Below are 57034 nucleotides of genomic sequence, written 5' to 3'. Positions count from 1 at the left end.
ATCCCCAGCATCATCCCGCCATAGATCGCCATGCTTACACTCGTCATTGTCTTGCTCCCGTCAGGGTCTGCACAAACAACTGCGCCGGGCGCATTCGGGTCCATCACCGAAGCGTGATTTTCCCGCCGCCCCCGCCGCAACCGTCCGGGCAGGCGTCGCAAACCCGCTGTCCGGGGCAGAAACGGCCCGCTACACCTTGGGCAGGCATTGCGCAGGGGAGGGCACGGGCCATGGCATTCACTTCGGATATCGAGATCGCGCGGGCGGCGAAGAAACGGCCCATCGGCGAAATCGGCGCCAAGCTGGGGATCGGCGCCGATGATCTCGTGCCCTACGGCCACGACAAGGCCAAGATCGCGCAGCCCTTCATCGACAGCCTCGCCGACCGGCCGAACGGCAAGCTGATCCTCGTGACCGCCGTGAACCCGACCCCCGCCGGTGAGGGCAAGACGACGACCACCGTGGGCCTGGGGGACGGGCTTAACGCCATCGGGAAGAAGGCCGCGATCTGCATCCGCGAGGCGTCGCTCGGGCCATGCTTCGGGATGAAGGGCGGCGCAGCCGGAGGCGGCTATGCGCAGGTGGTCCCGATGGAGGACATGAACCTGCATTTCACCGGCGATTTCCACGCCATCACCAGCGCCCACAACCTGCTGTCGGCGATGATCGACAATCACATCTACTGGGGCAACGAGCTCGGGATCGATACCCGCCGCGTGACCTGGCGGCGGGTGATGGACATGAACGACCGCGCGCTGCGCCAGATCACCACGTCGCTGGGCGGCGTCGCCAACGGCTTCCCGCGCGAGGCCGGGTTCGACATCACAGTGGCGTCCGAGGTCATGGCCTGCCTGTGCCTTGCCTCGTCCCTGGCGGACCTGCAGGATCGGCTGGGCGCGATCATCGTGGCCTATACCCGCGACCGCACGCCGATCTACGCGCGCGACATCAAGGCCGACGGCGCCATGACGGTGCTGCTGAAGGACGCGATGCAGCCCAACCTGGTGCAGACGCTGGAGAACAATCCCGCCTTCGTCCACGGCGGCCCCTTCGCCAACATCGCTCATGGCTGCAACTCGGTCATCGCCACCACCACGGCGCTGAAGCTGGCCGATTACGTGGTGACCGAGGCCGGGTTCGGCGCCGACCTGGGCGCCGAGAAGTTCATGAACATCAAGTGCCGCAAGGCCGGTCTTGCCCCCGATTGCGTCGTGCTGGTCGCCACGGTGCGCGCGATGAAGATGAACGGCGGCGTGAAGAAGGCCGACCTGGGGGCCGAGAACGTTGACGCCGTGCAGGCGGGCTGTGCCAACCTGGGCCGCCACCTGGAAAACCTGCGCGGCTTCGGCGTGCCAGTGGTCGTGGCGATCAACCACTTCGCCGGCGACACCGAGGCCGAGATCGCGGCGGTGCAGGATTTCATCGCCGGACAGGGCGCCGAGGCCATCCTGTGCAAGCACTGGGCCAAAGGCTCGGACGGGACGCGCGACCTGGCCTCGAAGGTGGTCGCCACCATCGAGGCGGGCGGGGCGGATTTCGCGCCGCTCTATCCCGACGAGATGGGCTTGGCCGACAAGATCGACACGATCTGTCGCCGCATCTACCGCGCGGACGGAGCCCAGATGGACGGCAAGATCCGCGCCCAGCTGAAGCAGTGGGAAGACCAGGGCCACGGCCACCTTCCGGTCTGCATGGCCAAGACCCAGTACAGCTTTTCCACCGACCCCGAGGCCCGCGGCGCGCCCACCGGGTTCACGATCCCCGTGCGCGAGGTGCGGCTGTCGGCCGGCGCGGGGTTCGTCGTCGCCATCTGCGGCGAGATCATGACCATGCCCGGCCTGCCCCGCGTGCCCTCGGCCGAGGCGATCGGCCTGAACGACGCAGGCGATATCGAAGGCTTGTTCTAGGCGGCGGGCGGGATTACCCCGACGCCGCACGCCCCCGCAAGGAGACCACGCCATGACCGCACAGATCATCGATGGCAAGAATTTCGCCGCCCGTATCCGCGGCCGCGTGGCCGACCACGTGGCGCGGCTGCGCGACGAACGGGGCGTCACGCCCGGGCTGGCCGTGGTGCTGGTCGGCGATGACCCCGCCAGCCAGGTCTATGTCCGCTCCAAGGGCAAGATGACCAAGGAATGCGGGATGGAATCGTTCGAGTATCGTCTGCCCGAAACCACCAGCGAGGCCGAGCTGCTAGCGCTGATCGCCAAGCTGAATGCCGACGGGGCGGTGCACGGCATCCTTGTGCAGCTGCCCCTGCCCGCGCAGATCGACGCCGAGCTTGTCATCAACTCGATCGACCCATCCAAGGATGTCGACGGGTTCCACGTCTCGAATGTGGGGCGGCTGGCGACCGGGCAACGCTCCATGGTGCCCTGCACGCCCCTGGGCTGCCTGCTGATGCTGCGCGAACATTGCGGATCGCTGTCGGGGCTGAACGCCGTGGTTCTGGGACGCTCGAACATCGTGGGTAAGCCCATGGCGCAACTGCTGCTCAGCGAAAGCTGCACGGTCACCATCGCCCATTCGCGGACCCGCGATCTGCAGGACGTGGCGCGCCGCGCCGATATCCTGGTGGCGGCCGTGGGCCGGCCCGAGATGGTGACGGGCGATTACCTGAAGGCCGGGGCCACCGTGATCGACGTGGGCATCAACCGGGTCGAGCGGGACGGCAAGAACCGCCTCGTGGGCGATTGCCATTTCGAAAGCTGCGCGTCGGTGGCCGGCGCCATCACGCCGGTGCCGGGCGGGGTCGGCCCCATGACCATCGCCTGCCTGCTGGCCAACACGGTCACGGCCTATTGCCGTGCCCACGACCTGCCCGAGCCCGAGGGCCTGACCGCCTGAGCGTCAGCCCGCTGCGCGCGTGGCGGGTTCCGCCTGCCGGCCGCCGCGCCAGGCCCGCTGGCCGGGAACGAACAGCCGCAGCGTATCGCCCAACCGCAGGGTGCCCGGACGCTCGACCCAGGCGGTGACGCCCCGGCGCAAGTCGGCGGCTTGCTTGAAAGTCTTGCCCACATCGCCCCTGGCCTCGGTGATGGACATGGCCGGGAACTGGCAAGGCTGGTTCAGCATGTCGATGACCAGGGTGGCGCCATCCGCCCCCTGCAACCGCGACGATGGCGGCAGGTGGGTGAAATCGTCGATCCCCTTCACCACCAGCGACGCGCCCAGCCAGGCGGGGTCCAGCGGCGCGGTGCCCATGTCGGCGGCGATTGCGTCGAGCTCTTCCTGCGACAGGATCGACAGCTGCCGCACGTTGGCGATCTCGGTGCCCTTGGGATGCAGCGCGGTGACCCGTGAGCAAGACGCGCGCGTCACGCCCGCGTGGTGCTCGCCCGCCATGCCGCCGAAGTCCAGCGGCATGATGTCCACCGGGGCGCCGTCCACGGCGGGCCGGTCGCGATGGGCCACGCGGCCCAGCCAGACGACGGTGCAGGTGTGATCGGTGGGTTCCAGCACGGGCATTCTCAGGTCTCCCTCGGGCGCGACAGCCCGACCACGGCGATCAGGCACAGCGCGAAGATCAGCTCGAAGCTCTCCTCGACCCGGCCGCTGAAGCGGGCCAGATCGTTAGAAACGTCGATACCAAGCGGTGCCAGCTTGCGGGCGATCCCGTCAAGCGATTTGGCCACGACCACGAGGACACCGGCCAGCGTGAAGGTCCACGCCCACCCATCGCCGGCCCACAGGCCGCGGAGCCACGGCACCAGTTGGTAGCGCGCCAGGCGAAAGAGCACGACCAAGGCCAGCAGCACAACGGCGCCGCCGATCACCTTTTCCGGCCAGGGCGCGGGGTCGGTATAGAGGTTGCTTTGCAGGATGCCCTCGGTCGTGAAGGCCTTGTCGGCGTCAAGCTCGCGCAGCGACAGCAGCAGCAAACCCACCGGGACGTGCCAGTCGCGGCGCAAGTTGTGCAGACGCGCGTGGGCCACGGCCGCCATGGCCAGCAGCACCGCGCTGACCGTCTCGATGCTGCCCCCTTCTCGCAGCAGCCAGTCGGCGCTGTCGCTGACCAGCAAGTCCAGGAAGACGAACGCCAGGATCACCGCCTGTGCCCAGACGACCAGGCGCAGGGTGGTATGGCGATGGGTGGCTGTCGTTCGGGGCATGTGTTCGGCACCGTGTCCGGGGATGAAAGACAAGGGCCGCGCCAACTGCTTGGCACGGCCCGGATTTAACGCTTTGGGCGGATCAAGGGTCCCCGCCCCGCGTGACCGCTGAGGCTCAGGTCGACGGTTCGGGCTCCAGACCCGGGTCGGACTTGGGCTTCGGCTTGGTCTTGGGGATCGACGTGACCGAGGGCGTGTTGCCCTGGTCGGGCCGGTCGTCGTCATCCCCGCGGCTCAGCGGCTCGCCGTTGATCACCTTCTGGATCTCGGGGCCGGTCAGCGTCTCGTATTCCAGCAGGCCCTGTGCCAGCCGCTCGAGGTCTTCGCGCTTCTCGGTCAGGATTCGCTTGGCCGTGTTGTAGCCTTCGTCGATGATTTCCCTGACCTTGTCGTCGATCACCTTCTGCGTCGCGGCCGAGTGGCTGGTCCCGCCCGACATGCCGCCGAGATAGGATTGCTGCTCGTTCGCGTAATCGACGTAGCCCAATTCCTCGGCAAAGCCGAACTGCGTGACCATGGCGCGGGCGATCTTGGACACCTGCTGGATGTCCGACGCCGCGCCCGAGGTGACGTTCTCCTTGCCGAAGATAAGTTCCTCGGCAACGCGGCCGCCCATCGCCATGGCGATCTTCGAGGTGTATTTCGTCAGGCTGACGCTCAGCTGGTCCCGTTCGGGCAGCGACAGCACGAGACCCAGCGCACGACCACGCGGAATGATCGTCGCCTTGTGGATCGGGTCGTGCTGCGGAACGTTCAGGCCAACGATGGCGTGTCCGGCCTCGTGGTATGCGGTCAGCTTCTTCTCGTCCTCGGTCATGACCATCGAGCGGCGTTCGCTGCCCATCATGACCTTGTCCTTGGCGTTCTCGAAATCCTCCATGGTCACGAAACGCCGACCGACACGGGCGGCCATCAGCGCCGATTCGTTCACGAGGTTCGCCAGGTCGGCACCCGAGAAGCCGGGCGTGCCGCGCGCGATGATGCGCAGATCCACATTGGGACCCAGCGGCACCTTGCGGGCGTGAACGCCGAGGATCTTCTCGCGGCCCTTGATGTCGGGGTTGGGCACCTGCACCTGACGGTCGAAGCGGCCGGGACGCAGAAGCGCGGGGTCGAGGACGTCGGGGCGGTTGGTGGCCGCCACGATGATGATGCCCTCGTTCGCCTCGAAGCCGTCCATCTCGACCAGCAGCTGGTTCAGCGTCTGCTCACGCTCGTCGTTGCCGCCGCCGTAGCCCGCGCCACGCGACCGGCCCACGGCGTCGATCTCGTCGATGAAGACGATGCAGGGCGCGTTCTTCTTGGCCTGCTCGAACATGTCGCGCACGCGGCTGGCGCCGACGCCCACGAACATCTCGACGAAGTCCGAACCCGAGATGGTGAAGAACGGCACGCCGGCTTCGCCAGCGATGGCGCGGGCCAGCAGCGTCTTACCGGTGCCCGGAGGCCCCACCAGCAGTGCGCCCTTGGGGATTTTGCCGCCCAGGCGCGAGAACTTCTGCGGGTTGCGCAGGAATTCGACGATCTCTTCCAGCTCTTCCTTGGCCTCGTCGATGCCGGCGACATCGTCGAAGGTGACGCGCCCGTGCTTCTCGGTCAGCAGCTTGGCGCGCGACTTGCCAAAGCCCATGGCACCGCCTTTGCCGCCACCCTGCATCCGGTTCATGAAATAGATCCAGACGCCGATCAGCAGCAGGAAGGGCAGGAACGTCATCAGCACGGTGGTAAAGCCGGACTGTTCCTGCGGGCGGGCGTTCACGGTGACGTTGTTGTCGATCAGCCGCTCGGTCAGCCGGTCGCCGGTATCGGGGCGGACGGTTGTATAGTCCTGCCCGTCGGCGCCGCGGAAGATGACCTGCTCACCGTCCAGCGTGACGGACGAGATTTCGCCCTGCTCGACGCGCTCGATGAACTCGGAATAGCTGAGCGTGCGGGACGACATGGTCGACGAGCCGCCCGAGAAAAGGTTGAAGAGCGCCAGCAGCAGGAAGAAAAGCACCAGCCAGAAGGCGATGTTGCGCGCGTTGCCCAAGGAAATCTCCCTATTCGTGGGTTCGTCCGGCTTCGCCGGCATGGTTTGCACATAGGTATCAGGCCAGCGTCTTCAATGCGAGGCAAGCCATGCGGGAAAATCGTCGCGGGCGAATTTTGCGGCAAATGGACCATCCGGCAGCAGTTCCGGCGCCGCGATCAGGGTCTCGCCCCGCCAGACTCCGGGCCCGGACATCGCCTGCGCGCGCGGCAGGCCGGCCTCACGCCAGTTCCCGAGCTGGGAGAGCCCGGCCGCACCGACGGCTTTCACGCTCATCCCGCTTTCCCCGGGGCCGGTCACGATCCAGCGATCGTCCCAGGTGGCGCCCAGCGGAACCGGCACGCTTGCCTCGGCCATCGCGGGTTCGCGCAGGACCGCGATTCCCGTTCGGTCGCGCGTCACGAGACAGCCGTGCAACGTCGCGCGGGTATCGCCCGAACGCAAAGCGGCCAGCAAGCGCGACAGGTCGGCGGCCCGGGGCGGATGGGCCGCACCGGTGACATGGCGCAAGGCCCCGCCAAGAACCCGCAGCGTCGGGTCGGACGGCAGGTCGAACAGGGCCGGTGCGTCGATCAGGGTCGCCCCCCGGTGCGTCCGGGCGTGGCGGGTCGCCCAATCCGACAACAAATGCTGCAACCCGATTTCCGCCGCCCGGAGGTGGGTGGCGGCCGCCGCGATGTCGTCCGGGTCCAGGCCGGCCGCCGACAGGTGCCGCAACGCGTGCCTTGCCCGCGCTCGGTCATAGCGGAGGTCATGGTTGCTGGGGTCCTCGATCCAGTGCAGGCCTGCCGCGGACAGGTGGTCGCGCAGCGCTGCGCGCCGCTCGTCGAGCGCGGGGCGGTGAAACGGGACACCGTGAAAATGCGTGACCGGCGCCATTGCCGCCAACCCCTTCAGCCCCGCGCGCCGGCCAAGGCGCATGACGAAGGTCTCGGCCACGTCATCCGCCGTGTGCCCCAGCAGGACCCCAATCAACCTCCGCTCGCGCGCCCAGTCGGCCATCAGGCGATAGCGTGCCTCGCGCGCCCGCTCGGACAGGTTGCCGGAGGTCTCGCGGGCGGAGGGACCATCCGTCCAGCTCAGGATATCCTGGGACACGCCAAGTCCGGCGGCGACCCGGGCAACCGTCCGCGCCTCGTCCGCCGCCTCGGGCCGCAGGCGGTGATCGACGGTCACGGCGCACAGGCGGGCGGGGCCCAGCGTCTCGGCGGCCACGTGCAGAAGCGCCATGGAATCGCTGCCGCCGGACACGGCGACACCGAATCGACCCTGCGGCAGATCCGTCAGGCGCTGACGAAGTCCTTCGAGCGCCATATTCCCGGCAGGTCGGTCGCGGCGGGCATCAGCCGCAGCCGATGGATCCGCGCGATGTCTGCGCGGCGATCGAGGCGGGGCTGTCGGGGAACCGGACCGTCACCTCGTTCAGGGTGGCGCAGGCATCCTCGCGCTGACCCAACTCGTTCAGCATGACGCCAAGGTTCAGCAGCGCGTCGGGCGCGATCGGCCCCTGCGGCGCGCCCGAGAACGCTTCGAGATAGGCGCGGGCAGCCTCGGCCTGGTTGCCGAGCTGCTGCAGCGCCTGGGCGCGCTGGTAATGCGCGCGGGTGGTCAACGGCCCCGAGGTGTAGGTCTGGGCGAATTGCTGGAACAGGTCGGCGGCTTCTTGCGTGTTGCCCGCGTCAAGCGCCTGTTGCGCCGCATCGAACGCGGCCTGCTCGCCCACCGCAAGCTCGGCACCGCCGCCGCCCGTCGCGGGACGCGGGGCGGGCGCGATGCGCGGCGGGGGCGCGGCCCCGCTGTCGCCGCCCAGCGTCGGCGTCTCGCCCAAGCTGCCGATGTCGCAGGACTCTTCCAGCTCGCACAGGCGGAATTCCAGGTCACCCACCCGGTTGGTGCCGTCGGCAACCACGCGGTTGATGCGGAATTCCAGCTCTTCGGTCAGGCTGGTCAGGCGGCGCAGCTCGGCCTCCATCGCGTCCACCCGTTCGAGCGCCGAGGTGCCGGACAGGTCGACGCCCGTCGCACCGGTGGTCTGCAGTTCGGACCGCAGGCCCTCGACCTCGGTGAACAGCGCCGAAAGCTGCTGGCGAATGTCGGCCAGCGTCTCGGTGTCCTGCGCGGTGGCGAATTGCGGCAGCGCAAGGCCAGCGGCCAGGATCAGCGGCAGAAGGCGGCGCATGTCAGCTGACCGCCGCGCCTGCCGCGATCACCGTGACCGCCCGGCGGTTCTGGGCATAGCAGGCCTCGGTCGAGCAGACCTCGATCGGGCGTTCCTTGCCGTAGGTCACCGTGCGCAGCCGGCTTGCCGCCACGCCTTGCGCGACAAGGTAGTCGCGGGCCGAGGCCGCGCGTCGTGCGCCCAGCGCGAGGTTATATTCGCGGGTACCCTGCTCGTCCGCGTGGCCTTCGACGATGGCGGTGTAGCCGGGGTTGGACATCAACCACTGCGCCTGGGCCGACAGGGCGCGGCGCGCCTCGTCGTTCAGCGTGGACTGGTCCACGGCGAACAGCACGCGGTCACCGACGGTCTGACTGAAATACTCGGGCGAGGCGGGATCCAGCGGGCCGCTGGTCACGCCGTCGGCGCCCGAGCCGAAACCACCGCCCGCGCTGAGCGGGGCGCCATCGGCGCCGGGGCCGCCCGCGCCGAAGCGCGCCGGGCTGGAACAGGCCGCAAGGCCAAGGGCAAGGCTCAGCAGCAGGGCTGCGCGGGGAAGGGTCATGGCTCAATCCTCGAATGGGCGAACGCCCGCTGAAGCGGGTCTGGCTGTGGCGATTCTAGCAGGGGGCACGCCCCAAGGAAACACGTCATCCTCACGGCAGCAGCGGCGACCATGCCGGGTCCGATGCCGCGTTGGGCGTGGGCACCTGCTTCAGGTTGCGCCCGGACACGTCGACCGAGAACAGCCCGGGCTGCCCGCCCGCGCCCGCGCTTTCGCGGGTGAACATGATGACTCGGCCGTTGGGCGCCCAGGTGGGGCCCTCGTCCAGGAAGGACGCGGTCAGCAGGCGCTCCTCGCTGCCATCGGTGCGCATGACCCCGATATGGAAGCGGCCCGCGTTCTGTTTAGTGAAAGCGATCAGGTCGCCGCGTGGACTCCAGACCGGGGTGCCATAGCGTCCTTCGCCGAAGCTGATGCGCCGCGGCTCGCCCCCGCCCGCGGGCATCACGTAGAGCTGCGGGCTGCCGGACCGGTCGGACTCGAACACGATCTGGCTGCCGTCGGGGCTGTAGGACGGCGCGGTCTCGATCGACGGCGCGTTGGTCAGCTGTCGCGGCGCGGACCCGGGCACGAGCGAATAGATATCGGTGTTGCCGTTGATGGCGGCCGAGAACACGATGGTGCGCCCATCAGGCGCGTAGCGCGGCGCGAAGGTCATCGATTCGGCCGGAACGGGCAGCTGGGTGCGGCTGACCGAGCCGACGTTCAACTCGTAGATCTGGGGGAAGCCGGTTTCGTAGCTGGTATAAAGAACGCGGTCACCGGTGGGCGAGAACCGCGGCGCCAGCACCAGCGACCCGCTGTCGGTGAGGTACTGCACGTTGGCACCGTCGTAATCCATGACCGCCAAACGCTTCTGCCGGGCGTTCTTCGGTCCCTGCTCGCTGACAAAGACCACGCGGCTGTCGAAATAGCCCGTCTCGCCGGTGATGCGGGAATAGACCGCGTCGCTGACCTTGTGGGCCAGGCGGCGCCAGGATTGCTCGGTCCCGCCGAATTGCAGGCCCTCGCCCAGCGGCGCCTCCGAGAACACGTCGAACAGGCGGAACTTCACGCTGATCTGGCCGCCGGTGACGCTGACGGCGCCGGTGATCAGGGCCTGCGCGTTGATCGCCTTCCAGTTGGCATAGGTGACGCTGGGCGTGAACTGGGTCACCTGGGTCACGAAGGCGTCGGACGGGATTCGCCGGAACAGCCCCGTGCCGGTCAGGTCGGCGGCCACAACGTCGGTGATGCGCTGTGCCCAACTCTGCGCCTCGGGTGTCTCGGCGATGAAGGTCGGCAGGGCGAAGGGCAGTGGCTCGATCACGCCCTCGGTGATCTCGATGCGCAGCGGGCCGTCCTGCGCCCGCGCGGGCGCGGTCACTTGGGCAAAAGCCGCGGTGGCCAGGATGGCCGCGATCAGGAAACGCAGAAGGGTCATGGGAAATCCGATGGTTGCTTTCAGCGATGGATGGTCAATGGCGGCGGCGCGCCGGGGTTCCCGTGCGCTGGCGCCCGTGGATATGCAATAACACAGGCTCATCTCAGCCGCATGCCTTCGGGGTTGAAGGTCACCTCGACCTCCTGCCACTGGCCGTATTTCTCGGGCGGCAGCTTGTAGCCGCCCTGCTGCGCGGCACAGCGCAGGATGGCCCGGCGCCCGGCGTCGAAGGCCGAGCGGATGGCCGCGTCGGATCCGCCCGACGCGCCGGTCTGGCGCAGGGTGTCCGCCTGCACGCTGCCGTCGCGGTTCAGGCCGAAGCGGATCGAGACGGTGACGTTGGCGGCCTCGGACCCGGTATCCACGATCCAGCACTGGCGCACAGACAGGCGGAACGCCTCCTTCTCGCCATCGGTCAGCGGCGGGCCGGCCGGAATGCCTTCCTGCGGGGCCTGGTCGATCAACTGCTCGAGCCCGGCCAGCGTGTCCTGCACGGCGCTGTTCACGTCGTCGGACGCCGCCGTCTGGGTGTCGGCCTCGGTGCGGGGTGCCTCGGTCGGCGCGGGCTGATCCTGCGCGGTTTCGGTCTGCGGCGCGGGGGCCGGACGCTCGGGGCGGCCGCGCGGGCGCGGCGTGCCCAGCGGCGCGGCGTTGGTCAGCTGCGACGGGCGCTCGGCCTCGGTGACGATCTGGTCCGCGGTCTCGGGCGGTGCGGTCGGTGTCTGGTCCTCGACAACCTCGACGGGCTCTTCCGGCTCGGGCTCGGGCGCGGGGGCCTCGACCACCTCGGGCGCCTGCTCGGCCTCGGGCGGGGGCGGCGGGGTCGCCTCGGTCGAGACGCGGGGCGCGGGGCGCGGCACGTCCTGCGGCGCCACGGGCCGGTCGTCGCGCACCTGCGGGGTAGGCGGCGCCGGCGGGGCCTCGGGCGCCGGGTCGGGTTCGGGCGCGGGCGGTGCCGGCTCGGGCGCGGGGGCCGGTTCGGGCTCGGGTGTGGGTTCCGGGGCCGGTGCGGGCTCGGGGGCCGGTGCGGGCTCGGGGGCCGGTGCGGGCTCGGGGATCTCCAGCGCGGCGGTGGGCGGCTCGGTCTCGGCCTGCTGCTCGCCCACCTCGGGGCGCGTCAGGGCGGCGAATTCCTCTTCGCTCAGAACGCTGACCTGGGCCACGTCGGGGGGCGGCAGCGGATCACGCTCGAACAGCCCGCCGAACAGGGCGAACAGGATCAGAAGCGTGTGTGCCACGCCCGATATGATGGTCCCGGGCTGCATGGATGCGCTCAGCCGTCCGACCCGTCGAGACGCGGGCCGCCCGAGTCGGTCACCAGGCCGATATCGTTGAAGCCCGCGGCGTTCAGCGCGCCCATCACGCGCACCACGTCGGCATAGGGGATCGCCCCGTCCGCGCGCACGTAGACCTTGCGGCTCTCGCGTTCGGCGGCGATGGCGCGCAGCTGCGCGATCAGGTCGGCGCTTTCCGTCTCGTTATCCATCAGCAGGGTGCGGCCGTCGGCGGTCAACGTGATCGACAGCGGTTCTTCCTGCTCGGTGGGCAGCGCCTCGGCCGCCGTTTCGGGCAGCTGCACGGGCACGCCCACGGTCAGCAGCGGCGCGGCCACCATGAACACGATCAGCAGCACCAGCATCACGTCGACGAAGGGCGTGACGTTGATCTCGGCCATGGGGCGCGCGCGGCCCCGGCGCCGGCCCCGTCGCCCACCGCTGGATTTCTGGATGACGTTCGCGCCCATGGCTCAGGCGTCCAGCTGGCGCGACAGGATGGTATTGAACTCGTCCGCGAAGGCCTCGTAGCCGCCGACGATGCGGTTCGCATCGGTCGACAGCTTGTTGTAGAAGATGACGGCCGGGATGGCGGCGAGAAGGCCAAGGCCGGTGGCCAGCAGCGCCTCGGCGATGCCGGGGGCCACGACGGCCAGGTTGGTGTTCTGCTGCGCCGCGATCTCGATGAAGGCGTTCATGATGCCCCAGACCGTGCCGAACAGCCCGATGAAGGGCGCGGTCGCGCCCACGGTGGCGAGGAAGGGCAGGCCACGCTCGAGATCCTCGGCCTCGCGCTGGATCGCCACGTCCATGGAGCGGTCGATGCGGGACTGCGCCCCGGGGATCATCGCGCCGTCGTCGCGGTGCGAGCGCTGCCATTCGGCCATCCCGGCGGCGAACACCCTGGCGGCGTGGCCGTCGGGGTCGGGCCCCAGCGTGCGGTAAAGATCATCCAGCGGCTCGCCCGACCAGAACTGCGCGTCGAAGCGGGCCGCCTCGCGCCGCGCGGCGCGGAAGGCGATGGCTTTCTGGATGATGATCGCCCAGGCCCAGAAGGACGCGAGGATCAGCATCAGCATCACCAGCTTCACGGTGATCGTGGCGCGGGCGTAGAGTCCCCACAGGGAGAAATCCATCTGCGACGCGGCCGCCAGGGTCTCGGTTTCCATAAGACTGCTCTTTCATGCCTCGGTCGGGCCGCTTTCCGGGCCTCGTTGCGTCTTATTTACCTGATTGCGGCCGCAAAAGCCACCACTGCCGCACGATGCGGTGAGCACTGCGCTATCGGCGCAATTCCGCCGGAAGCCGCACGGGCCGCCCGTTCGCCGTCGCAAGCGCCGCAAGCTCGACCCGCGCGGTAAAAAGAACCGTTTCGCCGCGCGTCACGGCCTGCGCCAGCGTCAGCCGCGCCCGGCCGCTTTCGGCCAGTTCGGTCGTCACCTCCAGCCGGTCGTCCAGCCGCGCGGGTGCGCGAAAATCCGCCTCGATCCGCCGCACGGCGAACACGACGCCGGCGTCGCGCAGGGCGTTCTGGTCGACGCCCAGCCCGCGCACCCAGTCCGACCGCGCCCGCTCGATGAATTTCAGGTAATTCGCGTGGTACACGATTCCGCCCATGTCGGTGTCTTCGTAGTAGACGGTGACGGGGAAGCTGTGGGTCACTGCGCCTGCCCGACCCGTGCGGCGAGGCGCAGGGCGTGGCTGGGGTCGTCGGCGCAGGCGGGCATCACCGGATCGTAGGCCGCGCGGACCAGCGCGCCGATCTCGGGGCGCAGCACCGTCGCGCCGCCGGGCGTGACGGCCAGGGGCGAGCGGTCGGTGAAGGCGGTGTCGGACCACAGCAGCATCGACTGCACCACCTGGCTCAGCGCCAGCGTATCGGCGGGCACCGCCGACAGGTGGTCATCCATCCGCAGGAAGACGAAGCACGCCCGGATCGCCCCGCTCTCGTCGAAGCGGAAGACGCGGTACTGGTTGGCGTCCGCCGCCGCGAGCCGCTCCACCAGAGGCACGAGGTCGGGGATCAGCCGGTCCAGGTCGGGGACGTGGCGCAGCTCGTCCCAGTTTCGAAAGAAGAAGACCATGAAGTTGACGCCCAACTCGGGGTCGGTCTCGGCCATCGTGTGCCCGGCCATCTGGCACACGGCCTCGAGCGCGCCCTTCACCACCCCCAGCGTCGCGTCCTCGACGCCGAAGACGACGGGCGCGATGGGGCGGCCCCAGCGGGCGAAGGCGTAGCTGCCATCCGACCGGGTGAAGAGTTCGGTGATCTCGTCGGGTGTCATGCCGCCTCGCTATCCGATGGGCGGGCGGCAGGGCAAGGTTGCAATCGGGTCGCGTGCGGCGGCTAGAGCACGCTTGGCAGCCAGAGCGCGATCTGCGGGAAGGCGATCAGCAGCGCCGACATCAGCAGCATGACCACCACGAAGGGCACCGCCCCCAGCATCACGTCGGTCATGCTGCCACTGCGGCGCGCGCCCTGCACGACGTAGAGATTCAGCCCCACGGGCGGCGTGATCAGGGCCATCTCGATCAGCACGATCATCAGGATGCCGAACCAGATCGGGTCGAACCCCTGCGCGACGACCAGCGGCACGATGATCGGGATCGTCACCACCATCAGCGACAGGGTTTCGATGAAGAAGCCCAGCACGATGTAGATCAGCACGACCACCAGGATGGTGCCCAGCGGGCCCAGCCCCAGCCCCTCGAGAAACCCGCGCAGCTGCGCGCCCAGCCCGGCCGAGGAGAGGGTGAAGTTCAGGAAGGACGCGCCGATCACCACCAGCATGATCATCGACGTGATCTTGACCGTGCCGGTCAGGCTGTCGCGCATCATCCGCAAGTTCACCCCGCCCATCGCCAGCGCGATTGCGAAGGCGCCCGCCACGCCCACCGACGCGGCCTCGGTCGGGGTGGCCCAGCCCTTGTAGATCGTGCCGATGATGACCGCGAACAGCAGCAGGATCGGCACCAGGTCCAGCAGCGCCCGGATCATCTTGCCCAGCGGAAAGCTGCGCGTCTCGCCGCCCAGGTCGGGACGGACCATGCAGATCAGCACCGTCACCAGGATGAAGGCCAGCGCCAGCGCGATGCCTGGGACCAGCCCGGCCAGGAACAGCTGCGGGATCGAGGTCTGCGTCAGGAAGCCGTAGACGATCAGGTTGATCGAGGGCGGGATCATGATGCCCAGCGTGCCGCCCGCCGCGATCGCGCCCGAGAACAGCTTGGGGTCATAGCCCAGCCGCTCGGCCTGGGGCATGGCGACGGTCGCGACGGTGGCCGAGGTTGCGACCGACGACCCGGAGGTCGCCGAGAACATGGTCGCGGTGGCGATGTTGGCGTGGATCAGCCCCCCCGGCAGCCACGAGATCCACTTGTCGAGCGCGGCATAGGTCCGCTCGGCGATGCCCGAGCGCACGAGGATCTCGCCCAGGAGCACGAAGAAGGGGATCGCGATCAGGGTGGCCGAGTTCGAGGACGACCAGACCAGGTTGCCCAACCCCCGTAGCAGCGGAAAGGGCGTGAAGAACTGGTCGATTCCGATCCCGAGGATGAACAGGACGATGCCCACCGGGATCGACAGGGTCAGAAGGCCCAGCAGGCCGATGGAGACATAGGCGATCATTGCAGCGTCTCCGTCTCGGCGAAGGCGCCGATGGCGGCCTCGGATTTGTCGAACTCGCCGCGCAAGACCAGGATCGCCGCGGCGAACAGCGTCGCCCACGACACCAGCGCGAACCAGACCCAGCCCAGCAGCCAAGGCGTCTGGACCCAGGCCAGGGGCGTTTCCAGCGGCGTGTTGGCGGTCGAGCCGTTGCGCAGCGAATTGGCCAGCACAGGCCAGCACTGCCACGCGATCAGCGTGACGACCACGGCGAGGATCAGCATCGAGAAGAGGTCCATCGCCGCGCGGCCCCGGCTCGGCAGGCGCGTGCGCAACAGGTCGATGCGGACATGCCCCAGTTCCAGCAGCGTGAAGGCCATCCCCCAGGACGTGGCGACGGCCATCACGTAGCCCGAGATCTCGTCCGTCCCGCCGAAAGACGTGCCCACCTGGCGCAGCACGATGTCGAGCAGGACGAATGCGGCGCAGCCCAGAAGCCCGATGCCGACCAGGATCGCGACGCCGGTGTTCAACCGGCGCAGGAAGGCGAGAAATCGTTCGGCGGTCATCGGGCTCTCCGGGTTGCGCGGATGCGGTTACTGGGCGATCTGCACGCCGACGACCTCGCCGACGCTGGCGTTCCAGCGCTGGGCCCAGTCGTCGCCGGCCCGCTCGGACCATTCCGGCAGCACTTCGCTGATCAGGATCTCCTCGGCGTTCGCGATGTCGGTCTCGCTGGCCTCGACCAGGGTCATGTCGCGCGCGTCGCCATAGGGGCATTCGCCGTTGCCGGTCAGGCAGGCGATGTCATTCACCAGCGCGTCCTGCGCGCTTTCCCAGGCGGGATCCTCGAACTCGGTCTTGATCTGGGTCTGGATCAGCTCCTGCATCTCGGCGTCGAGACTGTTCCACTTGTCCATGTTCATCGCGGTGACGACCGAGTCCCAGCCGCCCAGGGGGATCGGCATCAGGTGGGTCGAGACCTCCCACCAGCCGGCGGAATAGCCCGAGCCGGCACCGGTCACGGCGCAGTCGACGACGCCCTTCTGAAGCGCGCCCGGCACCTCGGAAAAGGCCACGTTGATGCCCTCGGCGCCAAGCGCCTCGAGGAATTTCGCGGTCATGCGGCCCGACGCGCGGACCTTCAGCCCTTCGAGATCTTCCAGGCTTCCGATCTCGGCGTTGCAGAACACGACCTGCGGCGGATAGGGCGCGATGGCGAGGACCTTGGAGTTGAAGCGGTCGGCATAGATGTCGTCGACCATCGGGCGCGCTGCCTCCACCATTTCGCGCGCGGTGCTGGCGTCGGTGGCGACCAGCGGCACGTCCAGCCCTTCCAGTTCGGGCGCGTCGGCCACGGCGTAATCGGCCACGGTCATGGCCACGTCGTAGACGCCCTGCCCCAGCAGGCGATAGACGTCGCCCACGCCAAGGCCCATCTGGTCATGGGTGGTCAGCGCCACCTCGATATCGCCACCCGATGCCTCGGGCAGGGTCTCGGACCAGAACGGCGCCTCGTATTGCTGGTGAAGCGGCAGGCTCGACCAGCTGCCGACGACGTTCAGGTTCTCGGCAAGGGCCGGCGCCGCGAGCGCGGTGGTGGCGGCGAGGGTAAGTGCAAGTTTCATGGATTGCTCCCTGTTTGGCTTTCGGTGGTCTTGATTGCGGGGGTGCCGTTGCCCAGCACCGGAACCTCGGCGTCCTCGGCCACGTCGGTGATCAGCATGTGACCGGGCTTGTGGGTGATGCACAGGTCCAGCCCGGCGCGTTCCAGCGCGACCTGGGGCGTCACCCCGCAGGCCCAGAAGACGGGCACCTGTCCCTTCGGAACCGGCGCAGGATCGCCCCAATCGGGACGCGACACATCCTTTATGCCGATCTCCTCGGGCGGGCCGTGATGGACGGGTTTGCCGTGGGCCAGCGGAAAGCGGGCGGCGATATCGCGGGCCCGGTCGACCTGATCGGCGTCGATGGCGCGCATCGACACGACCATGCGGCCGCCGAACGGCCCGGCAGGCACCGTCTCGATCCCCGAGCGATACATCGGAACCGTCGTATCGTTGTCGATGTGCCAAAGCGGGATGCCCGCGTCGATCAGCGCCGTTTCGAAGGTGAAGGAACAGCCCAGCGCGAAGGCTACGAAGTCGTCTTCCCACAGGTCCACGATGTCGGTGGCCGTCCCGGCCAGCTTGCCGTCGCGATAAATATTGTAGGCGGGAACGTCGGTGCGGATGTCGACATCGCCCAGCGTCGTCATCATCGGGTTGCCGGTATCGCTGACACCCACCAGCGGGCAGGGCTTGGGATTGCGCTGGCAGTAGCGCATGAAATCCAGCGCCGCGGCTTCGCGCATGATCGCCAGGTTAGCCTGAAGGTAGCCGGCGCCAAGGCCGGCCGTGTGCTTGGCATAGCGACCGGCGCGGATTTCGGCCCGCACATCCGCCAGCGTGGCCCGCCTGAGATCCTGATAGGTGTTGAGCATTGGACCCTCCACTCTCGGGATCGAGTGTTGCGAGGATCGGATATCAAATCAAATCGAATGAATTTGGCCCAGCCTATCGAGGAATTTTATACCCCCTCAGGCGACCTCTAGGGCCAATCGCGCCACCATGGCGGCCAGCGGGTCGGGCGGCTCGGCCACCCAAGACGCGGTGAATTGCAGCGGCGCGGGATGCCAGCCCGGGTCGAACTCGACGATGGTGCCGGACGCGACATAGGGCGCGCCCATGGCGCGGGGCAGCGCCGCGACGCCCAGTCCCGCCTCGACCAGCCTGAAACAGGCCGAAAGCGAGGACGAGGTAAAGATCCGCACCCCGGGGCCGACGAGGTCGATCAGCGTCGCGCGCAGTTCGCGGAAGGGGCGCGTCTGGCGGAGGTACGTGATGACGGGGCGGGTCAGGTGGGACGCCGGGTCGCCGTTCGGCGGCACCGCGTCCGCCGCCACGTACCATGCCAGGTCGAAGGCCGGCAGCGCGATGTTGTCGACGCTGGGCTCCGAGATGGGGCCGAGCAGGAAGGCCAGGTCAATCTCGCGCTCCAGCAGCGACCGGCGCAGGTCGGGCGAGATGTCCACCGTGATCTCGACCATCAGCGCGGGATAGTCGCGATGCAGGCGCGACACCAGGTCGGGCAGCCAGGTCTGGGTCACGGTCTCGGACGCGCCGATCCTGAGGTAGCCCTCATGCGTGCGCGGATCGACGATGTCGCGCTCGACCAGCGACGCCAGGTGCTCGAACCGCTCGGCGTGGCGAAACAGGATCTCGCCATCGCGGGTGGGGCGCAGCCCGGTGGGCGTGCGCTGGAACAGCGCCTTGCCCAGCGTCCGCTCCAGCCCCTTGATCCGCGCGGTGACGGCGGGCTGCGACAGGTTCAGAAGCTTGGCCGCACGGTTCACCCCGCCGTGGTTGACCACGAAGAGAAAGGTCCGAAGCTGGTCGAGGTTCAGGTTTTTCATGCGCCGCCCGCGTCAGGTTTGCACGGCCCGACGCGCCAAGCCAAGACCCGTAAGCGGCCCGCCCGTGCCGGGCGCGACCGGACGCTAGTCGCCGCCTCCATCGCGAACGCGCTCCACCAGTGCCGCCACCTCGGGACCGAGGTCTTCGACGATCAGGCTCACCCCGTCGGCGTTGGGATGAATGCCATCGGGTTGCATGTAATCCGCCATGGCCTGCCGCCGGTCCGGCAGGTCGGCCAGCGCGCCCAGGAAATCGTCGGCGTAAAGCGTGCCATAGCGCTCAGACAGTTCGGGATACATCCCGTCGAATGCCGCCTTGTAGTCGGGGCCGTAGTTGCCCGGCGCCGACATGCCGACCAGCAGGACCTCGACCCCCGCCTCTTCGGCCCGCGCCAGGATGCCGTCCAGGTTCGCGCGGCTGGTGGCCGGGTCGATGCCGCGCAACATGTCGTTTCCGCCCAGCGCGACAATCATGGCGTCGACCTCGTCGCCCAGGGTCCAGTCCACCCGCGACAGCCCGCCCGCGGTCGTGTCACCCGACACGCCCGCGTTGATGAGCCGCGCCGCGACGCCCCGTTCCGCCAGCCACGCCTCGAGCTGCGGGACAAAGCCCTCGTCCTGCGATAGGCCATAGCCCTGCGTCAGTGAATCGCCCAGCGCGGCGATCACCACCGGATTACCCTCCTGCGCCGCCGCGGGCACGGCCAGAGCGAGGCAAAGCGCCGCCTTGGAAAGCGCGCCCCGCACCCCATATGCCGCCCTACGCAACAAGGACACCGCCATGCCAGACCCGGTTCTCAGACTGACCGACACCGCGCTCAGCCTCGACGGCAACGCGGGGCGGGTCGACATCCTGCATGGCATCACGCTGGAGGTCGCGGCCGGGGAAACGGTCGGGCTGGTGGGGCCTTCGGGGTCGGGCAAATCGTCTCTCCTCATGGTGATGGGCGGGCTCGAACGGGCCACGGGCGGCAGCGTCACCGCGCTGGGCCGCGACCTGACCGCCATGGGCGAGGACGCGTTGGCGCGGTTCCGCAGGGACCATATGGGGGTGGTGTTCCAATCCTTCCACCTGATCCCGACGATGACCGCGCTGGAAAACGTGGCGACCCCGCTGGAGCTGGCGGGCGCGTCGGATGCCTTCGACCGCGCCGCGGCCGAGCTGGACCGCGTGGGCCTGTCGCACCGGCTGGATCACTATCCTTCGCAGATGTCGGGCGGCGAGCAGCAGCGCGTGGCGCTGGCCCGCGCCGCCGCGCCGCGCCCCGCCATCCTGCTGGCCGACGAGCCCACAGGAAACCTGGACGGCCCCACGGGGCAGGCCATCGTCGACCTGCTGTTCGGCCTGAACGCCGAACGGGGCGCAACGCTGGTGCTGGTGACCCACGACCCCGCGCTGGCCGCGAAATGCGACCGCACCATCCGGCTGCGGGACGGACGCCTGGAAGGGCCCGCCCGCGAGGCGGCGGAATGATGGCCGGCACCGTTTCTGGGGGCGCCGCCCCCGTCCGCTGCGCGGACTCCCCCGGAGGTATTTTCGGAAAGATGAAGCCGGGGGCGCCGCGATGAGCGTTGCCTGGACGATCGCACGGCGGGAGCTGCGCGGCGGGCTGAAGGGTTTCCGCGTGTTCCTGGCCTGCCTGGCGCTGGGCATCGCCGCCATCGCGGCGGTGGGATCGGTGCGCGAGGCGATTTCCGACGGGCTGAGCCGCGAGGGCGCGCGCATCCTGGGGGGCGACGCCTCGGTCGAGTTCACCTACCGCTTCGCCGAGGACGCCGAGCGCGCCGCGCTGGAAGATCTCGGCCGGGTGTCCGAAATCGTCGAATTCCGCTCCATGGCGGTGGTCGGCCAGGGCGACGACACGCGCCGCGGCCTGACCGAGATCAAGGGCGTGGACGAGGCCTACCCGCTTTACGGCTCGGTGGTGCTGGACCCCGCCATGCCGCTGGACGAGGCGCTGGCCCTGGGCGAGGTGCCGGGCGCGGCCATGGACCGGGTGCTGATCGACCGGCTGGGCCTTTCGGTGGGCGATGAATTCCGTCTCGGCACCAAGACGTTCCGGCTGAGCGCCGCCATCGAGACCGAGCCCGACAGCGCCGGCGGCGGCTTCGGACTGGGGCCGCGCACCCTGCTGCGGACCGAGGCGCTGGACGGCGCCGGGCTGCTGACCGAGGGCAGCCTGTTCGAGACCGAGTATCGGCTGGCCCTGCCGCCCGAGACCGACCTGGATCGCGCCGAGGCCCGTCTGGACGCGGCGCTGCCCGAGGCCGGCTATCGCTGGCGCGATCGGCGCAACGGCGCGCCCGGGGTGCAGCGCTTCGTCGATCGGCTGTCATCCTTCCTGGTGCTGGTCGGGCTTGCGGGCCTCGCGGTAGGCGGCGTCGGCGTCGCCTCGGCGGTGCGCGCGCACATGGTCGAGAAGACCGCCACCATCGCGACGCTTAAGACGCTCGGGGCGAGTGGCGGGACGATCTTCGCGATTTACGCGTTGCAGATCGCGGTGCTGACAGGCCTGGGCCTGCTGATCGGGCTGGTGCTGGGCGCGGGCCTGCCGCTGCTTTTCGCCCCGGTGATCGCCGATCGGCTGCCGGTGCCCGCCAATATCGGCATCTACTGGCGCCCCTTGGCCGAGGCCGCCCTCTACGGCACGCTGGCCGCCGCGCTGTTCACCCTTTGGCCGCTGGCCAAGGCGCAAGGCATTCGCGCGGCCAGCCTGTTCCGCGCCACGGGCGGCATGCCCGCCGGTCTGCCGCGGCCCGCCTTCATCGCCGCCAGCGCCGTGCTGCTGGCGCTGCTGGTGGGCGCGGCCGCGGCCCTGTCGGGGCTGCCGCAGCTGAGCCTCTATGCCGCCGCCGGCCTGGCCGCCGCCTTCGCCGCGCTGGTGGGTGTCGCCGCGCTGGCCCGGCTGCTGGGCCGGTCCCTGTCCCGCAAGCGCGCCGTCAGGGGGCGCCCTGCCCTTCGGCTGGCCCTGGGCGCCGTGGGCGGTCCGGGGGGCGAGGCGACGGCCGTGGTCCTGTCGCTGGGTCTCGGGCTGACGGTGCTGGCGGCCGTGGGCCAGATCGACACCAACCTGCGCGGCGCCATCGCGCGTGATCTGCCCGACGTGGCGCCCAGCTATTTCATGGTCGATATCCAGCCCGCCCAGATCGAGGGATTCCGCGAGAGGCTGGATAGCGACCCAGGCGTCGAGAAGGTCCGGACGGCGCCGATGCTGCGGGGCATCATCACCGAGATCAACGGGCAGGACGCGACCGAGGTGGCGGGCGAGCACTGGGTGCTGCGCGGCGACCGGGGCGTGACCTATTCCGACCGCCCGCCCGAGGACACCGTGATCACCGCGGGCGAATGGTGGCCCGCCGATTACCAGGGCGAGAACCAGATCAGCTTCGCCGCCGAGGAGGCCGAGGAGCTGGGCCTGTCGCTGGGCGACCGGCTGACCCTGAACATCCTGGGCCGCGATATCGAGGGCGAGATCACGTCGTTCCGCGAGGTGGATTTCTCGACGGCCGGGATCGGCTTCGTGCTGGCGATGAACCCCGGCGCGCTGCGGGGCGCGCCGCATACCTTCATCTCGACCATCTACGCCGAGCCCGACGCCGAGGCCGCGATCCTGCGCGATCTGGCCGACGCCTACCCGAACATCACCGCGATCCGGGTGCGCGACGCGATCGATCGGGTAACCGACATCCTGGCCGGGATCGCGGCGGCCGTCACCTATGGCGCGGCGGCGACGCTGGTGACCGGTGGCGTCGTCCTGCTTGGCGCGGCGGCGGCGGGTACGCGCGCGCGGGTCTACGAGGCGTCGGTGCTGAAGACACTGGGCGCGGGCCGCGCGCTGATCCTGCGCAGCTTCGCGCTGCGGTGGGCCATGCTGGGCCTGGCGGCGGGGATCGTGGCCGTGGCCGCCGGCGGCGTGGCCGGCTGGGCCGTCAGCCGCTTCGTGATGGAGACCGATTTCGTGTTCTCCACGGGCTCGGCCCTGCTGATCGTCGGCGGGGGCGTTCTGGGCACCCTGCTGGCCGGTCTGGGCTTTGCCTGGCCACCGCTTTCGGCCCGTCCGGCGCAGGTCTTGCGCGGGCAGGAATGACCCGCGCGACCCCGGTAGGATGCGGGGAGAAGCGTGTTGACACCCCGTCCGGGCGGGACTAAACGCAGCCGCGGTATGGCGTGATAGCTCAGCTGGTTAGAGCACAGCACTCATAATGCTGGGGTCGGCGGTTCAAGTCCGCCTCACGCTACCATCCACCTCCCCAGTGATTCCTGGAATTCTTTGGAAAGAGCTGTCGCCCTATCATTGCGACCGAGACCGTTCGGTGCATTCCATCCAGCGCCCCGCGTTCTTGATCTCAATCCATGGTCTCACTCGAGCGGATAGGACCCGCACGCGTCCGGCACTGGCGCTTTCGGGTGAATGGGCCGCGTGCAATATCGACCTGCCGCATTTGCGGATGCAGCAGGCGGCGGACGGTCGATCCGGACTGTCCGGCTGCCGCCCCACTTCTTTGTGCACGCGAAAAGCTTGGGTCCTGACCGGAAGGTCTCATTGAGCAATACGCAACGCCGGTCGCCAAAATGATCCGCCGGCGAATGCAGCCTGGGCTGCGTCGCAGTGGGGTCCGGCCAAGCGGGTTGGTTCAAATGCTGGGCACCGGCAGCGAATCTGCAACCGCCGCGCGTCCAACCCGACCGACAACACGTCGGATAGATTGTAAAGGCTGCTCCGAACGACCGTGCACGCATGCCGAAATCCTCGCCCCCAAGAGCGAGGCAAGCCCTGGATGACGAAGGGGCCGGACCGCAGAAATCAGTGATGCTGTTATCTCACACCGTCAGGTCGAAGACCTGCCCGCCGAGGCTCAGGTTGATGGCGTCCTGCCCGTCACCGTCCACCAGCGCCCAGAGGATCTGGCCCGTGGGCCGGTAGATCACGAAGGCCTCGTCCACACCGTCCGCCCCGGCATTGGCGGTGTTCGTCACGTTCACCTGGAACTGGTCGCGCGTGGCCGAACCGCCATAGACCAGGACGTCGCCCTCCGCGCTGGAATAGTCCTGGATCCAGTCGTTGCCGTGATCCGCGATGCCGAGGTGGAAAAACCTGTCGCCGCCGGCCCCGCCATTGACCCGGTCGCTGCCGAACCCGCCGTTGATGAAGTCGAACCCGTCGCCGCCGAAGATCTCGTCGCCGAAGGCGCTGCCGGTCAGCGTGTCGTCGCCAGTCCCGCCGATGACCGTGTCCGCGCCGAAGCCGCCGGCGATATCGTCGTTGCCGGCATCGCCGCGCAGCTCGTCATTGCCGTAGCCGCCGTCGATGATGTCATCGCCGTCGCCGCCGTAGACCACGTCGCGCAGGTCGGCCGCCGTCGCGCCGCCCAGGATCGTGTCGTTGCCCGCGCCGCCGATCAGCACGTCGGATCCGTCGCCGCCCTCGAGGGTGTCATCTCCGCCCTCGCCATCCAGCGTGTCGTTCCCCTCCCCGCCGCGCAGGAAGTCGGCTGCTCCAGTGCCCGCAAGCCGTTCATCCGATTCGGTGCCAGCGCCGTCCAGAAGCGGTCCCTCTACGATGGCGCCGCCCGCAATCTCGACGAGGCGGTAGGCCCCCAGCGCGTCACCGGTGTCCGTCAAATCAACGCCGGAGGCCCCTTGATAATTGATCGCTCGCCCCTCGGCGATAAGCCGAAGGCCGAGCGCGAGCTCACCTGCGTAGATCGGTATGCCCGGTCCGCTGGCCACATCAGCGACGAAATCGGCGTAGATCGCCGGATCGGATGATCCCGCCGACTGCATGGCCAACAGGATCAGCGCCGTTGCATCATAGGTCTCGGCGGCAAAGGGTGCTGCGGGATCAAAAGCACCGCCCACCGCGTCCGCGAAGCGGGACACGAGCAGATCCGGCGTGTCGGGAACCAGACCGCGAACCCCATCGGCCGCCACCCCGAACCGGTCGGTCAGGGCAGAGGTGAGCATGCTGTCGGATACCACGACACCCTGAGCAAAGCTCCCGGCGCTTAGCACCGCTTCGAGAATTCCAGACCCACCGTCGCCACGTTCCGGGTAGCCGATGATCACCAGGCGTTCGCCGCCCGCCTGAGACAGGGCCGCCGCCTCGAGCCCATAATCCAGGCGCCCGTTCTGGTGGACCTGGGAGATGGTTACGGTGCCGCCCGCCGCTTCGAAGGCCGCGCGAAAGGCATCGGCGTAGGTCTGACCGTAACTGTTGTCGGTGCGTGTCAGCGCCACGGAGCGGACGCCTTCAGCGATTAGCTGGTCACTCAGGAGAATGGCCTGACGATCCTCCTGCACTGCTGTTCGGAAGAACAAGCCGTCGTCAGGCTCCTGCGACAAAGCGACGGCCGTGGCAGACGGCGAAATCATCGCCATTCCGGAAGGGACGGCGACATTCTGCAGAACGGCCTGCGTCACGCCCGAGCAATTGGGACCGACCAGACCTTGAACGCCTTCACTGGCAACGAGTCGCTGCGCTGCCGCGATTGCAGCGGCCGCGTCGATGCAGGTGGAATCGGCCAAGACGGGCGTGACAGCATGGCCATCGAGGAATGCACCGCTTTCGGAGACTTCGCGCATGGCAAGCTGCGCTGCCTCCGACATGGCCTCTGCCAGAGACTCAATCGGACCTGTGAAGCCCAGAAGGACTCCGAGCCTTACTTCGTGATCGGGCATTATTCGTGTATCCTCCTGATGGTTGAGCTTCCAAGTGCCTCAGAAACAGGATTCGACGTGAGCACCTGTCGAGACAAAGTTCCGGTCGTGCCGTCCAAGCAGATGGGTCACACCGTCAGGTCGAAGACCTGCCCGCCGAGGCTCAGGTTGATGGCGTCCTGCCCGTCACCATCCACCAGCGCCCAGAGGATCTGGCCCGTGGGCCGGTAGATCACGAAGGCTTCCTGCACGCCGTCCGCCCCGGCGGTGGGCGTCGTGGTGACGTTCACCTGGAACTGGCTGCGCGTGGCGCTGCCGCCATAGACCAGGACGTCGCCTTGGGACGCGTCGTAGTCCTGGATCCAGTCGTTGCCGTGATCCGCGATCCCGAGGTGAAAGAACCGGTCGCCGCCAACCCCGCCATTGACCCGGTCGCTGCCGAACCCGCCATTGATGAAGTCGAACCCGTCGCCGCCGAAGATCTCGTCGCCGAAGGCGCTGCCGGTCAGCGTGTCGTCGCCAGTCCCGCCGATGACCGTGTCCGCGCCGAAGCCGCCGGCGATATCGTCGTTGCCGGCATCGCCGCGCAGCTCGTCATTGCCGTAGCCGCCGTCGATGATGTCATCGCCGTCGCCGCCGTAGACCACGTCGCGCAGGTCGGCCGCCGTCGCGCCGCCTTCGATCAGGTCGTCGCCCGCGCCGCCGATCAGCGTATCGGCCCCGTCCAGCCCGCGCAGCGTGTCGTTCCCCGCCCCGCCGTCGATGAAATCATCTGCGACGCCGCCCTCCATCAGCTCACCCGCTGCGCCACCCGTCAACTCGCGCGGCAGAAACTCCGCTGGCAGGTCGCGTATGAACGTGTTCGGAGCTTCGGACAGGTCAATGGGCTGTCCGGGTCCGTAAGCACCACTGGCTGCGCTGACCGAGATTATCGATGCGACGAATGCATCGATGTTGAGCGTGGAGAATCCGGGAAACGGGTCTCCGGCAAGAACGAAAAAGAGATTGTCGCTCTGGAAACCGTTATCGGCCTGGAACTGGAGAACGGTGCTCGAAAGGCCCTGTCCCCAATCGACCTGACCGATATGAGTCGTGTAGCGTCCATCGTCAGGAAAGACGTCGACGCCGTTCACGAAACCAACGCTCGCCTCGAAAGCCCTGATTTCGATCTCGACTTCGGGAAGGGCGTTCTGCAGGGCGCCACCGTCACCGGCGCTGACGATGGTGTAACTCAACGTCGTCTGGTCGTCGGGCATGGCCACGGAAAGGGCGCTGCCCCCGATGTCCGTCAGACTGGTCCCGCCGGCCAAGCCGAGGCGTGACCCGTTGACTGTGATATACGGCATTACGGTTTCCCCCAAAAAACCTATAATAAAAGTGATGCTGAAATCGCTATGAGCGTCTCGAATGGCTCGGATTGATCGGCAGCATGTCCTTCCCCGGTCAGAAGCGTAGGCCGTTCATCTCGCGCGAGTCAAACTCGGACGGACGGCCCAGACGGTGCACGCGATCCTCCGGTTGGCCGCGGGTCAATGCTGCATCGTGCCATGGACAGGGCCGCGCATCCGGATCCCACGACGGACAGGCAGGTCGCCGGTCAACGGCACGAGCAGATGTCCGACAACAAGGCGGATCGGCAGCGCCGGACCTCTCGGGTGAGCATAACCCGATGTGTCAGGCCGATTTCGCCCGGGCTTCGTTCGCCGCGGGCGCGGGTCGCGCCATCCGCGTCTCGACGGGGCCCGTAACCTCGGCCCGACGCCGCGGCAGGGCGTGGGGATGGGCCCGTTGCAGCCAGTCGATCATCTTCTCACGGACCTCGCAGCGCAGCTCCCACGCGCGGGGCGAGTTGCGGGCACTCATCAGCGCGCGGATCTCGATGGTGTCCTGCGACGTGTCGATCACTTGCAGGACACAGACCTTGCCGTCGAAATACTCGGATTGTTCGCAGATCTCGCGCAGCTTCTTTCGCATCTCCGGCACGGGCGCCGTGTAGTCCAGGTGCCAGGTTGTGCCGCCGATGATCTGGCTCGACTCGCGTGTCCAGTTCTGGAACGGCTTCTCGATGAAATGGGCGAGCGGCACGACCATGCGCCGCAAGTCCCAGATGCGGATCACGACGTAGGTCGCGCGGATCTCCTCGATCCAGCCCCACTCGTCCTCGACGATGACCACGTCGTTCAGGCGGATCGGCTGGGTAAGCGCGATCTGGATCCCCGCGATCAGGTTAGCCAGCACAGGCCGCGCGGCAAAGCCCAGAACGAGACCCGCCGCACCGGCCGACGCGAAGAGCGAGACACCGAAGCTGCGCACCCCCTCGAACGTCGAAAGAACCACCCCCGCGGTAAGCAGGATGATCATGATCTTGGCGACCTTCTGCAGCACGTTGAGCTGTGTGGCGGTGGTGCGCGCGCCGTAGTCCTCTTCTTTCAGAGAGGTGCGCGAGATGGCCCGTCCGGTGAGCACGTCGGTGAAGATCAACGCCGACCAGCCGACGAACACGATCAGCAGCGCCCGCGCCCCGTGTTCGAGCCGCTGTTCCCACAGGCCCGGCAACTCCAGCAGCGGCAGCGCGATGCCGACCGCCAAGATCACGAGGACAAGCCGGAACGGCCGCTGAAGCCGCCGCGCGGTGCGCCAGATCAGGCCGTCGTGGCCGGACATGAAACGCAGCACGATGCGCCACACCAGCCGGTGGACGCTCAGGGCGAAAATCACGGCAAGCGCGAGGAGGGCCAGCTGCACCGCCTCGGTCGATAGAAGCTCTGAATAGGTCATCTTGCAAAGGTAGGCCCGCTGCAGCGCAGCAAAACCATGCCGGGAGAGATCGGGGGAGGTTTATGACGAGATGCGGCCCCATTCGACCGACATGCACGTTTCTTCGGCAGCCTTTGAACAGCCCCGGGGAACTTGGGCTCCAAGAAATCGACGGTCAGGCCTCGACGCTGCCTTCGAGCGTCGCGGGGTCGATCAGCGTCATGCCGTTCAGCATCCAGGCCACCTGCGTCCAAGCGGCGGCGGGGCGGATGATGACATCCCGCAGCTCGGGCGGGATGGGCGCGCGCGCGACCTCGAGTTCGATCCAGGCGGGCGGTGCGTTCTTCGGGCGCGGCAGCGTCTCGACCCGCCGTTCGGTGTGCAGGATCCGCGCCAGCAGGCCCAGACCCACCCGGAAGGCGCTGAGGGTTTGGGTGGAATTGTCCAGCCCGGTCGTGAACAGCGCGCGGATCAGCTGGTCGCGCCGCTCGCCCTCGGGCAGGTCGAAGGCCACGTGGGCCACGTTTCCGTCCACCCGCTGGAGCCAGGCCTTCAGCGCACCGACTTCGGGAATGTCCAGCCGCAGCCAGCGCGTGTTGCGGTGCATGTCGGTCGCATCGGCCAGCCGCAGCGTCGCGCTGTCCACCGACAGGTGGGCGATGGTGGCCGCGATCCGCTGGCCCGGGCGGGTGCCGAACATGCAGGGCACATCGACGGCGAACTTCTCTTCCTCGATCTCGCCCGGGGGCGACATGGCCACCACCTGCACCACCGACAGGACCAACATCGCCAGGACCGCCCATACCGCCGTCAGCGACAACTGGTCCGCCGTGTCCAGGATGCGCGTGTTGATGTCGGAATTCAGGTAAAGGCCGATCGCGGTGACGAGGACCAACGCCGAGGGCGCAAGGCTCATCAGCCTGTCGGTCGCGTTGCCGGCCGCCTTGCCCTTGGGCGTCACCTTGAAGGCGTGCCCGTGCGGGCGCACCAGCGTGGTCAGCACCGTGGGCAACGTGCGCGGCGTCTGCAAAGCGGTGTGCACCGTCGAGGCCAGGGGGAAATAGCTGCCCGGTGCGACCAGGCGCAGGGCCAGCATGGTCGCGGCCACGGCGGGCAGCTGGATCGACAGGATCTCGGACGTGGTCGCGCCCGGCAGCGGTGACCAGCCAGTCCAAAGACAGATGGCCGGCATCCCGAGAGTCGCCAGCACAACCAGCGGCTGGACCAGCCAGTGCGTCGGCAGGAACAGGATGCGATGTTGCAGCTTCAGCCCGGGGCCGAACGGACCTTCGCGCAGGAACAGGATCTGCATCGCGCCGCGGGCCCAGCGCGCCCGCTGCACGTACATCGCCGACAGCGATTCCGGCGCCAGCCCGATCGCCAGCCGTTCATTCAGGTAACGGGTGACGTACCCCTTGCGCAGCATCGCCAGCGTCAGAAGCATGTCCTCGGTGATCGAGCCGTAGGGCAGACCGCCGCCCACCGCCTCGATCGCCTTGCGCCGAGTGATCGAGTTCGACCCGCAGCAGAAGGCCGCGTTCCAGCCGTCGCGTCCGGCCATGATCTCGCCGAAGAACAACCGCTGGTCGTCGGGCATCTGCCCCCGCATCCCCAGATTCGTCTGCATGGGGTCGGCGTTGTAGAACGAATGCGGGATCTGCACGATCCCTACGTTGTCGTCCGCGAACAGCCCCATCGCGCGGTAGAGGAAGTTCTGCTGCGGCACGAAATCCGCGTCGAGCACCATGAAGAACTCGCCGTCGGTCCGGGCGATGGCGGCATTGATGTTGCCGGCCTTGGCATGGGCGTTGCCCTCGCGCGTCAGGTAGTCGACGCCCTTGGTCGCGCAGTAGTCCCGCAGCCAGTCGCGTTGGCCGTCATCGAGAACGCAGACCCGCAACCGGTCTTCGGGCCAGTCCAGCGAGGTGGCGCCGACGATGGTCTTTTCCAGAACGGCGAGATCTTCGTTGTAGGTGGCGATGAAGACGTCGACCGTGGGATGGTCGGCGGGCGCCAGGGCACGCAGCCGCGCCTCGCCCGCATCGGCGGCGGCCGAGTTGTCGCGCCGCCGCGACAACATGGCGAACAGGATCGCCGTTTCGACCCAGACCGCCAGCTCGATCGCCAAGACCGTGTAGAAGAAGACCTGCTCGCCAATGGCCGTGCCGGGTTCGGGCAGCGTTTCGCCCAGCCGCCATTGCAGGTAGCGCCACGCCACGCCCGCAACGGCCAGGAAAAGGGCGACGACCGCCATGTTGCGCGGCGTGCGCCCGCTGAGCCAGCTGCGTGGCAGCAGCATGGCGGTCCCGAAGACCAGCGCGAGGGGGACCAGATAGTCGGGCAGCATCAGTTGATCCGGCTGTCCGTTTCGGTCCCGTCATTGACGAGGCCCGCCACCAACGGCTGGTCCAGCAGGCCGACCCGGCCCGCCAGGGCGCGCACGGCGTCGAGAATCGTGTTCTTGCGGTCGAACCGCACCTCGGCCGAGCGTCCGACCTCGCAGAAGGCGCGGGACACCTTGGGGTCGGAGGGATCGACCGCTCCGATGCCCACGATGACGCGCAGTCCGCGATCGACCGTGATCCGCGGCTCGGCGGCCTGCATGTTGCGGTTGGGCCGCGTGTTGGCACCGTAGACGGCCGCCACCCGCGCGGTGAAGCTTTCGGTGGCGCCCTTGTATTTGACCTGTGCCGGGGTGCCCGGAACGATGGTCTCGAAGCTTTCTTCCGGCAGGATGACCTCCATGAACCGGCGCGAGCAGTCCAGGATCTGCGCCAGCGGCTCACCGATGCTGACCGACGACCCCTCGGGCGCCGAAACTTCCCAGATCACGCCGGCGGCGGTGACCTTCGGGACGAAGGCGTTCTGTTTCTTGGTCTCAATGCTCAGGCCTGCAATCTGAGATTGCAGGCCCTGGCGGCTGGCCCGCAGCTGGATCAGGCGGGCCTGGATGTCGGCCTGGCGGACCGCGATCTCGTCCAGGCGATAGCCGATCTGTTCGAGGTCGTTCGATTCGAGGTCCAGGTTCGATCCGCCGGTCAGGGCATCACGCTCGATCTGAAGCCGCCGCATCGTGGCCGTCGCGCTCGCCAGGGTGGCGCGATCCTCGAGCAGGGCCGTCCTGGCCGAGTCCACTTCGCGTTGGGGGGCGCTGCCGTTCTTGGACAGCTTCTCGAGCCGCTCCAGCCGGGCCTTCGACGCTTCCACTGTGGCTTCGGCGTGCTGGACCATGGCCCACGCCTCGTCCAGGCGAGGCACGAACCACCGCTTGCGCGCATCGACGGTGGCGGCGCGGCGGTCCTCGAGCTCCTTGCGCAGGCGTTCCAGCGCGTTCGATTGCTGGGTCAGGCCCGACATCTCGCCCGAAACGGCGGCCAGAGAGCTGCGCAGCGCACGAAGTTCGGACCCGCGCAGACTGCGGTTGTTCAGCACCAGCAGCGTGTCCCCCTCCGCGACCGGCTGCGCGATACTGGGCGATGCCTGCTCGATCACCCCGTCGAAGGGTGCATAGACCGCGATGATCGGCGCATTGACCACCGCCGAGGACGAAATATGCCCCGTCATCCGCGGCGCGATCGCGACGGCGGCCGATGCAAGTAGCAACGTTGCAGCGGACAATCTGAGGATACGGGTCGACACGACGCAAACCTCCTTAAGGTTAACGCCACCTTTTCGACGCGAATTGTGGCAAAGTGATGGGGATATATCATCTTTGCCGAGATATTGGCGCGAATTTACTAAATTCGTCTTACAAATGCCGTCGATGTCCTGGCCCGGACGATGGAATCAAGGTCCGCGCGGCAACCGGGCCGCCGTTCGCAACCCGGTAGAGAGCCGAGTTTGCCCCGGCAGCCTCCGGGCCAGACGAAAGGGGGACAACCCGAGCCAGCGGACAGTCGATCGATGATCGCCATACCGTGCCGACACCGGCCGCGATCACGGCGGATATCGCCGCCCTTGCCCGCCCATGGCCCTTCCCTCACGGCGTCCAAGCGCCTATAGCGCGGCCATGGCACAGAACCCGCCCGACCTTCGCCCCGACCTGTCGAACCCCCGGCTCGAACGTGACCTCGGCACGGTGCGGCCGGGCCGCAAACAGCCCACCATCGGCATGGTCAGCCTCGGCTGTCCCAAGGCGCTGGTCGACAGCGAGCGCATCCTGACCCGCCTGCGGGCCGAAGGCTACGGCATCTCGCCCGACTACTCGGGCGCCGACGCGGTGATCGTGAACACCTGCGGCTTTCTCGACAGTGCCAAGGCCGAAAGCCTGGACGCCATCGGCGAAGCGCTGACCGAGAACGGGCGCGTCATCGTCACCGGCTGCCTGGGGGCCGAGCCCGACTATATCACCGGCGCCCATCCCCGCGTGCTGGCCGTGACCGGGCCTCATCAATACGAACAGGTGCTCGATGCCGTGCACGCCGCCGTGCCGCCGGACCCGGACCCGTTCGTCGACCTGCTGCCCGCCCGGGGCGTCAGCCTGACACCGCACCACTACAGCTACCTGAAGATCTCGGAAGGCTGTAACCACAAATGCAAGTTCTGCATCATCCCCGACATGCGCGGGCGGCTGCAATCGCGGCCCGCGAAAGCGGTGATGCGCGAGGCGGAAAAGCTGGTCGAGGCCGGCGTGCGCGAGTTGCTCGTCATCAGCCAGGACACCAGCGCCTATGGCACCGACTGGAAGGACCGCGAGGTGAAGGCGCCGATCCTGGATCTGGCGCGCGAGCTCGGGACGCTCGGGGCCTGGGTGCGGCTGCACTATGTCTATCCCTACCCCCATGTGCGCGAGCTGATCCCGCACATGGCCGACCCGGCCTCGGGGCTGCTGCCCTACCTGGACATCCCGTTCCAGCACGCCCATCCCGACACGCTCAGGCGCATGGCGCGGCCCGCGGCGGCCGCGCGCACGCTGGACGAGATCGCCGCCTGGCGCCGCGACTGCCCCGACATCACTCTGCGCTCGACCTTCATCGTCGGCTATCCCGGCGAGACCGAGGAAGAATTCCAGACCCTGCTCGACTGGCTGGACGAGGCGCAGCTGGATCGCGTCGGCTGCTTTCAATACGAGAATGTCGAGGGCGCCCGCTCGAACGCGCTGCCCGACCACGTCCCCGACCCGGTCAAGCAGGAGCGGTGGGAGCGGTTCATGGAAAAGGCGCAAGCGATCTCGGCCGAACGGCTGGAGGCCAAGGTCGGCAAGCGGATGCAGGTCATCGTCGACAGCGTCGATGAAGAGGCGGCGACCTGCCGGACCATGGGCGACGCGCCCGAGATCGACGGGCACCTCTATATCGACGATAACTTCGCGGACCTCTCGGCGGGGCAGCTCGTCGAGGTCGAGGTGGACGAGGCCGGCGACTACGACCTTTGGGCAAGGCGGCTCTAAGCCAATACGACCCCAAAATGGATTGAGTTATTAAATGCCCCTGATAAACTTCGGGCCTGTTCGCAAGTTTCAATCCTTTGGTCACGTGAAGTCGTCGATGACACATTTCATTCTTCATCGCGCTCACTCCGCGCTGGCGCTGATCGTGATCGTTTTCTGCGTTTCCGGCCTGATCATCGGGTGGGCCTACGGACACGATGTCCTGTTTCGGGGCGCCACGCATTATTCCGCCATGGTCCCGACCACCCAGCTTTCGTTCTTAGGGCTCGCCCTTTCGCTGCCGATAGCCACGAGCGACCGGGCTCATCTGCGAACGCTGGCCCAGCGCGTTTGCGCCGCCGTCATTTTCCTGGTCGCCCTGAATGTTTGCGTGCGCCTGGCCGCCAGCGACGCCGGTAACGACGGGATGCTGCCCTTTGCCCTGGCCCCCACGGACCACATGTCTTACCTGACCGCGGGATTGTTGATACTGGCGGCGCTACTCATCGGCGACACGGCGCAAGCTTGGCCCGGACGGTCGCTCTTGGATCTCTCCGGTGCCCTGTGCGGCCTGACCACCGTCGGCAGCGTGGCCATGGCGCATTCCTTCGACCTGAGAAGCCCCCTTTCTCTTGAGATTGCCGACGGGATGTCGGTCTTCACCGCCGTTCTGTTCGGGATCGTATTCACCGCGATCCTGTTGCTACAGGCGCTCGAACCTTCAAGAGACGATGATTTCTTCGACGACTTCTCGATAAGCTGAAGACCCCCGAGGCCCGGTCAGTCGAACAGGTCGCCGCCCACGTCACTGCGCGGGCGCGGCAGGCCCAGATGGGTCCATGCCCCCTGCGTCAGCATCCGCCCCCGCGGCGTGCGCTGAATAAGACCCTGCTGGAGCAGGTAGGGCTCGATCACTTCCTCCAGCGCGTCGCGGCTTTCGCTCAACGCCGCCGACAGCGTTTCGATTCCCACCGGGCCGCCCTGGTAGTGCTCCGCGATCAGCTTCAGGTATCGCCGGTCCGCGCCGTCGAGACCGATCCGGTCCACGCCCAGCCGCGTCAGCGCATCGTCAGCTAGGGCGCGGGTGATCCGCCCGTCGCCATCGACCAGCGCGAAATCCACCACCCGGCGCAGCAGCCGACCGGCGATCCGTGGCGTGCCCCGCGCCCGCGCCGCGATCTCGCGCACGCCGTCGGCATCTGCAGCGACCCCCATCATCCGCGCGCCGCGCGCCACGATGTCCGACAGTTCCTCCACGGTATAGAATTGCAGCCGGACCGGGATGCCGAACCGGTCGCGCAGGGGTGTGGTCAGCAGGCCCAGCCGGGTGGTCGCCCCCACCAGCGTGAAGGGCTGAAGCTCGATCCGGACCGAGCGTGCGGCCGGCCCCTCGCCGATCACGAGGTCCAACTCGAAATCCTCGAGCGCGGGATAGAGAATTTCCTCGACCACCGGGTTCAAGCGATGGATCTCGTCGATGAACAGCACGTCGCGCGCGTCGAGATTGGTCAGGATCGCCGCCAGGTCGCCCGCCTTGGCCAGCACCGGCCCGCTGGTCATCTTGAAGTTCACGCCAAGCTCGCGCGCGACGATCTGCGCCAACGTGGTCTTGCCCAGGCCCGGAGGGCCGTGGAACAGCGCGTGATCCATCGCCCGCTCGCGCATCCGGGCGCTTTCGATGAAGACCTTCAGGTTGGCCCGCGCCTCGGCCTGCCCGGTGAAGGCATCCAGAGACTGCGGCCGCAGCGCGGGGCCGTCATCGTCGGGCAGCCGGTCGGGGCGCAGCGCGGGATCGGGTATGTCGGTCATGCCGGGGCCAGCCGTTTCAGGGCGGCGCGGATCAGCGACGAGGTATCGTCGGCGCCGTCACCCGCGGCCTCGGTCACCGCGCGGGCGGCGTCGGCGGGGGCGTAGCCCAGGTTGGCCAGCGCCGACAGCGCCTCGGCCTGGGCGCCCGCGCTGCTGGCCGGGGCCGACGCGGGCGGCGGGCTGTCGGGCGCGATGACGGGGTCCGGATCGGCGGGCGCGGCGGGGGCATTGGCCACGGGCCCGGCCCCCATGGCCATGACGGCGGGCGCCTTGTCCTTCAGCTCGTTCACCAGCCGCTGGGCAATCTTTGGCCCCACCCCCGGCGCCGTGCGCACCGCCGCCGCATCGCCCAGCGCGATAGCGCGGCTGACGCCATCGGGGCCCAGCGCGCCGAGAATCGCCATGGAGGCCTTTGCGCCGATTCCCTGCACACCCATCAGCAAGCGGTGCCATTCCTTTTCCACCGGCGTGAGGAAGCCGAACAGCTGCAACAGGTCCTCGCGCACCAGCAGATCGGTATAAAGCGCCGCGGCCTCGCCCGCGCCGGGCAGCGCGGCCAGCGTGCGTTCGTTGACGTAGACGACGTAGCCGACACCGCCCACGTCAATCATCACGTGATCGCTGCCCCGCAGGATCAGCCGCCCGGCCAGCCGCCCGATCATGCCCGCGCCCGCGCCATGGCCCGCGCGCCCTGCAGGTGAAACGCGTGGCAGAGCGCGATGGCCAGCGCATCGGCGGCATCGGCGCCCGCGGGCACCGCGCCGGGAAGCTGCATCTTAACCATGTGCTCGACCTGGCGCTTGTCGGCGTGGCCCACGCCCACGACGGTCTTCTTGACGGTGTTGGGGGCGTATTCGCCCACCTCGACCCCGGACTGCGCCAGCGCCAGCAGCGCCACGCCCCGGGCCTGCCCCAGCTTGAGCGTGCCGGCACCGTCGCGGTTCACGAAAGTCTGCTCGATCGCGGCGGTGTCGGGCGCGTGCGAGACAAGCAGATCGGTCAGCTGCCGATGCAGCCCCATCAGCCGCAATCCCAGCGCTGTGCCGGTCTCGGAGGTGCAATGGCCGTTGGCCACGTGCCGCAGGCGCGAGCCATCAACCTCGATCACCCCCCAGCCCATGGTCTGAAGCCCCGGATCGACGCCCAGTATCCGCATCCTGCCTGCCCTTCCCGCTTGTTACACGGCACGTAGCACGAAACGCGAACATGCGCCAAGGTCGATGCGGGCGGGACCGGTGCGCTGTGCCCGCAAAGCGACAGCCGCGAAATATCGCGGAGGCGTCAATGAACCGGTCATAAACGGCTGAAAAAGAGCATGAAAACGACCGCTTACCCGGCGGAAACGTCATGCAATCCGAGCATATCTGCCATGCGAAAAAACCGGATTGTTCGCCGGCTGCTCAAGTAATAGGCGCGATCCGTTCTGCATGGCCGAACCGCTCTGTAAGTCCGTCGATAGAAGGAATGTAACGATGGCAATCTACGACATGTCCCGCCCCACAGGTGAAGCGCTCAGCACCCGCATCGCCACCTATCTCGTGCGTCTGGCCTACGCCGCTGTGGACGCCACCCGTGTTCGCAAGACCCAGAAGGTTCTGTCCAGCCTGACCGACGAAGAGCTGTTCGATATCGGTCTCACGCGCGAGGACATTCGCGCCATGGGCCGCCGCATCTGAGGGCAGCCCGCACCATTTGGAAGGCTGCGCGCCCCACCGCGCAGCCTTCCCCGGCGCGATCATTCCCTTCAGAAGATCGCCGCCAGTTCCATCGCTTGCAGGATGTTCATGCCGCGCTGGACCAGATCGACCACCGCTAGCGTCAGCGCGTCGCCGTTCAGCACGAACGCCGCCGTCTGGTCGACGCTGTTTCCGCCGGCCAGCGTCTCGACGCGCGCCAGGTAGTCGGCCGTGCCCAGGTTCAGGATCGCCAGCGCCTTGAACGCCCACAGGGCAAGCGCGATGCGCATGAGGCCCACCAGCGGCAGTTCGCGGCGCACGCGGCGCGGACGGCTGATGATCAGCCCGTCTTCGGTGATCGTGTGAATCCGACCGCGCTTGGCGATCTTGGCGTTCTTGATGATCCGCTTCGAGCGGCTATCGAAATTCGCTTCGGTCAAGTAAGCCATCTTGCAGCATCCCGGTTGTCGGCCCCCACCGACGCGCAGTGATATCGACCCGGGATGTGGCAGGAATGCGGCAAATCAGGCTAATCTGGCGAAAATCGGGCCCTTCGAGACCAAAACCGGGCGCTTTCCCGGCTCAGGCGCGCAGGGTCAGCGTCGTCCAGTCACCAATCACGCGGCGGTCGACCAGATTGATCCCGTTGCGTGCATAAACCTCGACCACCTCGTCTGCCTGCGGGTTCAGGATGCCCGACAGGATCACGAAAGCGCCCGAATCGGCGTGCCGCGCCACGTCGGGCGCCAGGGCCACCAGCGGGCCCTTTAGAATATTGGCGAAGACCAGGTCGAAGGGCGCGCGTGCGGCGATGTCGGCGGTGTCGAATCCCATGGCCTCGACACAGTCCACCCTGCCATTCAGCCCATTCAGCGCCACATTTGCCCGCGCCACGTCCACCGCCACGGCGTCGATATCGCTGGCCAGAACGGGATGGTCGGGCCAGACACGCGCGGCGGCCATGGCCAGGACGGCGGTGCCGCAGCCGATATCGACCACGTTGCGGCAGGTGACCCCTTCGGCGAGTAGCTTGTCCAGCGCCTCGAGACATCCGCGAGTTGTGCCGTGATGGCCGGTGCCGAAGGCCATGGCGGCATCCACCAGCAGGGCCACGCGGTCCTCGGGCAGGTTGTCGGCGTCGTGGCTGCCGTAGAGCCAGAACCGCCCGGCCTCGACCGGGGCCAGTTCGCGGCGCACCTTGGCCACCCAGTCGACCTCGGGCAGTTCGCTGACGACGAAGGGCCGGGTGTCGAACGCCGCTTCCAGCACCGCCAGCGCTGCCCGGTCCGGCGCGGCCTCGAAATAGGCGCCAACCTCCCACAGGCCGCTGTCGTCCTCCATCTCGAAGACGCCGACGCCCGTGGGCTCGGGGTCCATCCGCTCCATCGCCTCGCCCAGCGCGCGGGCATTGTCGGCATCGGGAAGGGTGGTCAGCGCGGTGAAGGTCGGCATGGGGCAAGCTCCGGTCGGGCGCGGTCAGGGGCGCCTTCCCATTCCACGATTGCCCCGCCGCAGCAAGTCCAAGCCGTCACCAGAAGACGAACAGCACCGCCGCCATCGCGACCGCCAGGACAAGCGCGTGCCAGCGGATATCCAAGTACCAGGGCTGATCGTAGGCCGCGTCCTCCAGCGCCATGCCGCGGCGCCACATCACCTGCTCGTCGATGTCCTTCTTGTCGGTCACCAGGCTGACGCCCACGTAGAAAAGCAGGCAGAGCACTGTGACCACGGCCACGTTGATGGTGAAATGCAGCGGCCAGATCGGCTCGGCCCCGAACAGGCCCATCACACCGGCATTGCCGAGGCAGAACAGCACCGCGCCCAGCGTGTGGCCGAAGATCAAAGTGTAGAAGCCGCCCTTCTCGGTCCCGATCCGCGACAGCGCGCCCATGACGAACAGCACCACCAGCGGCGGCACGAGGATCGAGAACATCTGTTGCAGGTAGGACCACAGCCCGCCCGCGAACTGGATCAGCGGCGCCCAGATGATCGCCGCCACCATGAAGCCAAGCGTGGCGTAGGTGCCGTAGCGCTTGCGCTTGCTGTCCTCGATTTCCTGCTCGGGCTTGGTGACGAAATCGTGGATAAGGAGGGTCGAGGACGAGTTCAGCGTGGAATCGACGCTGGACATGATGGCGGCGATAAGCCCCGCCAGCACCAGCCCCGTCAGGCCGGCGGGCAAGAGCTCGGTGATCATGATCGGGAACACCCGGTCCGCCGTCTCGATATCCGGCAGGATCGCGGTGGCCATGGCGCCGGGAAACACCATGATAAACAGCGGCAGGATCTTCAGCATGCCCCCCAGGATTGCGCCCCACTGCGCGTCGGGCAGCGACCGGGCGCCCAGAATGCGCTGCACGATGTACTGGTTGGTGACCCAGTACCAGAAGCCCAGCAGCGACACGCCGAAGAACAGGCCAGGCCAGGGCAGCGTCTCGTTCGACAACGGCAGCACCATGCTCAGGTGGTTCTCGTTCGGCACGCTCTCGCGGATCTCGGCGAACGAGAAATCCAGCTGCGCGAACATCACGAAGGCCAGAATCGCCGAGCCGCCGATCAGGACCACGGCCTGCAGTACGTCGGTATAGACGACTGCCTTCAGGCCGCCCGCCGCCGTGTAGATCCCGGCGAAAAGCCCGATCGCCAGCGAACTGGCCCAGAGCGGCACGTTTGGGAAGAAGGTGTTCAGCACCAGCCCCCCCGCGTAAAGCCCGCCGGCGCAATCGACCACGACCGTGAAAAAGATCGTCAGGCCCGAGAAATACAGCCGCGTGCGCCGGCTGTAGCGGCGGTCGAGATACTCGGGCGTTGTTGTGATCTTCGATTTCAGGAAGATCGGCGCGAAGACGAAGGCCATGATCAGCAGCGGGATGCCCGCCATCCACTCGTAGGCCGAGGGTGCGATACCCGTGGTATAGGCCGAGCCCGTCAGACCGATGAGCGTCGAGGACGAGATGTTCGAGGCGAACAGCGAAAATCCGATGGCCGCCCAGCCCAGCGATCGCCCGGCAAGAAACAGGTCGTCGCTGGACGAGGTGCGCTTGGACACCCAGACGCCGATCAGGATGACCACGCCGAAATAGGCGGCGATGACCCCGATGTCCAAACCGGTGATTGCCTGCTGAACGTCTTCCAATGCCGCCTCCCGAGCGCCTGCGAACGATGATCGTGTGTCCGGTCAGAACCGCAGCGCACGCGCCGCGGTTCCGAAGACGCGACCTTGCAACCGTATCGGCGGGCACGAAAAAGCCGCGCGAAGCTTCCCTCGCGCGGCGTCGTAGCAAGTGTCGCCTCGTGGGGCGCCGTCAGGTCGCGGGCAAGCCGGTGCCGATCGGGCAGGTCACGCCGGTGCCGCCGATCCCGCAATAGCCGCCGGGATTCTTGGCCAGGTACTGCTGATGATAGCCTTCGGCGAAGTAGAAGGTCGGCGCGTCCGTGATCTCGGTCGTGATCTCACCGAACCCGGCGGCGCGCATCCGCTCGGCAAAGGTGTCGCGGGTGGACTTGGCCGCCTGCTTCTGCGCGTCGGTCGTGGCGTAGATGCCCGAGCGATACTGGGTGCCCACGTCGTTACCCTGCCGCATGCCCTGAGTCGGGTCGTGGCCTTCCCAGAACACCTTCAGCAGGTCCTCGTAGGTGATCACCTCGGGGTCGTAGACGACGCGCACGACCTCGTTATGGCCCGTGCGTCCGGTACAGACCTCTTCGTAGGTCGGGTTCGGGGTATAGCCGCCCGCGTAGCCGACCATTGTCAGCCAGACGCCGGGCAGCTTCCAGAACATCCGCTCCACACCCCAGAAGCAGCCCATGCCGAACACGGCGACCTCGTGGCCCTCGGGCACGTCGGCGGTCAACGGACGGTCGAGCACGTAATGCGTGGCGGCAGTGGCGATGGGGGCCTCTCGGCCGGTCAGGGCCTCGTCCTTCGACACCATCTCGGCTTTCTTGCGCAGGATCTGGAACATGAAAATCTCCTAGCTTCTCGTGAACACATATAAGAAGCGCGCCCGGGCAATGCCACGGGCGCGCGGATCTGTCACGAAAGATTGCCCCCGCGCCGTCAGCGGGCGAAGTAGGTCTCGACCGCCCGTTCGGCGATGGATTGCAGGAAGGCTGCGTCTTCGGCGGGAACCGCTCCGTAGTAATCGTACGAATTGCCCTCGGCCGATTCGTCGTAGAGTGCGGCATAGACCGTCGCCGCCGCGAGATAGGTGCCCAGTTGCGACGGGTGGCTTCCGTCGAATTCCTTGTGAAGCACCATGTCCGGCCGCTCGGCATAGGCAAGTTCGAATGCCAGCCCGACCGGGATCACCAGCGCGCCATTGGCATTGCCGGTCTCGGTATAGCCTTCGTCGATCCCCGCGAACATCTCGGGATCGTAGCTGCCATGCTCCTCGGTGTAGGCCGGGGTCATGTAAAGCGCCGGCTGACTTCCCGCCGCCTCGATCTTGTCGGCCATCGTTTCGACGGCGGACGTAAACCGCTCCATCTTCGCGTCCGAGGTCGTGGCCGTGCTGTGACCCTGAAGGATGACCACGTCGAAAGGCTCATCGATCCCCAGGTTGCCGGGCTCAAGATGGCTGTCCAGCGCCTGCTGATCAAGGTATCCGCCCGAGATCGTGGCCGACTTGTAGGTAAAGTCGCCGTCCGGATAGGCCGCGCGCGCCATCCGGACCACGTGATTGTGGATGCTGTCGCCATAATACAGGTAACTGTTACCGACGAAGAGAATGGTCGACGGGTTCTCGGCCGCGCCGACGTCGACCTCTGGTGCCGGCCCCTCTCCGGCATCCTGTGCCACGGCCGCACTGGCAGCCAGAATTGCTGCAATTGAAATCGCATGACGGAACATGATCGTCCTCCCAAATGACTGTGGTCCGAGTGCGATCGAGCCTCGCACACCTACTGCGCGATGCAAGCCGCTCGATTTCGCTCTATGAGGTCGAAGTCGGGGATCGCCTTCATTCAGCGGGCGCAGGGACCAGGCGATTCAGGATCGTCTCGTTCCCCGGCGCGGGGTGGCGCGGGATCATCAGCGCCAGCATCAGCGAAGTAGCCGCCATGCCCGCCGCAAGGCCGAAGACCGCGCCGGGCGACACGACCCACAGGTAACCCAGCCCCGCGGGCAGGAACACGGCCGCGATGTGGTTGATGGTGAAGGCCACGGCGGCGGTGGGCGCGATATCGCGCGGGTCCGCGATCTTCTGGAAATAGGTCTTCAGCGCGAAGGCCAGCGCGAAGAAGATGTGATCGATCACGTAGAGCGTCGCGGCCAGCGCCACGCCCCAGCCGAAATAGTAGATCCCGCCATACAGCAGGAAGACCACGATCAGGCCGATATACTCGAAACCCAGCGTCGCCCGTTCGCCGAACCGGTGCACCGCGCGGCCCATGAAGGGCGCCAGGATCATGTTCGCGACGAAGTTGATCAGCAGCAGCGCCGTGACTTCGTGCACGTCGAAGCCGAACCGCTCGACCATCATGAAGGCCGCGAAGACCACGAAGATCTGCCGCCGCGCGCCCGACATGAACTGCAGCGCGTAGTAAAGCCAGTAGCGGCGGCGCAGCACGAAGGTCTTCAACTGCGGGTCGGGGGCCTGGAACTGCGGGAAAGCGACCATGCAATAGATGGCGATCAGCACCGTCGCGCCGCCGCCCAGCATGTAGACGGTGGCATAGCTCAGATCGAAAGCGCGCCACGTGACCACCAGCAGGCTGTAGCTCAGAAGCGCGGCGGCCGAGCCCACGGCCACCAGCCAGCCCAGCACCTGTGGCGCCCGGTCCTTCGGCAGCCATTGCAGTTGCAGGCTCTGGTTCACGGTCTCGTAGTAGTGAAACCCGATGGAGCTGAGCATGGTCAGCGTGAGGATCCCGCCGAGGCTGGGAAAATAGGCCGTGATCGCCGTGGCCGCGCCCAGCAGCAGCAGGGACACGAGGCCCAGCACCTGTTCGCGGATGAAGATGATCAGCGCGATCACGCCGACCGCCAGGAAGCCCGGGATCTCGCGCACGGTGTGCAACCATCCGATCTCGACCCCGGTGAAATCGGCGACCTCGATCACGAAATTGTTGAGAAGCGCGGACCACGTGGCAAAGGCCAGCGGCATGGCGAACGCCATCAGCAGAAGAAGCGTCACGGGCCTGCGCCACAGGGGCAGCTCGCGCGCCTGGGACAGGGGGACGATGCGCATGGAAGTGCCTTACGCCGCGGCGGGATCGAAGGGAAGTCCGTGCGCGGTCGAGCGCCGGTCGGGCATCGTGATGGAACACCGGCCCCGGGGGTGCCCGTTGTCCCCCCGAACTGATCGAAACGGAGGATATCCGACATGAAAATTCTGACGACGACCGCAATCGCCGCCACCCTCGCCGCAGGCCCGGTGCTGGCCGAGGAGCATTCCAATGCCGAGATGAGCGGCGACCAGACCGAAACGGCCCAGACCGAGACCATGGACAGCTCGGGGATGGACGGCGCCGAGACCGCCGCCGACCCGCTGATCGTGACCGTCGGCACGACCGAGATCACCGCGTCCGACGTGACCGCGGCCGTGCAGTCGCTGCCGCCGCAGATGCAACAGCGTCCGGCCGAGCAGCTGATTCCCTTCGTGGTCGACCAGCTGGTCCTGCGCGAGCTGATCCTGATGGATGCCGCCCGCACGAACGGTCAGAGCGCCGAGAGCGAACAGCAGGCCAACGCCGCCGACAGCTCGGATAGCACCGGCGACGAAACCGAGATGGCCTCGGCCGACAGCGCCGGTTCGACCGAGATGAGCGACGACACGACCGACATGGCCGCCAGCGACAGCTCCGGTGCGCAGTCCGGCCAGGGCATGCAGGACGAGAACGCCACCATCGAAGCCTACGTGAGCGACCGCATGGAAGGCGTCGTGACCGACGAGGCCGTGCAGCGCGTCTACGACGAAGCGGCCGCCAACAGCGATGCCGAACTGCCGCCGCTCGAGCAGGTGCGCCCGCAGATCGAACAGCAGCTCCGCGCCGAGGAAATCGCCTCGCTGCGTGACGAGCTGGAAGAAGGCGTCGAGATCGTCTTCTACGGTCCCGACGGGCAGCCGCGCGAAGCGACGACCGCCGATCAGGGCTAAGTCAGCCTGACGTCTGATCCGAAGGGCCGCGCGGCAACGCGCGGCCCTTTTTCATTCCTGCCGCGCCCGCACCACGGCCAGCGCGTAAAGGTGCCAGCTCGCGTGTCCCAGCAACGGCAACACCACCAGCAGGCCAAGGAACGCCGGCACGATTGCCAGCACCGTCAGTCCCGCGACCATCAGCCCCCAGCCCAGCATCGGGACGGGATGGCGCCGCACGTAGCCCGCGCTGGCGATCATCGCGGTGATCACGTCGATGTCCCGGTCCAGCAGCATCGGCAGAGCCATGACCGAGGTCGAGAACAGCACCAGCGCGAAGAGCCCGCCCACCAGGGTTCCGAAAGCCAGCATCCCCAGCCCGTTCGCCGTCAGGTAGACGTCCAGCCCCGTTGAGACGTTCGTCATCGGCGATAGCCCCAGGAACAGCGCGAAGATCATGTGGCCGAGGAAGAACCAGAACAGGAACAGGATGACCATCGCCGCGCCCAGCAGCGGCAATTGCCCGGTGCGCTGCGCCAGCGTCTCGGCCAGCACCGCGCGCCAGGTTAGCGGCTGGCGCAGGTCCATCCGCCGCGACCCGTCGTAAAGCGCGACGGCGGCGAAGGGCGCGATCAACGGGAACCCCATGGCGGCGAGCACCAGCCAATAGGTCGTGCCGCTGGCGACGGTGATCCACGCGATCAGCCAGCCCAGCACCACGTAGACGCCCGACACCGCCAGCCCGAAGCGCGGCGCGGCGCGGAAATCCGACCACGCGAGCGCCAGTGCCTCGGCGAAAAGGGCCCGGTCGGGGCGGCCCAGGGCTGGGGGCCGCGTGACACTGGCTGCTGGCATGTCCACTCTGCGGCCCCCTCCCCTTCCCCGGTCCGGCAAGGACACCTTGGGGCAAGGGTTGAACGCCCGCATTGATGTCGGTCAAGAAATATTGGCGCGGTTCAGTAGAAACTCTGCGGGTCGATATCGACGCTCACCCGGATGTCGCCCTTCCAGCGGAACTGCCGCAGCCAGTCCGACAGCGCGGCCTGCAACGGCGCGGCCTTGTCGGCCTTGACCAGAAGGCGCACCCGGTGGCGGCCCCGGATCCGCGCGATGGGCGCGGGTGCCGGCCCGAACAGCTGCGCGCCGATCCGGCGCAGGGGACCGTCGCGTCGCGCCATGTCGGCGCCCAGATCGAACACCGCCTGAACGTCCGGCGCGCTCAGAACGATACCGGCCATGCGGCCGTAGGGCGGCACGCCCGCTGCCCGCCGCTCGGCCGCCTCGGCCGACCAGAACCCGTCCTCGTCGCCCGCGACGATGGCGCGGATCGCCGGATGCTCGGGCTGGAACGTCTGCAACAGCGCGGTGCCCGGCGCCTCGGCCCGGCCCGCGCGCCCCGCCACCTGCCGCATGAGCTGGAACGTCCGCTCGGCCGCCCGCAGGTCGCTGCCTTGAAGCCCCAGATCGGCGTCGATCACGCCCACCAGCGTCAGCTTGGGGAAATTGTGCCCCTTGGCCACCAGCTGCGTTCCGATGACGATATCCGCCTCGCCCTCGGCGATGGCGGCGATCCGGGCCTTCAGCGCGCGGGCCGAGGAATACATGTCCGACGACAGCACCTCGACCCGCGCGTCGGGAAAGACCGCCGCCGCCTCTTCGCCCATCCGCTCGACCCCGGGGCCGACGGCGGCCAGCTTGCCCTCGACCTCGCAGGCCGGACAGACCTCGGGCACCGGCTTGGTCTCGCCGCATTGGTGGCAGACCAGCCGTTTGAGGAACCGGTGCTCGACCATGCGGGCGTCGCAGTGGTCGCAGCCCACCTGGTGGCCGCACGCCCGGCAGATCGTCACCGGCGCATAGCCGCGGCGGTTGAGAAACAGCAGCGACTGCTCGCCCCGCTCCAGCCGCGCCTCGACCTCGGCCTTCAGGCTGGGCGAGATCCAGCGCCCGCCGGGCAGATCCTCGGACCGCATGTCGATGGCGCGCATCTCGGGCATCCGGGCCGGGCCGAAGCGCGAGGTCAGGCTCAGCGCGCGGTATTTGCCCGCTTCGACATTCGCCCAGGTCTCCAGCGACGGCGTGGCCGAGGCCAGCACCACCTGCGCCCCGGCTATGGCTGCACGCAGGACCGCCATGTCGCGCGCGGAATAGAGCACGCCGTCCTCCTGCTTGTAGGAGGTGTCGTGTTCCTCATCCACGACGATCAGGCCAAGGTCGCGGTACGGCAGGAACAAGGCCGAACGCGCGCCCACCACAAGTTGCGCGTTGCTCTGGCCGATCATCCGCCAGACGCGCCGCCGCTCGGTCATGGTCACGCCGGAATGCCACTCGGCCGGGCGGGCGCCGAAGCGCTGTTCGACCCGGTCGAGGAACTCGGCGGTCAGGGCGATCTCGGGCAGCAGGACCAGTGCCTGCCGCCCGGCGCGCAGGCAGGCCGCCACCGCTTCTAGATACACCTCGGTCTTGCCCGACCCGGTGACGCCGCGCAGCATGGTGGTGGCATAACTGCGCGCGGCGACCCCTTCCGCCAGGGTCCCGGCCGCCGCCGCCTGGTCGTCGGTCAGGGCCTTGCCGGGCAGGTCCGGATCCAGCCGCGGGAACGGCAGGTCGCGGGGCGCGGCACGCTCCTCGATCACGCCCTGCGCCGCCAGGCCCTTCACCACGCCGCCACTGACACCGGCGAGGTCGGCCAGTTCCTTCTGGGTGAAGACCGCGTCCTCCTGCTCGTCCAGCACGTCGAGCACGCGGGCGCGGGCGTCGGTCATGCGGTCGGGCTCGGCCAGGCCGCGGGCGAAGACGCGGCGCATGGCCGGACCGTCGCCCAGACCCGGCGCGCGGGTGGCGAGCCGCAGCATCGCGGGCAGCGGGGTCAGCGTGTAGTCGGCCGCGCGGCCGAGGAAGATGCGCATCTCCTCGGTCATGGGCGGCACGTCCAGCACCTTGTGGACGCTGCGCACCTTGGCGGCGTCGAAATCGCCGAGACCCGGCCCCCAGACCACACCAAGCACCCGGCGCGGGCCGAGCGGCACCTCGACGAAGGCGCCCGCCGCGCATCCACCCTCGGGCGCGCGGTAGTCCAGGGTCCGGTCCAGCGGCTGGGCGGTCAGGACGGCGACCAGCGCGCCCTCGTCGAACCAGTCCGGGCCATCTTGATCGTCGCGCGTGTCTGCCAAACCCTAGGTTCCCTGCGATGCCGGACCCCGACATAAGATGCGCCCGCGCCGATTGCACGCCATCATCGGACAGCCCTGCTGTCGCATCCGCGCACCGATCGCCCGCGCGCGCCGGATTGCCCCTGTCCCGCGCACGCCCCGACGGGTATGCTGACCCCCAATCCCATCACCAAGAATGGTCACAGGCATGAGCAGCTCACCCGAAAAGGCGGAAGACTTCCGCGCAAAGATCCTGTCGCAACCCGACCTGATTCTCGAGGACCAGGACGTGATGCGCGCGCTGGTCGCGGCGAACGAACGCAGCATGGGGGGCAATGTCGTCGACATGCGCGGCCTCGCGATGGAGCGGCTCGAGGCGCGGCTCGACCGGCTGGAGGACACCCACCGCAACGTCATCGCGGCGGCCTACGAGAACCTGGCCGGCACCAACATGATCCACCGGGCGATCCTGCGGCTGCTGGACGCCGAGGATTTCCAGACCCTGCTGACCGACCTGGCCGGCCCGGTGGCCGACACGCTGCGGGTCGACAGCCTGCGCGTGCTGATCGAGCGGGCGGCGGACGACACCGAAGTGGACCTCGGCCCGCTCGGCGCGGTGCTGGATCTGGCCGAACAGGGCTATTGCTGTCTTTACGCCGGCGTGACCAGCCGTGGCACGCCCCGCCGGGTGACGCTGCGCCAGTGCGACGGGGCCGACCCGGACATGCACGGCGCAAAGGCCGACCACATCCGGTCCGAGGCGTGCCTGTACCTCAACCTTGGGCGCGGCCGCCTTCCCGCGATGCTGGTCCTGGGCGCCGAGGATCCGCACCAGTTCTCGCCCGGACAGGGCACCGATCTTCTGGATTTCTTCGCCGGCGTGGTCGAACGCACACTGCGCCGCTGGATCTGATGCTGTCGCCGGGACTGGCCGATGCGCTCGAGGCCTGGCTGCGGCAGCTGGGCGCGATCGATGCCGCGTCGCCGGCCACGGTGACGGCCTACCGCGCCGACGTGGTGGGGTTCCTGTCCTTCCTGCAACAGCATTTCGGCGAGAGCGCCGGCACGGGTGTGGTGGCCCAGGTCGGCCTGCGGGACATGCGCGCCTGGATGGCCCACGAGCGTGCGCGGGGCCTGTCCTCGCGCAGCCTCGCCCGGGCGCTGTCATCGGTGAAAAGCTTCGCGCGCTGGCTCGCGCAGCGCGACGGGTTCGAGCCGACGGCCATCCTGTCGGCGCGCAGCCCCAAGTTCCGGCGCAAGCTGCCGCGCCCCCTGTCGGTCGATGCCGCGCGGTCGGTTGTGGATCTCGCCGCCGCGCAGGCGCGCGAGCCGTGGGTCGCCGCCCGCGACACGGCGGTGGTGACGCTGCTCTGGGGCTGCGGGCTGCGGATCTCCGAGGCGCTGGGCCTGACGGGCGCTCATGCAGACCCCGGCACGGCGCTGAGGATCACGGGCAAGGGCGGCAAGGAGCGGATGGTCCCCGTGCTGCCGGCGGCGCGCGACGCCGTCCGTGCCTACGCGGCCGCCTGCCCCTTCGACCTCACGCCGGACGCGCCGCTTTTCCGCGGGGTGCGCGGCGGTGCGCTGAACCCGCGACTGGTGCAGAAGGTGATCGAATCCGCGCGCCTGCAGCTTGGCCTGCCCGCCAGCGCGACGCCCCACGCCCTGCGCCACAGCTTCGCCACCCACCTGCTGGACGCCGGCGGCGACCTGCGCGCGATCCAGGAATTGCTGGGCCACGGATCGCTGTCGACCACGCAGGCCTACACGGCGGTAGACACCGCGCGGCTCATGGAAGTTTACAGCCGGGCGCATCCACGGGGATGACATCGCTCCGGACAACCGGACGGCCGGGAGTATTTTTAGACCAGTGATGAAGGCGCAGGCGCACCCATCACTGGTCTACAAATACTCAAATCCGGCGATTGCCGTCCCTAGTGGCGGCCCGGATCGGCGGGATAGACGCCGAGAATATCGATGTGGTCGGTGAAATAGTCGAGTTCCTCCAGCGCCCGGGCGAGCGCGGGATCGTCGGGATGGCCCTCGACATCGGCGTAAAACTGGGTCGCCGTGAACTGGCCGCCGACCATGTAGGATTCCAGCTTGGTCATGTTGACGCCGTTGGTCGCGAACCCGCCCATCGCCTTGTAAAGGGCGGCGGGAATGTTGCGCACGCGGAAGACGAAACTGGTGATCATGCCGTGATCGCCGCGGCGGGACATGTCGCCCTCGGGCGCCATGACCAGGAAGCGCGTGGCGTTGTGGTCCTGGTCCTCGATATTGTGCGCGAGGATCTCCAGCCCGTAGGTTTCGGCGGCCATGGCCGAGGCCAGCACGCCCTCGCCCGGCTGCGGATCGGCGGCGAGTTCGGCCGCCGCGCCCGCGCTGTCGGCGGCGGCGCTGCCGGTGATGCCCAGGGAGGCGAGGAAGTCGGCGCATTGGGGCAGCAGGACGAGGTGCGCGCGGACGTGGCGGATACTGTCGAGCGTGGCCCCCTTGGGCGCCATCAGGCAGATATGGACGCGCACGAAGGCCTCGTCGACGATGCGCAGGCCCGACTCGGGCAGGAGGCGATGGATGTCGGCGACGCGTCCGTAGGTCGAATTCTCGACGGGCAGCATGGCCAGGTCGGCCTTGCCGGTCTTCACCGCGGCGATCACGTCCTCGAAGGTCCGGCAGGGCAGCGGCGTGTGGTCCGGACGCGTTTCCACGCAGGCCTGGTGCGAGTAGGCCCCCAGCTCCCCCTGGAAGGCGATCGTCTGTGGCATGGACGTCCTCCTGCCCGGCCGAGGCCGGTCATGTCGTTTGGTCGCGGGTCATATCGCTTGAAAACCCCGCGCGGAAGGGGCTAGAGAAGCGGCGATCATCCGAGAGGGCGTAAAGCGACATGTTCGACACCATGACTTTGACCAAGATCGTCGGCGGCTTCTGCGGCGCGTTGCTGGTATTCCTGCTGGGCGCCTGGGCGGCCGAAGGGATCTATCACGTGGGCGGCGGACACGGCGACGAGGAACAGGCCTATTCCATCGAGGTGCCCGAGACCGGCGGTGAAGAGGTCGAGGAAGAGGAAGGCCCGACCTTCGAGGAAGCCTTCGAGGTCGCCGATGCCGGCGCGGGCGAGCGTGTCTTCGGCAAGTGCCGCGCCTGCCACCAGCTGGAAGACGGCGCGAACGCCGTTGGCCCTTACCTGTATGGCGTCGTGGGCCGCGAGATCGGTGTGGCCGACGGCTACAGCGCCTATTCCGGCGCGCTGAGCGAGCAGGCGGATGTCTGGACGCCCGAGAACCTGAACGCCTTCCTCGAGGATCCGCGCGGCTGGGCGCCCGGCACCTCGATGAGCTTCAACGGCCTGCCTTCGGTCGAGGAGCGCGCGAACCTGATCGCCTACCTGGACCAGACCGACGGCTGATTGCGCCCCCGACTGCGGAACGAGCGAATGCCGGCCTCATGGGGTCGGCATTTTTCGTGCACGGCCCGTGCCGCGATCGTACCCGGCCCGTCCCGCGAGCGTCCCGCAAGCGTCGGGCGCGCGTCCCCGCGGCGTGCACAGCGCATGGGCGGAACGGCCGACCGCGTGCACCCCGCGTACATCGGGCGTCGGGACAGTGCGACATGACAGTCGATCACACTATTTCAACTTGAAACCCGGCGAAGCGGCACCTTAGCGTAGCCCAAGCTTCCCGCCCCAATACAAAGTTGGATGACAGATGACTCGATCCACTGCCGCCGCCGCGACCCGCGCCGAGACCAGCCGCAAGGCGATCCTGACCGGGCTTCTGACCGGCTCGGCCCTGCTTGCCATGGCGACCTTCGCGCTGGCGCAGGACAGCGGCACCGGCGACAGCGCCGAGGGTGAGGGCAAGATCATCACCGCGCACGCCTTCTCGGACCTGGGCGCGATCAAGTACGGCCCCGATTTCGAGGTGCTGGACTACGTGAATCCCGATGCCCCCAAGGGGGGCGAGATGTCCTACTGGGGGCGCGGCAGCTTCGACAGCATGAACCCCTATTCGCGCCGGGGCCGGTCGCCCGCACTGAGCGTCCTGCCCTACGAGCGGATCATGACCAGCACGGCCGACGATCCCTACGCGTCCTACTGCCTGCTGTGCACCACGCTGGAATACCCCGAAAGCCAGGACTGGGTGATCTTCAACCTGCGCGAGGACGTGACTTTCAGCGACGGCAGCCCGATGACCGCCGAGGACATCGCCTTCACCTATGACCTTTTCATGGAAGAGGGCTTTCCGTCCTTCCGCATCGCGGTGAAGAACATGATCCCGAGCTACGAGATCCTGGGGCCGCACCGGATCAAGTTCAACTTCAACCCCGAGCTGCCGCGCAACGGCCTGATCAGCCAGGCGGGCGCGTCCATCGTGTTCCAGAAGAAGTGGTTCGAGGAGACGGGCGCCAAGCTGGACGAGTCGCGCCTGACCCAGCCGCCGGGCACCGGGCCCTACATGATCGACACCGTGGACGTGCCGCGCCGCATCGTCGCCAAGCGCAACCCGGATTACTGGGGCGCCGACCTGCCCATCAATATCGGGCGCTGGAACTTCGACAGCATCCGGCAGGAATACTTCGCCGACACCAATGCCGCGCTGGAGGCGTTCAAGGCGGGCGAATACCTGTTCCGCTCGGAAACCAGCAGCCTGACCTGGGCGTCGCAATACGATTTCCCGGCGATCGAGGACGGCACCATCGTCAAGGAAGAGCTGCCCGACGGATCGCTCCCGGCCGCCGCCGGCTTCGTCTTCAACCTGCGCAAGGAGAAGTTCCAGGACGTGCGGGTGCGCCGCGCGCTGGGGCTGATGTACAATTTCGAGTGGACCAACGACACGCTGCAATACGGGCTGTTCCGGCATCGCCAGAGCTTCTGGCAGAACAGCGATCTCCAGGCCGAGGGCGTACCAGAGGGGCTTGAGCTGGAATACCTGCAAGGCATGGCCGAGCAGATCGACCCCGCGATCCTGACCGAAGAGGTCTACGTCATGCCGTCGGGCGGCGCGCGCCAGCTGAACCGCGGCGACCTGCGCGCGGCGGCGGCACTGCTTGAGGATGCCGGCTGGGTCGCGGGCGACGACGGCCTGCGCCGCAAGGATGGCGAGGTGTTGCGCGTCGAGTTCATCGAGAACAACCCCAGCTTCGACCGGATCATCCTGCCCTATATCGACAACCTGAAGCGCCTGGGCGTGGACGCCGTCTATAACCGGATCGACGACGCGCAATACACCGACCGGGTGCGCGGGCACGACTTCGACATGATCTTCGACAGCTACGTGAACGGTCTGGAAGAGGCGAACGGCATCGCCCAGCGCTATGGCTGCGAGGACCGCGACGACGTGTTCAACCCGGCCGGTTACTGCGACCCGGCCGTTGACGCGCTGATCGAGCAGCTGAAGGTGGCCGAAAACCTGGAAGAGATGCAGGCCGGCGTCCGCGCCATCGACCGCATCATGCGCGCCGCCTACTTCATGGTGCCGGTCTGGTACAACGGCGCGTACTGGGTGGCCTATTACGACGTCTACGAATACCCCGACGAGCTGCCCCCCTACGCGCTGGGCAATGCCGATTTCTGGTGGTGGAACGAGGACAAGGCCGAGGCGCTTCGGGCGGCGGGCGCGCTGTAATCCATGGGCGCCTATATCCTCAGAAGGCTTCTTCTGATCATCCCGACCCTGCTGGGTATCATGATCGTCAACTTCACGTTGACGCAGTTCGTGCCCGGCGGCCCCATCGAACAGGTCATCGCGCAGCTCGAGGGCGGCGGCGACGTGTTCGAGGGGATCTCGGGCGGATCAGGTGACGCGGCGGGTGCGGCCGAGACCGACGCCTATACCGGGTCGCGCGGCCTGCCGCCCGAGTTCATCGCCGAGCTGGAACGGGAATTCGGCTTCGACAAGCCGCCTTTGGAGCGGTTCCTGAACATGATGTGGAACTACATCCGCTTCGATTTCGGCGACAGCTACTTCCGGTCCATCGGGGTGCTGGAGCTGGTGCTGGAGAAGATGCCGGTGTCGATCACGCTGGGCCTGTGGTCCACGCTGATCGCCTATCTCGTGTCGATCCCGCTGGGCATCCGCAAGGCGGTGAACGACGGCAGCCGGTTCGACACCTGGACCAGCGCGCTGATCATCGTGGCCTACGCGATCCCGGGTTTCCTGTTCGCGATCCTGCTGCTGGTCCTGTTCGCCGGCGGATCGTATTTCCAGATCTTCCCGCTGCGCGGACTGACGGGGGACAATTTCGAGGACCTGAGCCTTCTGGGCAAGATCGGCGACTATTTCTGGCACATCACGCTGCCGGTGCTGGCCTCGACCATCTCGGCCTTCGCCACGCTGACGCTGCTGACCAAGAACAGCTTCCTCGACGAGATCAAGAAGCAGTACGTGGTCACCGCGCGGGCCAAGGGGCTGAAGGACAGTTCGGTCCTGTACGGCCACGTGTTCCGCAACGCGATGCTGATCGTGATCGCGGGCTTCCCGTCGGTGTTCATCGGCGTGTTCTTCGGCGGCAGCCTCATCATCGAGACGATCTTCTCGCTGGACGGCCTGGGGCGGCTTGGCTTCGAGGCGGCGGTGGCGCGGGACTACCCGGTGATCTTCGGCACGCTGTTCTTCTTCGGGCTGATCGGCCTGGTGGTCGGGATCCTGTCGGACCTGATGTACGTGCTGGTCGATCCGCGCATCGATTTCGAGACGCGGGAGGGCTGAGATGGCGCACCTGGATCACCAACCCGCCAGCCACGGCCCGACCGAGCCTGGACTGGAAAGCCCCCCGCCCCATCCCGGCGGTGGCGGCCACGACGCGCCGCCCCCGGTCAGCCCGCGCCGGCGCCGTCCGTTCCTGAGCCCGCTGAACCAGCGCCGCTGGCGCAACTTCCGCCGCAACGGTCGGGCGTTCTGGTCTCTGATCATCTTCGCGGTACTGTTCGGGGTGACGCTGTTCGCCGAGTTCCTGGCCAACGACCAGCCGATCCTCGTAAACTACGACGGCGGGTATTACACGCCGATCTTCAACTTCTATCCCGAGACGGCGTTCGGCGGGGATTTCCGGACCGAGGCGGTCTACTCGGATATCGAGGTGCAGTGCCTGATCCGCTCGGGCGGGCTGGTGGACTGTTTCGACGACCCCGAGGGCATCATCGACGCGGGCACGACGGACGAGGGGGCGCAGGCGGGCTGGATCCTGTGGCCGCCGATCCCCTACAGCTTCGACACGATCAACGACATCGACGGCGCCGCGCCCTCGGCGCCGGACGCGCAGCACTGGCTGGGCACCGACGACACCGCGCGCGACGTGCTGGCGCGGGTGATCTACGGGTTCCGCCTGTCGATCCTGTTCACCATCGTGGTGACGGTGCTGACCTCGATCATCGGCATCATCGCCGGTGCGGTGCAGGGCTTCTTCGGCGGCTGGACCGACCTGATCTTCCAGCGGGTGATCGAGATCTGGGTGAGCACACCGTCGCTTTACGTCATCATCATCCTCTTCGCGATCCTGGGGCGAAGTTTCTGGCTGCTGGTCTTCGTCACCGTGCTGTTCGGCTGGCCCGCGCTGGTGGGGATCGTGCGGGCCGAGTTCCTGCGCGCGCGCAACTTCGAATACGTGCGCGCCGCCCGGGCGCTGGGCGTGTCGAACTGGACCATCATGTTCCGCCACATGCTGCCCAACGCGATGGTGGCCACGGTGACCATGCTGCCCTTCATCATCACCGGCACGATCAGCACGCTGGCCTCGCTGGACTTCCTGGGCTTCGGTCTGCCCTCGTCGGCGCCGTCGCTGGGCGAGCTGACGTTGCAGGCCAAGCAGAACCTGCAGGCGCCCTGGCTGGGCTTCACCGCCTTCTTCACCTTCGCGATCATGCTGTCGCTGCTGGTGTTCATCTTCGAGGGTATCCGCGACGCGTTCGACCCGAGAAAGACGTTCCAGTGATGCACACGGTCGAAGCCCTTTCGCCCGGCGGAAACGCCGGGCAGCGCCGACACGCCCCCCCGGGGCGGCGCTTCACGCCACCCCGCGTGTCCGCGCTGCCCTCAGATCTTTGCGGAAACCCATGACCGACACCGTTCTCACCGTCAAAGACCTGAACGTCCGCTTCCGCCAGGACGGGGCCGAGACCCATGCCGTGCGCGGCGTGTCCTTCCACGTGAAGCGGGGCGAGACCGTCGCGCTGGTGGGCGAGTCGGGCTCGGGCAAGTCCGTGACGGCGCTGTCCACGGTGGACCTGCTGCCGGGATCGGCGCATGTGGACGGATCGGTGCTTTATGACGATCAGCAGATGGTCGGCGCGTCCGAGAAACAGTTGCGCAAGGTGCGCGGCAATGACATCAGCTTCATCTTCCAGGAGCCGATGACGTCGCTGAACCCGCTGCACACGCTGGAAAAGCAGCTGCGCGAGTCGCTGGAGCTGCACCAGGGGATCACCGGCGACCGGGCGCGCGCGCGCATCGTCGAGCTGCTGACCGAGGTGGGCATCAACGACCCCGAGTCGCGGCTGAAGGCCTATCCCCACGAGCTGTCGGGCGGGCAACGGCAACGGGTGATGATCGCCATGGCGCTGGCCAACGACCCCCACCTGCTGATCGCGGACGAGCCGACGACGGCGCTGGACGTGACGATCCAGGCGCAGATCCTCGACCTGCTGGCCGACCTGAAGGCGCGGCAGGGCCTGTCGATGCTGTTCATCACCCACGACCTGACCATCGTCCGCCAGATCGCCGACCGGGTCTGCGTGATGAAGGACGGCGAGATCGTCGAGGAAGGCGAGACCGCCAAGATCTTCGACGCGCCCAAGCACGCCTATACAAGAATGCTGCTGGAGGCCGAAAGCACCGGCGTGCCCGATCCCGTCCCCGGAGACGCGAAGGAGATCGCGCATACCGAGGACCTGCGCATCTGGTTCCCGATCAAGACCGGCCTGCTGAAGCGCACCACCGGCCACGTGAAGGCGGTGAACGCCGCGACCCTGTCGGTGCGCCAGGGCGAGACGATCGGCATCGTGGGCGAATCCGGGTCGGGCAAGACGACACTGGCGCTGGCGATCATGCGGCTGATCCCGTCCGAGGGCCCCATCGTCTTCATGGGGCGCGATATCCAGGGGCTGCGCGGTCGCGCCATCCGGCCCCTGCGCGCCGACATGCAGATCGTGTTCCAGGATCCCTTCGGGTCGCTGTCGCCCCGCATGACCGTGGAAGAGATCATCGCCGAGGGCCTGACGATCCACGGCGGCGGCTCGCGCGACGAACAGCGCGACCGCGTGGCGCAGATGATGTCCGAGGTCGGGCTGGATCCGGCGACCATGCACCGCTATCCGCACGAGTTTTCGGGCGGGCAGCGGCAGCGTATCGCCATCGCGCGCGCCATGATCCTGCGGCCCAAGCTGGTGGTGCTGGACGAACCCACCTCGGCGCTGGACATGACGGTCCAGGTCCAGATCGTGACCCTGCTGCGCGACCTGCAGGCGAAATACGGGCTGGCCTACCTGTTCATCAGCCATGACCTGAAGGTGGTCCGCGCGCTGAGCCACAAGGTCATGGTGATGAAGCGCGGCGACGTGGTCGAGGCGGGCGATGCCGACGCCATCTTCGACGCACCGCAAACCGAGTATACCCGCACGCTGATGCAGGCCGCCTTCGGCAAGGCCCCCGCGCGCAGCGCCTGAGCGCAACAAAAGGCCGCGACCTGCGTTGCACGGTCGCAGCCTTTGAAAGTCGCCCCCATGCCCGCGCAGATACGTGTCATCGCCAATCACAAATCCGGCCGCAACAGCCGCGACCGCCAAGCCATCGAACAGGCCATGGAGGTGTTCGGGCCCGACGCGCGCCGCATCGACTGGCAGCCGGGCAGCGACCTGAGCGCGCTGATCGACCGGGCGGTGGCCGATGGCGGCGACCTGGTGGTCGCGGCG

51 protein-coding genes and 1 tRNA gene (1 of these 52 cut by a window edge) are annotated in these 57034 nt (G+C 67.8%); 17 read left to right on the top strand and 35 right to left on the bottom strand.

Features of this window, described 5'->3' with window-relative positions:
• Positions 1-230 precede the first annotated feature (230 nt).
• The gene (locus BMX96_RS13765) at positions 231-1907 is read left to right on the top strand and encodes a formate--tetrahydrofolate ligase (protein ID WP_091846019.1); all 1677 of its coding nucleotides are present in this window, start codon (positions 231-233) and stop codon (positions 1905-1907) included.
• Positions 1908-1959: 52 nt separating this feature from the next.
• Positions 1960-2850, top strand: coding sequence for a bifunctional methylenetetrahydrofolate dehydrogenase/methenyltetrahydrofolate cyclohydrolase FolD (gene folD, locus BMX96_RS13760; protein WP_091846018.1), 891 nt, complete (start codon positions 1960-1962; stop codon positions 2848-2850).
• Positions 2851-2853: 3 nt separating this feature from the next.
• Here folD and BMX96_RS13755 read toward each other — a convergent pair whose 3' ends face one another.
• From BMX96_RS13755 to BMX96_RS13670, 18 genes are all read right to left on the bottom strand, one after another.
• The gene (locus BMX96_RS13755) at positions 2854-3471 is read right to left on the bottom strand and encodes an MOSC domain-containing protein (RefSeq protein ID WP_091846017.1); all 618 of its coding nucleotides are present in this window, start codon (positions 3469-3471) and stop codon (positions 2854-2856) included.
• 2 nt (positions 3472-3473) lie between these two features.
• A complete protein-coding gene (locus tag BMX96_RS13750) occupies positions 3474-4115 on the bottom strand; it encodes a hypothetical protein (RefSeq protein WP_091846016.1) in 642 nt (213 codons plus the stop codon).
• A gap of 115 nt (positions 4116-4230) precedes the next feature.
• A complete protein-coding gene (gene ftsH, locus BMX96_RS13745; RefSeq protein ID WP_091846015.1) occupies positions 4231-6147 on the bottom strand; it encodes an ATP-dependent zinc metalloprotease FtsH in 1917 nt (638 codons plus the stop codon).
• A gap of 72 nt (positions 6148-6219) precedes the next feature.
• Positions 6220-7461, bottom strand: coding sequence for a tRNA lysidine(34) synthetase TilS (gene tilS / locus BMX96_RS13740; protein ID WP_091846014.1), 1242 nt, complete (start codon positions 7459-7461; stop codon positions 6220-6222).
• 28 nt (positions 7462-7489) lie between these two features.
• Positions 7490-8326: a tol-pal system protein YbgF gene (gene ybgF, locus BMX96_RS13735; protein WP_091846013.1), complete on the bottom strand. Its 837-nt coding sequence runs from the start codon at positions 8324-8326 to the stop codon at positions 7490-7492.
• A 1-nt stretch (position 8327) separates the two neighbouring features.
• Positions 8328-8870, bottom strand: a complete 543-nt coding sequence (pal, locus tag BMX96_RS13730) for a peptidoglycan-associated lipoprotein Pal (RefSeq protein WP_073127935.1) — start codon at positions 8868-8870, stop codon at positions 8328-8330.
• Positions 8871-8961: 91 nt separating this feature from the next.
• The gene (gene tolB / locus BMX96_RS13725) at positions 8962-10293 is read right to left on the bottom strand and encodes a Tol-Pal system beta propeller repeat protein TolB (protein WP_091846012.1); all 1332 of its coding nucleotides are present in this window, start codon (positions 10291-10293) and stop codon (positions 8962-8964) included.
• A gap of 98 nt (positions 10294-10391) precedes the next feature.
• On the bottom strand, positions 10392-11531 hold the full coding sequence (locus BMX96_RS13720; protein ID WP_236737075.1) for a cell envelope biogenesis protein TolA: 1140 nt from the start codon (positions 11529-11531) through the stop codon (positions 10392-10394).
• A gap of 35 nt (positions 11532-11566) precedes the next feature.
• Positions 11567-12037 (bottom strand): protein TolR, encoded by a 471-nt coding sequence (gene tolR / locus BMX96_RS13715; RefSeq protein ID WP_091846010.1) that lies wholly within the window; start codon positions 12035-12037, stop codon positions 11567-11569.
• A 3-nt stretch (positions 12038-12040) separates the two neighbouring features.
• A complete protein-coding gene (gene tolQ / locus BMX96_RS13710) occupies positions 12041-12736 on the bottom strand; it encodes a protein TolQ (RefSeq protein ID WP_091846009.1) in 696 nt (231 codons plus the stop codon).
• A 112-nt stretch (positions 12737-12848) separates the two neighbouring features.
• Positions 12849-13229, bottom strand: a complete 381-nt coding sequence (gene ybgC, locus BMX96_RS13705) for a tol-pal system-associated acyl-CoA thioesterase (protein WP_091846008.1) — start codon at positions 13227-13229, stop codon at positions 12849-12851.
• The gene (locus tag BMX96_RS13700) at positions 13226-13852 is read right to left on the bottom strand and encodes a hypothetical protein (RefSeq protein WP_091846007.1); all 627 of its coding nucleotides are present in this window, start codon (positions 13850-13852) and stop codon (positions 13226-13228) included. Before BMX96_RS13700 ends, ybgC begins: the two co-directional genes overlap by 4 nt.
• A gap of 62 nt (positions 13853-13914) precedes the next feature.
• Positions 13915-15195: a TRAP transporter large permease gene (locus BMX96_RS13695; RefSeq protein WP_091846006.1), complete on the bottom strand. Its 1281-nt coding sequence runs from the start codon at positions 15193-15195 to the stop codon at positions 13915-13917.
• Positions 15192-15743: a TRAP transporter small permease subunit gene (locus BMX96_RS13690; protein ID WP_091846005.1), complete on the bottom strand. Its 552-nt coding sequence runs from the start codon at positions 15741-15743 to the stop codon at positions 15192-15194. Before BMX96_RS13690 ends, BMX96_RS13695 begins: the two co-directional genes overlap by 4 nt.
• 27 nt (positions 15744-15770) lie before the next feature.
• Positions 15771-16802 (bottom strand): TRAP transporter substrate-binding protein, encoded by a 1032-nt coding sequence (locus tag BMX96_RS13685; RefSeq protein WP_091846004.1) that lies wholly within the window; start codon positions 16800-16802, stop codon positions 15771-15773.
• Complete coding sequence (locus BMX96_RS13680) at positions 16799-17656, bottom strand: putative hydro-lyase (RefSeq protein WP_091846003.1); 858 nt, start codon at positions 17654-17656, stop codon at positions 16799-16801. The genes BMX96_RS13685 and BMX96_RS13680 overlap by 4 nt, the downstream gene beginning before the upstream one ends.
• Before the next feature lie 96 nt (positions 17657-17752).
• Positions 17753-18628: a LysR family transcriptional regulator gene (locus BMX96_RS13675; protein WP_091846002.1), complete on the bottom strand. Its 876-nt coding sequence runs from the start codon at positions 18626-18628 to the stop codon at positions 17753-17755.
• Between the two features lie 84 nt (positions 18629-18712).
• Positions 18713-19411, bottom strand: coding sequence for an arylesterase (locus BMX96_RS13670; RefSeq protein WP_091846001.1), 699 nt, complete (start codon positions 19409-19411; stop codon positions 18713-18715).
• Here BMX96_RS13670 and BMX96_RS13665 point away from each other — a divergent pair.
• From BMX96_RS13665 to BMX96_RS13655, 3 genes are all read left to right on the top strand, one after another.
• The gene (locus BMX96_RS13665; RefSeq protein WP_073127922.1) at positions 19410-20102 is read left to right on the top strand and encodes an ABC transporter ATP-binding protein; all 693 of its coding nucleotides are present in this window, start codon (positions 19410-19412) and stop codon (positions 20100-20102) included. The two genes, BMX96_RS13670 and BMX96_RS13665, sit on opposite strands and share 2 nt — an antisense overlap.
• 91 nt (positions 20103-20193) lie before the next feature.
• Entirely contained in the window at positions 20194-22716 is a 2523-nt protein-coding gene (locus BMX96_RS13660) for an ABC transporter permease (RefSeq protein WP_091846000.1), read from the top strand.
• A gap of 77 nt (positions 22717-22793) precedes the next feature.
• Positions 22794-22870 (top strand) — tRNA-Met (locus tag BMX96_RS13655).
• Positions 22871-23450: 580 nt separating this feature from the next.
• Here the strand turns inward: BMX96_RS13655 and BMX96_RS20080 are convergent.
• The 5 genes from BMX96_RS20080 to BMX96_RS13630 all read right to left on the bottom strand — a co-directional run bounded on the left by BMX96_RS20080 (position 23451) and on the right by BMX96_RS13630 (position 31607).
• A complete protein-coding gene (locus BMX96_RS20080) occupies positions 23451-25307 on the bottom strand; it encodes an ABC transporter substrate-binding protein (protein ID WP_269085887.1) in 1857 nt (618 codons plus the stop codon).
• A 107-nt stretch (positions 25308-25414) separates the two neighbouring features.
• Positions 25415-26542 carry a calcium-binding protein gene (locus BMX96_RS20075; RefSeq protein WP_269085886.1) on the bottom strand — a complete coding sequence of 376 codons (1128 nt, stop codon included), beginning with the start codon at positions 26540-26542 and terminating at the stop codon, positions 25415-25417.
• A gap of 418 nt (positions 26543-26960) precedes the next feature.
• Positions 26961-28064, bottom strand: a complete 1104-nt coding sequence (locus BMX96_RS13640; RefSeq protein WP_091845999.1) for a mechanosensitive ion channel family protein — start codon at positions 28062-28064, stop codon at positions 26961-26963.
• Between the two features lie 154 nt (positions 28065-28218).
• Entirely contained in the window at positions 28219-30390 is a 2172-nt protein-coding gene (locus BMX96_RS13635) for a glycosyltransferase (RefSeq protein WP_091845998.1), read from the bottom strand.
• On the bottom strand, positions 30390-31607 hold the full coding sequence (locus BMX96_RS13630; RefSeq protein WP_214606853.1) for an HlyD family secretion protein: 1218 nt from the start codon (positions 31605-31607) through the stop codon (positions 30390-30392). The genes BMX96_RS13635 and BMX96_RS13630 overlap by 1 nt, the downstream gene beginning before the upstream one ends.
• Before the next feature lie 445 nt (positions 31608-32052).
• Between BMX96_RS13630 and rimO the strand changes: the two genes are divergently transcribed.
• Together rimO and BMX96_RS13620 are read left to right on the top strand one after the other, a co-directional pair.
• On the top strand, positions 32053-33432 hold the full coding sequence (gene rimO / locus BMX96_RS13625; protein WP_091845996.1) for a 30S ribosomal protein S12 methylthiotransferase RimO: 1380 nt from the start codon (positions 32053-32055) through the stop codon (positions 33430-33432).
• A 34-nt stretch (positions 33433-33466) separates the two neighbouring features.
• A complete protein-coding gene (locus BMX96_RS13620; protein WP_091845995.1) occupies positions 33467-34174 on the top strand; it encodes a hypothetical protein in 708 nt (235 codons plus the stop codon).
• Between the two features lie 17 nt (positions 34175-34191).
• Here BMX96_RS13620 and ruvB read toward each other — a convergent pair whose 3' ends face one another.
• From ruvB to ruvC, 3 genes are read right to left on the bottom strand one after another with little or no spacing between them, the layout of a single operon-like run.
• Entirely contained in the window at positions 34192-35220 is a 1029-nt protein-coding gene (gene ruvB, locus BMX96_RS13615) for a Holliday junction branch migration DNA helicase RuvB (RefSeq protein WP_091845994.1), read from the bottom strand.
• The gene (ruvA, locus tag BMX96_RS13610) at positions 35217-35882 is read right to left on the bottom strand and encodes a Holliday junction branch migration protein RuvA (RefSeq protein ID WP_091845993.1); all 666 of its coding nucleotides are present in this window, start codon (positions 35880-35882) and stop codon (positions 35217-35219) included. Before ruvA ends, ruvB begins: the two co-directional genes overlap by 4 nt.
• Positions 35879-36376, bottom strand: a complete 498-nt coding sequence (gene ruvC / locus BMX96_RS13605; protein WP_091845992.1) for a crossover junction endodeoxyribonuclease RuvC — start codon at positions 36374-36376, stop codon at positions 35879-35881. Before ruvC ends, ruvA begins: the two co-directional genes overlap by 4 nt.
• A 316-nt stretch (positions 36377-36692) precedes the next feature.
• Here ruvC and BMX96_RS13600 point away from each other — a divergent pair, with 316 nt between their 5' ends.
• On the top strand, positions 36693-36896 hold the full coding sequence (locus BMX96_RS13600) for a DUF1127 domain-containing protein (RefSeq protein WP_139210103.1): 204 nt from the start codon (positions 36693-36695) through the stop codon (positions 36894-36896).
• Between the two features lie 68 nt (positions 36897-36964).
• Here the strand turns inward: BMX96_RS13600 and BMX96_RS13595 are convergent, their stop codons facing one another.
• From BMX96_RS13595 to BMX96_RS13570, 6 genes are all read right to left on the bottom strand, one after another.
• Positions 36965-37345 carry a hypothetical protein gene (locus BMX96_RS13595; protein WP_139210101.1) on the bottom strand — a complete coding sequence of 127 codons (381 nt, stop codon included), beginning with the start codon at positions 37343-37345 and terminating at the stop codon, positions 36965-36967.
• Between the two features lie 133 nt (positions 37346-37478).
• Complete coding sequence (locus BMX96_RS13590; RefSeq protein ID WP_091845989.1) at positions 37479-38348, bottom strand: 50S ribosomal protein L11 methyltransferase; 870 nt, start codon at positions 38346-38348, stop codon at positions 37479-37481.
• 76 nt (positions 38349-38424) lie between these two features.
• Positions 38425-40032: a sodium:solute symporter gene (locus BMX96_RS13585; RefSeq protein WP_091845988.1), complete on the bottom strand. Its 1608-nt coding sequence runs from the start codon at positions 40030-40032 to the stop codon at positions 38425-38427.
• A gap of 169 nt (positions 40033-40201) precedes the next feature.
• The gene (gene msrA, locus BMX96_RS13580) at positions 40202-40861 is read right to left on the bottom strand and encodes a peptide-methionine (S)-S-oxide reductase MsrA (protein WP_091845987.1); all 660 of its coding nucleotides are present in this window, start codon (positions 40859-40861) and stop codon (positions 40202-40204) included.
• A 95-nt stretch (positions 40862-40956) separates the two neighbouring features.
• The gene (locus BMX96_RS13575) at positions 40957-41697 is read right to left on the bottom strand and encodes an SGNH/GDSL hydrolase family protein (protein ID WP_139210099.1); all 741 of its coding nucleotides are present in this window, start codon (positions 41695-41697) and stop codon (positions 40957-40959) included.
• 160 nt (positions 41698-41857) lie between these two features.
• Positions 41858-43087: an MFS transporter gene (locus BMX96_RS13570; protein WP_091845985.1), complete on the bottom strand. Its 1230-nt coding sequence runs from the start codon at positions 43085-43087 to the stop codon at positions 41858-41860.
• A 135-nt stretch (positions 43088-43222) separates the two neighbouring features.
• Between BMX96_RS13570 and BMX96_RS13565 the strand changes: the two genes are divergently transcribed.
• Positions 43223-43996 carry a hypothetical protein gene (locus BMX96_RS13565; RefSeq protein WP_091845984.1) on the top strand — a complete coding sequence of 258 codons (774 nt, stop codon included), beginning with the start codon at positions 43223-43225 and terminating at the stop codon, positions 43994-43996.
• A gap of 51 nt (positions 43997-44047) precedes the next feature.
• Here BMX96_RS13565 and BMX96_RS13560 read toward each other — a convergent pair whose 3' ends face one another.
• Positions 44048-44830, bottom strand: a complete 783-nt coding sequence (locus tag BMX96_RS13560; protein ID WP_091845983.1) for a DUF2189 domain-containing protein — start codon at positions 44828-44830, stop codon at positions 44048-44050.
• A 101-nt stretch (positions 44831-44931) separates the two neighbouring features.
• Positions 44932-47148 (bottom strand): primosomal protein N', encoded by a 2217-nt coding sequence (locus BMX96_RS13555; protein ID WP_091845982.1) that lies wholly within the window; start codon positions 47146-47148, stop codon positions 44932-44934.
• Between the two features lie 187 nt (positions 47149-47335).
• Between BMX96_RS13555 and BMX96_RS13550 the strand changes: the two genes are divergently transcribed.
• Together BMX96_RS13550 and BMX96_RS13545 are read left to right on the top strand one after the other, a co-directional pair.
• Positions 47336-48040: a DUF484 family protein gene (locus BMX96_RS13550; protein ID WP_073127903.1), complete on the top strand. Its 705-nt coding sequence runs from the start codon at positions 47336-47338 to the stop codon at positions 48038-48040.
• A complete protein-coding gene (locus BMX96_RS13545; protein ID WP_091845981.1) occupies positions 48040-48954 on the top strand; it encodes a tyrosine recombinase XerC in 915 nt (304 codons plus the stop codon). Before BMX96_RS13550 ends, BMX96_RS13545 begins: the two co-directional genes overlap by 1 nt.
• Before the next feature lie 107 nt (positions 48955-49061).
• On the opposite strand, the gene BMX96_RS13540 is transcribed toward BMX96_RS13545, so the two are convergent.
• Positions 49062-49895, bottom strand: a complete 834-nt coding sequence (locus BMX96_RS13540) for a prephenate dehydratase (protein ID WP_073127901.1) — start codon at positions 49893-49895, stop codon at positions 49062-49064.
• A 119-nt stretch (positions 49896-50014) separates the two neighbouring features.
• Between BMX96_RS13540 and BMX96_RS13535 the strand changes: the two genes are divergently transcribed.
• The 6 genes from BMX96_RS13535 to BMX96_RS13510 all read left to right on the top strand — a co-directional run.
• Positions 50015-50536, top strand: a complete 522-nt coding sequence (locus BMX96_RS13535) for a c-type cytochrome (RefSeq protein ID WP_091845980.1) — start codon at positions 50015-50017, stop codon at positions 50534-50536.
• A 298-nt stretch (positions 50537-50834) separates the two neighbouring features.
• A complete protein-coding gene (locus BMX96_RS13530; protein ID WP_091845979.1) occupies positions 50835-52754 on the top strand; it encodes an extracellular solute-binding protein in 1920 nt (639 codons plus the stop codon).
• A 3-nt stretch (positions 52755-52757) separates the two neighbouring features.
• Positions 52758-53837, top strand: coding sequence for a microcin C ABC transporter permease YejB (locus BMX96_RS13525; RefSeq protein WP_073127898.1), 1080 nt, complete (start codon positions 52758-52760; stop codon positions 53835-53837).
• A 1-nt stretch (position 53838) separates the two neighbouring features.
• Positions 53839-55059, top strand: a complete 1221-nt coding sequence (locus tag BMX96_RS13520) for an ABC transporter permease (protein ID WP_091845978.1) — start codon at positions 53839-53841, stop codon at positions 55057-55059.
• A gap of 121 nt (positions 55060-55180) precedes the next feature.
• Positions 55181-56788, top strand: coding sequence for an ABC transporter ATP-binding protein (locus BMX96_RS13515; protein ID WP_091845977.1), 1608 nt, complete (start codon positions 55181-55183; stop codon positions 56786-56788).
• 57 nt (positions 56789-56845) lie between these two features.
• Positions 56846-57034, top strand: the 5' portion of a protein-coding gene (locus BMX96_RS13510) for a diacylglycerol/lipid kinase family protein (protein ID WP_091845976.1). The gene runs 717 nt beyond the window's last position; the window shows 189 of its 906 coding nt (coding positions 1-189); its start codon is at positions 56846-56848; the stop codon falls past the right edge of the window.

The sequence above is a fragment of the Palleronia pelagia genome, from assembly GCF_900110115.1.
In the GTDB taxonomy this organism is placed as follows: Bacteria; Pseudomonadota; Alphaproteobacteria; order Rhodobacterales; family Rhodobacteraceae; genus Palleronia; species Palleronia pelagia.
This window is presented reverse-complemented; position numbering and strand designations above follow the sequence as displayed.

Coding starts and splice junctions, on each gene's coding strand:
- BMX96_RS13765 (WP_091846019.1), top strand. CDS start 231: ATGGCATTCACTTCGGATATCGAGATCGCGCGGGCGGCGAAGAAACGG.
- folD (WP_091846018.1), top strand. CDS start 1,960: ATGACCGCACAGATCATCGATGGCAAGAATTTCGCCGCCCGTATCCGC.
- BMX96_RS13755 (WP_091846017.1), bottom strand. CDS start 3,471: ATGCCCGTGCTGGAACCCACCGATCACACCTGCACCGTCGTCTGGCTG.
- BMX96_RS13750 (WP_091846016.1), bottom strand. CDS start 4,115: ATGCCCCGAACGACAGCCACCCATCGCCATACCACCCTGCGCCTGGTC.
- tilS (WP_091846014.1), bottom strand. CDS start 7,461: ATGGCGCTCGAAGGACTTCGTCAGCGCCTGACGGATCTGCCGCAGGGT.
- ybgF (WP_091846013.1), bottom strand. CDS start 8,326: ATGCGCCGCCTTCTGCCGCTGATCCTGGCCGCTGGCCTTGCGCTGCCG.
- pal (WP_073127935.1), bottom strand. CDS start 8,870: ATGACCCTTCCCCGCGCAGCCCTGCTGCTGAGCCTTGCCCTTGGCCTT.
- tolB (WP_091846012.1), bottom strand. CDS start 10,293: ATGACCCTTCTGCGTTTCCTGATCGCGGCCATCCTGGCCACCGCGGCT.
- tolR (WP_091846010.1), bottom strand. CDS start 12,037: ATGGGCGCGAACGTCATCCAGAAATCCAGCGGTGGGCGACGGGGCCGG.
- tolQ (WP_091846009.1), bottom strand. CDS start 12,736: ATGGAAACCGAGACCCTGGCGGCCGCGTCGCAGATGGATTTCTCCCTG.
- BMX96_RS13700 (WP_091846007.1), bottom strand. CDS start 13,852: ATGACACCCGACGAGATCACCGAACTCTTCACCCGGTCGGATGGCAGC.
- BMX96_RS13695 (WP_091846006.1), bottom strand. CDS start 15,195: ATGATCGCCTATGTCTCCATCGGCCTGCTGGGCCTTCTGACCCTGTCG.
- BMX96_RS13690 (WP_091846005.1), bottom strand. CDS start 15,743: ATGACCGCCGAACGATTTCTCGCCTTCCTGCGCCGGTTGAACACCGGC.
- BMX96_RS13685 (WP_091846004.1), bottom strand. CDS start 16,802: ATGAAACTTGCACTTACCCTCGCCGCCACCACCGCGCTCGCGGCGCCG.
- BMX96_RS13680 (WP_091846003.1), bottom strand. CDS start 17,656: ATGCTCAACACCTATCAGGATCTCAGGCGGGCCACGCTGGCGGATGTG.
- BMX96_RS13675 (WP_091846002.1), bottom strand. CDS start 18,628: ATGAAAAACCTGAACCTCGACCAGCTTCGGACCTTTCTCTTCGTGGTC.
- BMX96_RS13665 (WP_073127922.1), top strand. CDS start 19,410: ATGCCAGACCCGGTTCTCAGACTGACCGACACCGCGCTCAGCCTCGAC.
- BMX96_RS13670 (WP_091846001.1), bottom strand. CDS start 19,411: ATGGCGGTGTCCTTGTTGCGTAGGGCGGCATATGGGGTGCGGGGCGCG.
- BMX96_RS13660 (WP_091846000.1), top strand. CDS start 20,194: ATGAGCGTTGCCTGGACGATCGCACGGCGGGAGCTGCGCGGCGGGCTG.
- BMX96_RS20080 (WP_269085887.1), bottom strand. CDS start 25,307: ATGCCCGATCACGAAGTAAGGCTCGGAGTCCTTCTGGGCTTCACAGGT.
- BMX96_RS20075 (WP_269085886.1), bottom strand. CDS start 26,542: ATGCCCGACGACCAGACGACGTTGAGTTACACCATCGTCAGCGCCGGT.
- BMX96_RS13640 (WP_091845999.1), bottom strand. CDS start 28,064: ATGACCTATTCAGAGCTTCTATCGACCGAGGCGGTGCAGCTGGCCCTC.
- BMX96_RS13635 (WP_091845998.1), bottom strand. CDS start 30,390: ATGCTGCCCGACTATCTGGTCCCCCTCGCGCTGGTCTTCGGGACCGCC.
- BMX96_RS13630 (WP_214606853.1), bottom strand. CDS start 31,607: ATGACGGGGCATATTTCGTCCTCGGCGGTGGTCAATGCGCCGATCATC.
- rimO (WP_091845996.1), top strand. CDS start 32,053: ATGGCACAGAACCCGCCCGACCTTCGCCCCGACCTGTCGAACCCCCGG.
- BMX96_RS13620 (WP_091845995.1), top strand. CDS start 33,467: ATGCCCCTGATAAACTTCGGGCCTGTTCGCAAGTTTCAATCCTTTGGT.
- ruvB (WP_091845994.1), bottom strand. CDS start 35,220: ATGACCGACATACCCGATCCCGCGCTGCGCCCCGACCGGCTGCCCGAC.
- ruvA (WP_091845993.1), bottom strand. CDS start 35,882: ATGATCGGGCGGCTGGCCGGGCGGCTGATCCTGCGGGGCAGCGATCAC.
- ruvC (WP_091845992.1), bottom strand. CDS start 36,376: ATGCGGATACTGGGCGTCGATCCGGGGCTTCAGACCATGGGCTGGGGG.
- BMX96_RS13600 (WP_139210103.1), top strand. CDS start 36,693: ATGGCAATCTACGACATGTCCCGCCCCACAGGTGAAGCGCTCAGCACC.
- BMX96_RS13595 (WP_139210101.1), bottom strand. CDS start 37,345: ATGGCTTACTTGACCGAAGCGAATTTCGATAGCCGCTCGAAGCGGATC.
- BMX96_RS13590 (WP_091845989.1), bottom strand. CDS start 38,348: ATGCCGACCTTCACCGCGCTGACCACCCTTCCCGATGCCGACAATGCC.
- msrA (WP_091845987.1), bottom strand. CDS start 40,861: ATGTTCCAGATCCTGCGCAAGAAAGCCGAGATGGTGTCGAAGGACGAG.
- BMX96_RS13570 (WP_091845985.1), bottom strand. CDS start 43,087: ATGCGCATCGTCCCCCTGTCCCAGGCGCGCGAGCTGCCCCTGTGGCGC.
- BMX96_RS13565 (WP_091845984.1), top strand. CDS start 43,223: ATGAAAATTCTGACGACGACCGCAATCGCCGCCACCCTCGCCGCAGGC.
- BMX96_RS13560 (WP_091845983.1), bottom strand. CDS start 44,830: ATGCCAGCAGCCAGTGTCACGCGGCCCCCAGCCCTGGGCCGCCCCGAC.
- BMX96_RS13550 (WP_073127903.1), top strand. CDS start 47,336: ATGAGCAGCTCACCCGAAAAGGCGGAAGACTTCCGCGCAAAGATCCTG.
- BMX96_RS13545 (WP_091845981.1), top strand. CDS start 48,040: ATGCTGTCGCCGGGACTGGCCGATGCGCTCGAGGCCTGGCTGCGGCAG.
- BMX96_RS13540 (WP_073127901.1), bottom strand. CDS start 49,895: ATGCCACAGACGATCGCCTTCCAGGGGGAGCTGGGGGCCTACTCGCAC.
- BMX96_RS13535 (WP_091845980.1), top strand. CDS start 50,015: ATGTTCGACACCATGACTTTGACCAAGATCGTCGGCGGCTTCTGCGGC.
- BMX96_RS13530 (WP_091845979.1), top strand. CDS start 50,835: ATGACTCGATCCACTGCCGCCGCCGCGACCCGCGCCGAGACCAGCCGC.
- BMX96_RS13525 (WP_073127898.1), top strand. CDS start 52,758: ATGGGCGCCTATATCCTCAGAAGGCTTCTTCTGATCATCCCGACCCTG.
- BMX96_RS13520 (WP_091845978.1), top strand. CDS start 53,839: ATGGCGCACCTGGATCACCAACCCGCCAGCCACGGCCCGACCGAGCCT.
- BMX96_RS13515 (WP_091845977.1), top strand. CDS start 55,181: ATGACCGACACCGTTCTCACCGTCAAAGACCTGAACGTCCGCTTCCGC.